The 55,337-nt window shown below is 70.0% G+C and carries 60 protein-coding genes; 32 read left to right on the top strand and 28 right to left on the bottom strand.

Annotated features, from left to right (window positions below):
• Window positions 1-335 precede the first annotated feature (335 nt).
• The 7 genes from BCF44_RS49445 to BCF44_RS49415 form a co-directional block, all read right to left on the bottom strand.
• The gene (locus BCF44_RS49445) at window positions 336-1,037 is read right to left on the bottom strand and encodes a S1 family peptidase (protein WP_116181539.1); all 702 of its coding nucleotides are present in this window, start codon (window positions 1,035-1,037) and stop codon (window positions 336-338) included.
• Window positions 1,037-1,744 (bottom strand): S1 family peptidase, encoded by a 708-nt coding sequence (locus tag BCF44_RS49440; RefSeq protein ID WP_116181538.1) that lies wholly within the window; start codon window positions 1,742-1,744, stop codon window positions 1,037-1,039. Before BCF44_RS49440 ends, BCF44_RS49445 begins: the two co-directional genes overlap by 1 nt.
• 109 nt (window positions 1,745-1,853) lie before the next feature.
• A complete protein-coding gene (locus BCF44_RS49435) occupies window positions 1,854-2,276 on the bottom strand; it encodes a pyridoxamine 5'-phosphate oxidase family protein (protein ID WP_246016264.1) in 423 nt (140 codons plus the stop codon).
• Window positions 2,273-3,361: an NAD(P)H-dependent flavin oxidoreductase gene (locus BCF44_RS49430; protein WP_211353598.1), complete on the bottom strand. Its 1,089-nt coding sequence runs from the start codon at window positions 3,359-3,361 to the stop codon at window positions 2,273-2,275. Before BCF44_RS49430 ends, BCF44_RS49435 begins: the two co-directional genes overlap by 4 nt.
• Window positions 3,348-4,022 carry a CoA-transferase subunit beta gene (locus BCF44_RS49425; RefSeq protein ID WP_116181535.1) on the bottom strand — a complete coding sequence of 225 codons (675 nt, stop codon included), beginning with the start codon at window positions 4,020-4,022 and terminating at the stop codon, window positions 3,348-3,350. Before BCF44_RS49425 ends, BCF44_RS49430 begins: the two co-directional genes overlap by 14 nt.
• The gene (locus BCF44_RS49420; protein ID WP_116181534.1) at window positions 4,019-4,861 is read right to left on the bottom strand and encodes a CoA transferase subunit A; all 843 of its coding nucleotides are present in this window, start codon (window positions 4,859-4,861) and stop codon (window positions 4,019-4,021) included. Before BCF44_RS49420 ends, BCF44_RS49425 begins: the two co-directional genes overlap by 4 nt.
• Before the next feature lies 1 nt (window position 4,862).
• Window positions 4,863-5,603: an enoyl-CoA hydratase family protein gene (locus BCF44_RS49415; protein WP_116181533.1), complete on the bottom strand. Its 741-nt coding sequence runs from the start codon at window positions 5,601-5,603 to the stop codon at window positions 4,863-4,865.
• Between the two features lie 68 nt (window positions 5,604-5,671).
• Here BCF44_RS49415 and BCF44_RS49410 point away from each other — a divergent pair, with 68 nt between their 5' ends.
• The 3 genes from BCF44_RS49410 to BCF44_RS57095 all read left to right on the top strand — a co-directional run bounded on the left by BCF44_RS49410 (window position 5,672) and on the right by BCF44_RS57095 (window position 8,251).
• Window positions 5,672-6,406: an SDR family oxidoreductase gene (locus BCF44_RS49410; RefSeq protein ID WP_379798311.1), complete on the top strand. Its 735-nt coding sequence runs from the start codon at window positions 5,672-5,674 to the stop codon at window positions 6,404-6,406.
• On the top strand, window positions 6,403-7,257 hold the full coding sequence (locus BCF44_RS49405; protein WP_116181531.1) for an SDR family oxidoreductase: 855 nt from the start codon (window positions 6,403-6,405) through the stop codon (window positions 7,255-7,257). Before BCF44_RS49410 ends, BCF44_RS49405 begins: the two co-directional genes overlap by 4 nt.
• Before the next feature lie 91 nt (window positions 7,258-7,348).
• Complete coding sequence (locus BCF44_RS57095; RefSeq protein ID WP_211353596.1) at window positions 7,349-8,251, top strand: hypothetical protein; 903 nt, start codon at window positions 7,349-7,351, stop codon at window positions 8,249-8,251.
• On the opposite strand, the gene BCF44_RS49395 is transcribed toward BCF44_RS57095, so the two are convergent.
• The 5 genes from BCF44_RS49395 to BCF44_RS49375 form a co-directional block, all read right to left on the bottom strand.
• Entirely contained in the window at window positions 8,248-9,090 is an 843-nt protein-coding gene (locus tag BCF44_RS49395) for an SDR family NAD(P)-dependent oxidoreductase (RefSeq protein WP_211353595.1), read from the bottom strand. The genes BCF44_RS57095 and BCF44_RS49395 overlap by 4 nt on opposite strands.
• Before the next feature lie 82 nt (window positions 9,091-9,172).
• Entirely contained in the window at window positions 9,173-10,246 is a 1,074-nt protein-coding gene (locus tag BCF44_RS49390; protein WP_116181530.1) for an ABC transporter ATP-binding protein, read from the bottom strand.
• Window positions 10,243-11,073: an ABC transporter permease gene (locus BCF44_RS49385; protein WP_116181529.1), complete on the bottom strand. Its 831-nt coding sequence runs from the start codon at window positions 11,071-11,073 to the stop codon at window positions 10,243-10,245. The genes BCF44_RS49390 and BCF44_RS49385 overlap by 4 nt, the downstream gene beginning before the upstream one ends.
• Window positions 11,070-11,930, bottom strand: coding sequence for an ABC transporter permease (locus BCF44_RS49380; protein ID WP_116181528.1), 861 nt, complete (start codon window positions 11,928-11,930; stop codon window positions 11,070-11,072). The genes BCF44_RS49385 and BCF44_RS49380 overlap by 4 nt, the downstream gene beginning before the upstream one ends.
• A complete protein-coding gene (locus BCF44_RS49375) occupies window positions 11,923-13,059 on the bottom strand; it encodes an ABC transporter substrate-binding protein (RefSeq protein WP_116181527.1) in 1,137 nt (378 codons plus the stop codon). Before BCF44_RS49375 ends, BCF44_RS49380 begins: the two co-directional genes overlap by 8 nt.
• A 162-nt stretch (window positions 13,060-13,221) precedes the next feature.
• Between BCF44_RS49375 and BCF44_RS49370 the strand changes: the two genes are divergently transcribed.
• Together BCF44_RS49370 and BCF44_RS49365 are read left to right on the top strand one after the other, a co-directional pair.
• Window positions 13,222-13,965 carry a GntR family transcriptional regulator gene (locus BCF44_RS49370; RefSeq protein WP_116181526.1) on the top strand — a complete coding sequence of 248 codons (744 nt, stop codon included), beginning with the start codon at window positions 13,222-13,224 and terminating at the stop codon, window positions 13,963-13,965.
• Window positions 13,962-14,603, top strand: coding sequence for a class I SAM-dependent methyltransferase (locus BCF44_RS49365; protein WP_116181525.1), 642 nt, complete (start codon window positions 13,962-13,964; stop codon window positions 14,601-14,603). The genes BCF44_RS49370 and BCF44_RS49365 overlap by 4 nt, the downstream gene beginning before the upstream one ends.
• Here the strand turns inward: BCF44_RS49365 and BCF44_RS49360 are convergent.
• Window positions 14,593-16,107: a TauD/TfdA family dioxygenase gene (locus tag BCF44_RS49360; protein ID WP_211353594.1), complete on the bottom strand. Its 1,515-nt coding sequence runs from the start codon at window positions 16,105-16,107 to the stop codon at window positions 14,593-14,595. The genes BCF44_RS49365 and BCF44_RS49360 overlap by 11 nt on opposite strands.
• A 59-nt stretch (window positions 16,108-16,166) precedes the next feature.
• Window positions 16,167-17,285, bottom strand: a complete 1,119-nt coding sequence (locus BCF44_RS49355; protein WP_116181523.1) for a steroid 3-ketoacyl-CoA thiolase — start codon at window positions 17,283-17,285, stop codon at window positions 16,167-16,169.
• Window positions 17,286-17,417: 132 nt separating this feature from the next.
• Here BCF44_RS49355 and BCF44_RS49350 point away from each other — a divergent pair, with 132 nt between their 5' ends.
• From BCF44_RS49350 to BCF44_RS49335, 4 genes are read left to right on the top strand one after another with little or no spacing between them, the layout of a single operon-like run.
• Window positions 17,418-18,632, top strand: coding sequence for a cytochrome P450 (locus BCF44_RS49350; RefSeq protein WP_116181522.1), 1,215 nt, complete (start codon window positions 17,418-17,420; stop codon window positions 18,630-18,632).
• 53 nt (window positions 18,633-18,685) lie between these two features.
• Window positions 18,686-19,243 (top strand): RNA polymerase sigma factor, encoded by a 558-nt coding sequence (locus BCF44_RS49345; protein WP_116181521.1) that lies wholly within the window; start codon window positions 18,686-18,688, stop codon window positions 19,241-19,243.
• On the top strand, window positions 19,230-20,228 hold the full coding sequence (locus BCF44_RS49340) for a hypothetical protein (RefSeq protein ID WP_116181520.1): 999 nt from the start codon (window positions 19,230-19,232) through the stop codon (window positions 20,226-20,228). The genes BCF44_RS49345 and BCF44_RS49340 overlap by 14 nt, the downstream gene beginning before the upstream one ends.
• A 9-nt stretch (window positions 20,229-20,237) precedes the next feature.
• A complete protein-coding gene (locus BCF44_RS49335) occupies window positions 20,238-21,101 on the top strand; it encodes a phosphotransferase (protein WP_116181519.1) in 864 nt (287 codons plus the stop codon).
• Here BCF44_RS49335 and BCF44_RS49330 read toward each other — a convergent pair.
• The 5 genes from BCF44_RS49330 to BCF44_RS49310 are packed head-to-tail and all read right to left on the bottom strand — an operon-like array spanning window position 21,084 to window position 25,574.
• Window positions 21,084-21,476 carry a nuclear transport factor 2 family protein gene (locus tag BCF44_RS49330; RefSeq protein WP_116181547.1) on the bottom strand — a complete coding sequence of 131 codons (393 nt, stop codon included), beginning with the start codon at window positions 21,474-21,476 and terminating at the stop codon, window positions 21,084-21,086. The genes BCF44_RS49335 and BCF44_RS49330 overlap by 18 nt on opposite strands.
• A 38-nt stretch (window positions 21,477-21,514) precedes the next feature.
• Entirely contained in the window at window positions 21,515-22,390 is an 876-nt protein-coding gene (locus tag BCF44_RS49325; RefSeq protein ID WP_116181518.1) for a TIGR03619 family F420-dependent LLM class oxidoreductase, read from the bottom strand.
• Entirely contained in the window at window positions 22,387-23,550 is a 1,164-nt protein-coding gene (locus BCF44_RS49320) for a thiolase domain-containing protein (RefSeq protein ID WP_116181517.1), read from the bottom strand. The genes BCF44_RS49325 and BCF44_RS49320 overlap by 4 nt, the downstream gene beginning before the upstream one ends.
• Window positions 23,550-24,602, bottom strand: a complete 1,053-nt coding sequence (locus tag BCF44_RS49315) for a thiolase domain-containing protein (RefSeq protein WP_116181516.1) — start codon at window positions 24,600-24,602, stop codon at window positions 23,550-23,552. Before BCF44_RS49315 ends, BCF44_RS49320 begins: the two co-directional genes overlap by 1 nt.
• Before the next feature lie 9 nt (window positions 24,603-24,611).
• Window positions 24,612-25,574: a Zn-ribbon domain-containing OB-fold protein gene (locus BCF44_RS49310; protein WP_116181515.1), complete on the bottom strand. Its 963-nt coding sequence runs from the start codon at window positions 25,572-25,574 to the stop codon at window positions 24,612-24,614.
• A 42-nt stretch (window positions 25,575-25,616) separates the two neighbouring features.
• Here BCF44_RS49310 and BCF44_RS49305 point away from each other — a divergent pair, with 42 nt between their 5' ends.
• Together BCF44_RS49305 and BCF44_RS49300 are read left to right on the top strand one after the other, a co-directional pair.
• Window positions 25,617-26,675 carry an LLM class F420-dependent oxidoreductase gene (locus BCF44_RS49305; RefSeq protein WP_116181514.1) on the top strand — a complete coding sequence of 353 codons (1,059 nt, stop codon included), beginning with the start codon at window positions 25,617-25,619 and terminating at the stop codon, window positions 26,673-26,675.
• Window positions 26,676-26,680: 5 nt separating this feature from the next.
• On the top strand, window positions 26,681-28,225 hold the full coding sequence (locus BCF44_RS49300) for an acyl-CoA synthetase (protein WP_116181513.1): 1,545 nt from the start codon (window positions 26,681-26,683) through the stop codon (window positions 28,223-28,225).
• A 236-nt stretch (window positions 28,226-28,461) separates the two neighbouring features.
• Here the strand turns inward: BCF44_RS49300 and BCF44_RS49295 are convergent, their stop codons facing one another.
• A complete protein-coding gene (locus BCF44_RS49295) occupies window positions 28,462-29,262 on the bottom strand; it encodes a crotonase/enoyl-CoA hydratase family protein (RefSeq protein WP_116181512.1) in 801 nt (266 codons plus the stop codon).
• A gap of 51 nt (window positions 29,263-29,313) precedes the next feature.
• On the opposite strand from BCF44_RS49295, the gene BCF44_RS49290 reads away from it, so the two are divergent.
• Window positions 29,314-30,960 carry an acyl-CoA synthetase gene (locus BCF44_RS49290; RefSeq protein ID WP_116181511.1) on the top strand — a complete coding sequence of 549 codons (1,647 nt, stop codon included), beginning with the start codon at window positions 29,314-29,316 and terminating at the stop codon, window positions 30,958-30,960.
• Window positions 30,941-32,035 (top strand): NAD(P)H-dependent flavin oxidoreductase, encoded by a 1,095-nt coding sequence (locus tag BCF44_RS49285; RefSeq protein ID WP_116181510.1) that lies wholly within the window; start codon window positions 30,941-30,943, stop codon window positions 32,033-32,035. The genes BCF44_RS49290 and BCF44_RS49285 overlap by 20 nt, the downstream gene beginning before the upstream one ends.
• Here BCF44_RS49285 and BCF44_RS49280 read toward each other — a convergent pair.
• The gene (locus BCF44_RS49280; protein WP_147328978.1) at window positions 32,032-32,445 is read right to left on the bottom strand and encodes a hypothetical protein; all 414 of its coding nucleotides are present in this window, start codon (window positions 32,443-32,445) and stop codon (window positions 32,032-32,034) included. The two genes, BCF44_RS49285 and BCF44_RS49280, sit on opposite strands and share 4 nt — an antisense overlap.
• A gap of 62 nt (window positions 32,446-32,507) precedes the next feature.
• A complete protein-coding gene (locus BCF44_RS49275; RefSeq protein ID WP_116181508.1) occupies window positions 32,508-32,921 on the bottom strand; it encodes a hypothetical protein in 414 nt (137 codons plus the stop codon).
• Between the two features lie 63 nt (window positions 32,922-32,984).
• Between BCF44_RS49275 and BCF44_RS49270 the strand changes: the two genes are divergently transcribed.
• Window positions 32,985-33,566, top strand: a complete 582-nt coding sequence (locus BCF44_RS49270; RefSeq protein WP_116181546.1) for a DinB family protein — start codon at window positions 32,985-32,987, stop codon at window positions 33,564-33,566.
• Here the strand turns inward: BCF44_RS49270 and BCF44_RS49265 are convergent, their stop codons facing one another.
• Window positions 33,567-34,598, bottom strand: a complete 1,032-nt coding sequence (locus tag BCF44_RS49265; RefSeq protein ID WP_116181507.1) for an acyl-CoA dehydrogenase family protein — start codon at window positions 34,596-34,598, stop codon at window positions 33,567-33,569. It lies immediately after the preceding gene.
• Window positions 34,599-34,611: 13 nt separating this feature from the next.
• Entirely contained in the window at window positions 34,612-35,793 is a 1,182-nt protein-coding gene (locus tag BCF44_RS49260) for an acyl-CoA dehydrogenase family protein (protein WP_116181506.1), read from the bottom strand.
• 94 nt (window positions 35,794-35,887) lie between these two features.
• Between BCF44_RS49260 and BCF44_RS49255 the strand changes: the two genes are divergently transcribed.
• The 16 genes from BCF44_RS49255 (at window position 35,888) to BCF44_RS49180 (ending at window position 49,725) form a co-directional block, all read left to right on the top strand.
• On the top strand, window positions 35,888-36,079 hold the full coding sequence (locus tag BCF44_RS49255) for a ferredoxin (protein ID WP_116181505.1): 192 nt from the start codon (window positions 35,888-35,890) through the stop codon (window positions 36,077-36,079).
• A 78-nt stretch (window positions 36,080-36,157) separates the two neighbouring features.
• Window positions 36,158-37,018, top strand: coding sequence for a 3-oxoacyl-ACP reductase (locus tag BCF44_RS49250; RefSeq protein ID WP_116181504.1), 861 nt, complete (start codon window positions 36,158-36,160; stop codon window positions 37,016-37,018).
• 8 nt (window positions 37,019-37,026) lie between these two features.
• On the top strand, window positions 37,027-37,767 hold the full coding sequence (locus tag BCF44_RS49245; protein ID WP_116181503.1) for a glucose 1-dehydrogenase: 741 nt from the start codon (window positions 37,027-37,029) through the stop codon (window positions 37,765-37,767).
• The gene (locus tag BCF44_RS49240; protein ID WP_116181502.1) at window positions 37,764-38,525 is read left to right on the top strand and encodes an MlaE family ABC transporter permease; all 762 of its coding nucleotides are present in this window, start codon (window positions 37,764-37,766) and stop codon (window positions 38,523-38,525) included. Before BCF44_RS49245 ends, BCF44_RS49240 begins: the two co-directional genes overlap by 4 nt.
• 58 nt (window positions 38,526-38,583) lie before the next feature.
• The gene (locus tag BCF44_RS49235; RefSeq protein ID WP_116181545.1) at window positions 38,584-39,348 is read left to right on the top strand and encodes an MlaE family ABC transporter permease; all 765 of its coding nucleotides are present in this window, start codon (window positions 38,584-38,586) and stop codon (window positions 39,346-39,348) included.
• Entirely contained in the window at window positions 39,345-40,616 is a 1,272-nt protein-coding gene (locus BCF44_RS49230) for an MCE family protein (protein WP_116181501.1), read from the top strand. The genes BCF44_RS49235 and BCF44_RS49230 overlap by 4 nt, the downstream gene beginning before the upstream one ends.
• Window positions 40,613-41,647, top strand: coding sequence for an MCE family protein (locus BCF44_RS49225; protein WP_116181500.1), 1,035 nt, complete (start codon window positions 40,613-40,615; stop codon window positions 41,645-41,647). Before BCF44_RS49230 ends, BCF44_RS49225 begins: the two co-directional genes overlap by 4 nt.
• A complete protein-coding gene (locus BCF44_RS49220) occupies window positions 41,644-42,654 on the top strand; it encodes an MCE family protein (protein ID WP_116181499.1) in 1,011 nt (336 codons plus the stop codon). The genes BCF44_RS49225 and BCF44_RS49220 overlap by 4 nt, the downstream gene beginning before the upstream one ends.
• Complete coding sequence (locus BCF44_RS49215) at window positions 42,651-43,796, top strand: MCE family protein (protein ID WP_116181498.1); 1,146 nt, start codon at window positions 42,651-42,653, stop codon at window positions 43,794-43,796. The genes BCF44_RS49220 and BCF44_RS49215 overlap by 4 nt, the downstream gene beginning before the upstream one ends.
• On the top strand, window positions 43,793-44,782 hold the full coding sequence (locus tag BCF44_RS49210; RefSeq protein WP_116181497.1) for an MCE family protein: 990 nt from the start codon (window positions 43,793-43,795) through the stop codon (window positions 44,780-44,782). Before BCF44_RS49215 ends, BCF44_RS49210 begins: the two co-directional genes overlap by 4 nt.
• On the top strand, window positions 44,782-45,942 hold the full coding sequence (locus BCF44_RS49205) for an MCE family protein (protein WP_116181496.1): 1,161 nt from the start codon (window positions 44,782-44,784) through the stop codon (window positions 45,940-45,942). Before BCF44_RS49210 ends, BCF44_RS49205 begins: the two co-directional genes overlap by 1 nt.
• Window positions 45,939-46,421: a hypothetical protein gene (locus tag BCF44_RS49200; RefSeq protein WP_116181495.1), complete on the top strand. Its 483-nt coding sequence runs from the start codon at window positions 45,939-45,941 to the stop codon at window positions 46,419-46,421. The genes BCF44_RS49205 and BCF44_RS49200 overlap by 4 nt, the downstream gene beginning before the upstream one ends.
• A complete protein-coding gene (locus BCF44_RS49195) occupies window positions 46,418-46,879 on the top strand; it encodes a hypothetical protein (protein WP_116181494.1) in 462 nt (153 codons plus the stop codon). Before BCF44_RS49200 ends, BCF44_RS49195 begins: the two co-directional genes overlap by 4 nt.
• 55 nt (window positions 46,880-46,934) lie before the next feature.
• A complete protein-coding gene (locus tag BCF44_RS49190) occupies window positions 46,935-47,504 on the top strand; it encodes a PadR family transcriptional regulator (RefSeq protein ID WP_246016263.1) in 570 nt (189 codons plus the stop codon).
• Entirely contained in the window at window positions 47,504-48,904 is a 1,401-nt protein-coding gene (locus BCF44_RS49185; RefSeq protein ID WP_116181493.1) for an FAD-dependent monooxygenase, read from the top strand. Before BCF44_RS49190 ends, BCF44_RS49185 begins: the two co-directional genes overlap by 1 nt.
• Complete coding sequence (locus BCF44_RS49180; protein ID WP_147328977.1) at window positions 48,901-49,725, top strand: GNAT family N-acetyltransferase; 825 nt, start codon at window positions 48,901-48,903, stop codon at window positions 49,723-49,725. Before BCF44_RS49185 ends, BCF44_RS49180 begins: the two co-directional genes overlap by 4 nt.
• A 54-nt stretch (window positions 49,726-49,779) precedes the next feature.
• Here the strand turns inward: BCF44_RS49180 and BCF44_RS49175 are convergent, their stop codons facing one another.
• Window positions 49,780-50,394, bottom strand: coding sequence for a DUF4360 domain-containing protein (locus tag BCF44_RS49175; protein WP_379798282.1), 615 nt, complete (start codon window positions 50,392-50,394; stop codon window positions 49,780-49,782).
• Between the two features lie 331 nt (window positions 50,395-50,725).
• On the opposite strand from BCF44_RS49175, the gene BCF44_RS49170 reads away from it, so the two are divergent.
• The gene (locus BCF44_RS49170; protein ID WP_116181490.1) at window positions 50,726-51,103 is read left to right on the top strand and encodes a hypothetical protein; all 378 of its coding nucleotides are present in this window, start codon (window positions 50,726-50,728) and stop codon (window positions 51,101-51,103) included.
• On the opposite strand, the gene BCF44_RS49165 is transcribed toward BCF44_RS49170, so the two are convergent.
• From BCF44_RS49165 to BCF44_RS49155, 3 genes are all read right to left on the bottom strand, one after another.
• Complete coding sequence (locus tag BCF44_RS49165) at window positions 51,093-51,476, bottom strand: DUF3052 family protein (protein WP_116181489.1); 384 nt, start codon at window positions 51,474-51,476, stop codon at window positions 51,093-51,095. The two genes, BCF44_RS49170 and BCF44_RS49165, sit on opposite strands and share 11 nt — an antisense overlap.
• 9 nt (window positions 51,477-51,485) lie before the next feature.
• Window positions 51,486-53,228, bottom strand: a complete 1,743-nt coding sequence (locus BCF44_RS49160) for an endoglycosylceramidase (RefSeq protein WP_116181488.1) — start codon at window positions 53,226-53,228, stop codon at window positions 51,486-51,488.
• Window positions 53,229-53,481: 253 nt separating this feature from the next.
• Window positions 53,482-54,465, bottom strand: a complete 984-nt coding sequence (locus BCF44_RS49155) for a trypsin-like serine peptidase (RefSeq protein WP_116181543.1) — start codon at window positions 54,463-54,465, stop codon at window positions 53,482-53,484.
• 91 nt (window positions 54,466-54,556) lie between these two features.
• Between BCF44_RS49155 and BCF44_RS49150 the strand changes: the two genes are divergently transcribed.
• Window positions 54,557-55,291: a DUF7873 family protein gene (locus BCF44_RS49150; protein ID WP_116181487.1), complete on the top strand. Its 735-nt coding sequence runs from the start codon at window positions 54,557-54,559 to the stop codon at window positions 55,289-55,291.
• Window positions 55,292-55,337: the final 46 nt, after the last annotated feature.

Genomic DNA, 55,337 nt, shown 5'->3' with positions numbered 1-55,337 from the left:
ATCGCCGGCGACCGCCGTGAACAACGCGACCGGCAACGAACGGCTTGAGTGGGGATTTTGTGTGGAGGGGGACGATGGCTTAAGCTTGTCGGCGTGAGGGGCAGGCGTAGCCTGCCCCGGAGATGCCCCTCAAAGCCGTCGTTCAGAGGCTCCACACAAAATCCCCGCGTAGGCAACGAAGAGATTCGAGGCAACAGGGCGTAGCTTCGGCAGCGCGGTCGCGGAACGTTCGCCGTGCCAAGGTAGGATGACTCCCGGGACGACGTCAGACGAGTCACCCCGAGAAAGAGCGGGCCCCGGTAGCAATACCCGGGACCCGCCCCACCCACAAACCCTCACACCCCGGCAGTGGACCGAATCCAGCTCCTACTGGCCGCGATGCTCGCGTAGTTCTGGGTCCCGTGCGTGTTCTCGCCGCTGTTCCCGGCGGTGGAAGCCACGCCGACCTCGACCCCGTTGGCCACCTCGGGCCCACCGGAGTCCCCGTGCCACGCGGCCCCGTTCACACCCACCGAAGCGATCGCCCGGCCACCGAAAGCGTCCGTCGATCGCCCGGTCACCCGGACGTTGGCCGTACGCAGCACCGACGCGGGCGGGCTCTGGTCGATGGTCCGGCCCCAGCCGTAGATCTGGTTGGTGGAACCAGTCGCGGGATCGGCAGAACCCAGCTTCATGTACGTCGTTTGCACCGCAGAAGCGAGGTGCAGCAATGCGATGTCGCCGTTGGGGGAGGTGACCTGACGATCCACCGCCACGTTCACGCCCTGGTCGAATCGGACGTCACCGACCTTGACGTGCATCCCGGAGCTGCTCTGGCAGTGGTGCGCGGTGATCACCCACTGCGCGGCGATGATCGTGCCGGAGCACTCGAAGCCGTCGAACTCGCTTCCGCCGCTGTTCCAGTAGATCTGCGCACCCCACGGGGCGGAGCTCACCTGGGTGCCACCGATGATGTCTGGGCTGACCGCGGCACCGGCCGCCGGTGCAACCGTCAACGCGGCGCCAAGTACGGCGGCCGCAACCAACGGGCCACGCATCAGACGCCCGCGGTGCTGCGGATGAACGAACGGCTGGAGGCGACGCTGGCGTAGTTCTGCGTGCCCTGGGGGTTGGAGCCGCTGTTGACGCCGGTGGAGCAGACGCCGACCTGCACGCCGCCCGACACCTCGGGACCGCCGGAGTCGCCGTGCCACGCGGAGCCGTTCACGCCGACGGAGGCGATCGCCCGACCGCCGAAGGCGTCGGTGGAATGCCCGGTGACCCGCACGTTCGCGACCTTCAGCACCGGCGAGGGCGGGTTGCTGCCCTGCGTACGGCCCCAGCCGTAGATCTGGTTGGTGGCACCGGTCGCCGGGTCCGCGCTGCCCAGCTTGCTGAACGTGGTGTTGATGGCGGTGCTGAGGTGCACCAACAGGATGTCGCCGTTGGGCGACGGCACCTGGCGGTCCACGGTGGCCCGGGTGCCCTGACCCAGGTTCAGGCTGCCGACCAGCACGTACATGCCGGGGTCGTTACGGCAGTGCTGGGCGGTGAGCACCCACTGCGGCGCGATGATGGTGCCGGAGCACTCGAAACCGTTGCCGGAACCGGAGTTGGTCCAGTAGATCTGCGCGCCGTACGGGATGTTGCTGGCGGCGCCGCCCCCGATGATGTTGGGGCTGACGCCGGCCTGGGCAGGGGCGGCGACGAGTCCGGCGGCCAGAGCGGCGCCGGCGATCGTTGCGGCGACAAGGGATTTGCGCATGGTGAGGACACCTTTCGGCGACTGGCAGGGATCAGTCGTGCGTCACCGAAAGCTAGCCCTGTGTGAGCGCGGGCGGCACCCGACGATCGTCGGGACCTTTACCGCCGTTTTACCCCAGTTTCCGGAAGTCCCAGGAGACTATGGTGTGCGGGCGCATGCGCATCCACGCGTGCCTGCCGTCGTGGTACATCTCGTCGGCGCCGAAGTACTTGCGGGCGAACAGTTTCTCCGGCTCGACGAGCTCGGGCACGTACTCGCCGGCCCGCGGCGCCTCCCCGACGAACTCGACGTCGCCTCGCAGCTCGGCCCCGCGCAGCTCGCCGTACTCCCGGCCGGCGTCGACCAGGACCGACATCCGCGGATCCCGTTTCAGCTGCGCCCAACGCTTGGCCCGCGTGATCGACGTCAGCCACAACGTCTTGTCGTGCCACAGGAACCACAGCGCGGTCAGGTGTGGGCCGTCCGGCCCAGCCGTGGCCACCCGGCACGTCCGTTCGGCCCCGAGGAACTCGTCGAGTTCCCCGTCGCTCATGGCGATGCGTCGGCCACGTCGCTGTTCTGCCATCGCTTTCCTCCGGCCAGTCCGTCGATCACCTCGGTCGCCTGCGCCACTATGCCGGTGATCAGCTCCTCGCAGCTCGGCAGGTCCCGCAGCACGCCGACCACCTGGCCGGCCGCCAGCACGCCGGCGTCGGTCCGGCCCTGCACCAGTCCGGAACGCAGCAGCATGGGCGTGTTCGCCGCCATCACGACCTGAGACCAGCTCAGCTCGCGGCCGTGCTTGAGCCGCAGCCCGTCGCCGATCATGGCCCGCCAGCTCAACCCGGTCAGCCGCCGGAACTTGCGGGCATTCGCCAGCGCACCGAGCAGCGCCCGGGCCCGTCCGGTCCGTTCGAGCCGGTCCACGAGCTCGGTGCGCAGCACCCGGTGCGGCATGCCGTCCACCTTGGTGGTGACGACGGTGCCGTCCAGGCCGCGCTCCAGGTAGAGCCTTTTGACCTCGTCCGGCACGGAGCTGTCGCTGGTCAGCAGGAACCGGGTGCCCATGGCGATCCCGGCCGCGCCGTACGCCAGCGCCGCCGCCAAGCCCCGCCCGTCGTAGAACCCGCCTGCCGCCACCACCGGGATGTCCACGGCGTCGATCACGCTGGGCAGCAGCAAAGTTGTCGCTACGGAACCGGTGTGGCCGCCGCCCTCGCCACCCTGCACGACAACGGCGTCCACGCCCCACGCGGCGACCTTCTCCGCGTGCCGGACCGCGCCGATCGACGGCATCACCACAATGCCGTGATCCTTCAACCGGGCGATCAGGTCCCGCTTGGGCGCCAACGCGAAGGACGCCACCCTCACACCGTGCCGGATCAGCAGCTCGACCCGGTCGATCGCGTCGGAGGCGTCCGAACGGAGGTTGACGCCGAACGGCTTGTCCGTGCGCCGCTTGGTCTCCAGGATCGCCGCCTCGAGCTCCGCCAGCGTCATCGTGGCCGACGCGATGATGCCCAGGCCGCCGGCGTTGGCCGTCGCCGACACCAGGCGCGGGCCGGCGACCCAGCCCATTCCTGTCTGCACCACCGGATGCCGGACGCCGGTGAGCCGGGTCAGCTCAGTCGCGAGCATGATCCGGATCCAGCTTGTCGATCAGCTCCAGCTCCTGGCGGGACGGCTCCCGGGTGGTCGCCGTCTCGCCGATGTCCAGCGGGAAGCCCGTGTTGTCAAGGACCTCGTCGACGGTGACTCCGGGATGCGTCGACACCAGGCGCATCGAGCCGTCCGGGGTCTCGAAGTCCAGCACGCACAGGTTGGTGACGACCCGGTACGCGTGGTGGAAACCGCGATCGTGGCCGACGCCGCTCACCACGTCGACCCGTGGCACGAAGACTCGCCTGCTGTGCTTGGGAACCCAGTAGCTGGTGCGGTGGTTGACGGTGTTGCCGGGCGCGCCGCGAAAGCCCAGCAACTGCCGGGTCGGCTTGTCGTGGTCGCCGATGGCCGAGATGTTCTGGTTGCCGAAGCGGTCCAGCTGGTTCGCGCCCATCACCACGTGCCGGCGGCCATGCGCGACCACGTCGAACACCTTCCGGTACGGCAGCCAGCCCTCGACACCGTGCTCGCCGAGCAGGTACGCCTCGCCGTCGGACAGCAGCAGGTCCGGCTCGGTGGTCAACCGGGCCAGCTTCGCGCCGAGCTGCGGGATCAGCCCCATCGGGCTGGCCAGGATCTCGCCGGCGCCGAGGAACAGGTCGGCGCAGGCGGCCACGCACACGTCGATGCGGCTCATGACGTCGCCTGCACGGCGAGCTGGTAGCCGGTCTCGCCCCGGGACAGGAACTGGTCCACGAAGGACGGCCAGAGTTCCTCGTCGGCGGCGGACTTCGCGTACACCCGCTGGAAGGCCTCGTCGCGGCCGTAGTCCGGCACGCAGGACGTGAAGTGAGCGCCGTTGGGCGTCTCCACCACGCCGTCGACCATCATCCTGTTGGTGAGCAACGTCTGTGGCGGTCCGTCCAGCTCCGAGGTGTCCACGATCTGTTCACACGACAGGAACCGCCGCTTGGCGGCCATGCAGAACAGGTCGTCGAAGTACGGGTCCGGTCCGAGGTACTGGCCGTTGCCGTGCGGGTCGGCGCGGTTCAAATGCACCAACGCCACGTCGAGCTTCAGGGCCGGCATGGCGACCAGTTCCTCGCCGTCGTAAGGGGACTGCACGGTCTTCAGGTCGGGGTTGACCCGCAGCACGTCCGAGCCGAGGCCGGCGCGAATCGGTAAGAACGGCAGGCGATGCGACGCGGCCAGGAGTCCACTGTAGAACATGCCCTCGTCGAACTCGCGCACCTCGATGCCGCCCTGCTGGCGCACGCGCTGGAACCACGGGTCGTACGGAATCGTGTCCAGCGAGACGAATCCGTACACCAACCGGCGTACTTTGCCGGCGGCGCAGAGCAGCCCCACGTCCGGGCCGCCGTAGGAGACGATGGTCAGGTCGCGCACCGGCGTGTCGAGGATGGCCCGCACGAGTGCCATCGGTTTGCGCCGCGAGCCCCAGCCGCCGATGCCGACGGTCATCCCGTCGGACAGCTCGGCGGCCACCTCGGCGGCGCTCATCCTCTTGTCCCGCATGTCATCCCTCCAGGAAGGCCCGTCGCGCCGCGTCGGACACACCGGACAGGTTCAGCTCGAAGGTGAAGCCCTGCTCGTAGCGGTAGCTGCGGTGCACGTGCTGCGGGTCGATGCCGTTGAGCGCCTCCTTGGCGCAGCGGATCACCCGCGTGTCCTTGGCGGCGATCTCCTCGGCCAGCGCCAGCGCCGCCGCGTCCAGGCCGGCCGGCGCCACCACCTCGTACACCGAACCGTGGTGGTGCAACTCCTCGGCCGAGATCCGCCGCGCCGTGTAGTACAGGGCGCGCATCAGATGTGGCGGCACGAGGCGGGCCAGATGGGTCGCTGCGCCGAGCGCCCCTCTGTCCACTTCGGGCAGTCCGAACGTGGCATCGGTCGCCGCCACCACGATGTCCGCGTTGCCGACGAGTCCGACGCCGCCGCCGAGGCAGAAGCCGTTGATCGCGGCCACCACCGGCACCTCGCAGTCGTACACGGCGGCGAACGCCGCCGCGCAGCCCCGGTTCGCGCCGATCAGCGCGTCGAAGCCCTCGGTGCGCTGGATCTCCTTGATGTCCACGCCCGCGCAGAAGCCACGGCCCTCGGCACGCAGCACCACCACGTGCGTCTCCGGCCGCCGGCCGGCGGCGACCAGCTCGTCGGCCAGGTCGAACCAGCCGCGCACCGGAATCGCGTTGACCGGCGGGTAGTCAATGGTGATCACGGTGACGCCGGATCCGGTGTGGCTGCTGGAGATGCCCATCGGCACTCCTTCCCAACCTAGCGGTTGCTTGGTACGTTAACAGGCATCAGCGGACCTTGGAAGTGCCCATGGAGTTGACTGGCAAGGTCACCCTCGTAACCGGGGGCACCCGGGGCGTGGGGGCCGGCATCGCCCGGGTTTTCCGGGCCGCCGGCGCGACCGTCGTCACCTGCGCCCGCCGCCCGCCGGACACCCCCGATCCCGACTTCATGCCCTGTGACGTGCGGGAACCCGCGCAGGTGGCAGAACTCGTAGATCGAATATTAGGCCGGCACGGCCGGCTGGACGTGCTGGTCAACAACGCCGGCGGGGCGCCGCACGCCGACGCCGCCGAGGCCTCCCCGCGGTTCCACGCCAAGGTCGTCGAGCTGAACCTCCTCGCGCCGCTGGTGGTCTCGCAGGCGGCCAACCGGGTGATGCAGGGCCAGCCGGACGGCGGCGTCATCGTCATGGTGAGCAGCGTCAGCGGGCAGCGGCCGTCGCCGGGCACCGCCGGCTACGGGGCGGCCAAGGCGGGACTGGACAGCCTCACCGGCAGCCTGGCCGTGGAGTGGGCGCCGAAGGTGCGGGTCAATGCCCTGGCGGTCGGGCCCGTCCGCACCGAACTGTCCGATCTGCACTTCCCCGACCTGGCGGCGGTCGCCAAGACCGTGCCGCTCGGGCGGCTGGCCGAGCCCGAGGACGTCGGCAACTGCGCGCTGTTCCTCGCCTCGCCGCTCGCCTCGTACGTGTCCGGCGCGACGCTGCTGGTGCACGGCGGCGGCGAGTGGCCGGCATTCCTCACCGTCCAGGGAGAACAATGAGTCGCGTCGTGATCGTCACGGGCGCGGGGCGCGGTCTCGGCCGCGCCCACGCGCTGGCCTTCGCCGAAGCCGGCTATTCCGTCGTGGTCAACGACCGGGACGACGCCGCCGAGGAGGTCGCCGCCGAGATCGGGGCGAACGCGGTGGTCAACCGGGACGACGTCGCCGACTGGGACGGCGCCGCGCGGCTGGTCGACGCCGCGCTGGGCGCCTTCGGGCGGCTGGACGTGCTGGTCAACAACGCCGGCTTCGTGCGGGACCGGATGCTGGTCAACCTCGGCGAGTCCGAGTGGGACGACGTGGTCCGCGTGCACATGAAGGGGCATTTCGCCCCGCTGCGGCACGCCGCCGCGCACTGGCGGCAGTTGCACAAGTCGGGCCGACCGGTAACGGCGCGTGTGATCAACACGACGTCAGGTGCAGGGATGCTCGGATCCGTCGGCCAGGGCAACTACTCGGCCGCCAAGGCGGGCATCCTCGGGCTGACGTTCGTCGCCGCCGCGGAGCTCGATCGCTACGGCGTGACCGTCAACGCGATCGCCCCCGCGGCGCGCACTCGGATGACCGCCGAGACGTTCGCCGCGCAAATGGCCGCGCCCGCAACGGGTTTCGACGCGATGGCGCCGGAAAATGTGTCGCCGCTGGTGGTCTGGCTCGGCAGCGAGGACGCCGGCGACGTCACCGGGCGCGTGTTCGAGGTCGAGGGCGGGCGTATCTGCCTGGCCGACGGCTGGCGCCGCGGACCCACCGTGGAACGCGAGGAACGCTGGCCCGTAACGGAAGTCGGCCCCGCCGTGCGAGCACTGCTCGACAAGTCCGTGCCACCGGAGCCGGTCTACGGCGTGGAGTGAGCAAAGCTAACGAAGAGGCAACGGACACTGTCCATTGTGGTCCATTTGGCGCATCCTCCCTGTGGGACTGCATCCGCCAATGGAGGCCGCCATGTCCAAGTCGCGCATCCGCTACTCGCTCGCCGCCGCGCTCATCGCCGGCGGGGTCGCCCTGTGCGCGACCGGGGTGGCGTTCGCCGCGCCCCCGCCCGTGGAGTCGGGCGACGGGCGTGCCACCGCCATCTCCGGCAACGTCACGACCTGCGCCCAGGCAGGCCTGCCCGGCACCGAGATCACGGTGACCGCAACCATCACGGACAACACGTACATCACCATCACCGGCCTGCCCGACGGCGTCACGGTCAGCGGCGTCGTCGTGAAGGGCGCGCCCGGGTACAACCTGTACATGGCCGGCTCCCTCGGCGGCCTGCCGTGGTCCGACCTGCACGCGCCGCTGGCCGGCAACAGCGGCGAGCCGGCGACGATCAGCCACTGGTTCGTGTGCGGCACGGAGACGGAGACCACGCCGCCTTCGACGACCACCACGACTACGACGACAACCACGACCACCACCGTGCCGACCACCACCACGACAACGACGGTGCCCACGACGACCACAACGACGACGGTGCCGACCACGACCACCACCACGACCGTGCCGACTACCAACACAACGACCACGGTGCCGACGACCACCACGACCACAACGGTGCCGACGACCACCACGACCACAACGGTGCCGACGACCACCACGACGACGTGCCCGCCGTCCAGCACCACGACGACCGCGCCGACGACCACCACCACGGCACCGACTACGACCACCACTGAAGCCGCGCCGACGACCACCACCGAGGCCGTCGTCCCCGAGGCGGCGCCGGTGGCCGGCACCGGCGGCGGGGGCCTGGCCTTCACCGGGTTCTCCGGCGGCTGGCTGGTCATCCTCGCGTTGGTGCTGATGGTCGGCGGCATCGCGCTGCTGACGGTGCCGAACCTGTTGGCCCGCCGGCGCTAGCGGATCTCGGTCGACACGGGCGGCGTCGAGCCGTCGGTGTCGGTGAATCCGTAGCGCGCGGCCAGGCCCGAGGTGGTCTCGATCCCGCCGGATCGCTCGATCCTGGCGGGATCGGTGGCCAGCCCGGCCACGCCGCGGCCGATGAAGCGCGGCGACTCGGCGTGACTGACGTCGAACATGCGGCCGTCGGGGAAGTCCAGCACCTGGCGGCCGTCGACGGTGCGGGCGGCGGCGAGCAGGAACTCGGTGCGGACCAGACCCGGCCAGATCGAGAACACCGCTATGTCACGGGGTTTGAGGTCCACGGCCATGTCCGCGGTCATCTTGTCCGTCGCCGCCTTGCCCACGCCGTAGACCACGTTCTGCTGGTACTCCGACGCCCCCGACGACGAGACGTTGACGATCAGGCCACCGGCCGACATCAGCTGCACCGCGTGCACCGACGCCACGTAGTGCGCGCGGGTGCCGAGGCCCACCACCTGATCCCACGCGTGCACCGGCAGTTCCCAGAACGGGCGGTACACCCACTGCGCCAGGTCCGGCGCCGAGAACACGTTGTTCACCAGGATGTCCAGGCCGGCCTGCTCGAAGGCGACCCGGGCGAACAGCGCGGCGATCTGCTCGTCGTCCCGGTGATCGCACGCCACCGAGATGCCCACGCCGCCGGCCGCGGTGACCTCCTCCGCCGTCTCGTGGATCGTGCCCGGCAGCGGGCCCGGCTCGACGCTGCGACCCGTCACGTACACGGTCGCGCCGGCCCGGCCCAGCTCGATCGCGATTCCCTTGCCCACGCCCCGGCTCGCGCCGGTGACCACGGCGATGCGGCCCTTCAGGTCCATGTCCGCCAAGCTACGACAGCATGATCGGAAAGGCGGACGGCGGTGTCCGCTCGGGAACGATTTCCCGAGCGGACGACCGGTTCTACTGGATGACCATCACCGGCTCGGGCGCGAACCTGATGTCCGCGAGCGTGCCGGGCCGCAGGTCGACGGCGGCGGAGCTGGGCAGGTCGCTGTCCACCTCGGTGCCGTCGGCGAGCTCCACGGTCACCCGGGTCACCGGGCCGCGGAAGCTGCTGCGCGCCACCCGCACCAGGCCGGCGACGGCCGGCGTGAGCAGCACGGACTCGGGGCGCACCAGGGCGGTCACCTTGGCGCCGGCGGGCACCTCCGGCGGCTGCGTCACGGCCAGCCGCTGGCCCAGCACCTCGACCTCGGTGCCCGACGCGATGCCGCCGATCCGGTTCATGGCGCCGACGAACGCCGCGACGAACGGCGTCGCCGGGCGGGTGTAGACCTCGTCGGGTGAGGCGCACTGCTCGAGCCGGCCCGCGTTCATCACGGCGACCCGGTCGGACATGCTCAGCGCCTCCTCCTGGTCGTGCGTGACGAACAGGGTGGTGATGCCCAGACGTTGTTGCAGGCTGCGGATCTCGTCCCGCAGCTGCACCCGCACCTTGGCGTCCAGCGCCGACAGCGGCTCGTCCAGCAGCAGCACCTTCGGCTCGATGGCCAGCGCCCGGGCCAGCGCGACCCGCTGCTGCTGCCCGCCGGACATCTGCGTGGCGTACCGGTCGTAGTGCTGGGTGAGGCCGACCAGCTCCAGCAGCTCGCCGGCGCGCTTGCGCCGCTCCGCCGGGCTCACGCCGCGCAGCCGCAGCCCGAACGCCACGTTCTCGCCGGCGGTCAGGTTCGGGAACAGGCTGTACGACTGGAAGACCATTGCCATGTCCCGCTTGTTGGCGGGCACCTTGGTGATGTCCTTGCCGTCCACGAACACCGCGCCGGAGTCGCTGTGCTCCAGCCCGGCGACGATGCGCAGCGCGGTCGTCTTGCCGCAGCCGGACGGGCCGAGCAGGCTCACCAGCTCGCCGGGCGCGATGTCCAGGTCCAGCCCGTCCAGCGCGGTCACCTGGCCGTAGCCGCGGCGCAGCCCCGCCAGCCGGACCGGGCTGCCGGGCTTGGCCTCGGTGCTGGGATCGATGGTGGCGGTCATCCGGACCTCCCGGTGCGGCGGGCGCCGCGCTGCCCGAACACGGACATCAGCAGCAACAGCACCCAGGTGACGAGCAGGATCAGCATCGAGGCCGCGGTGGCCACCTCGCCGTCCTGCTGACCGGCCTGGACCGTCCAGACCGGCAGGGTGTTCATCAGCAGCAGGTTGGCGATGGTGAACTCGCCCAGCACCATCGCCGCGCTCAGGATGGACGCGTTCAGGATGGACGTGCGCAGGTTCGGCACCACCACCCGCATCAGCACGGTCAGCCAGCTCGCGCCGAGGTTGCGGCCGGCCTCGACCAGCGTGGTCAGCGGGATCGAGGACAGGCCGGCGTCGAGCGTCCGGTACGTGAACGGCAGTGCCAGCACCACGTACTCCAGCGCGAGGATCACCGGCGTGCCGGTGATCCAGCTCGGGCCGTTGCGGAACGCCGCCAGCACGCCGTTGGCCAGCACCACCGCGGGAATCACCAGCGGCAGCACGCAGATGGACTCGATCAGCCGGCGCAGCCTGGGCAGCCGCAGGTGCACCCACGCGGTGGTGGGGACCATCAGCACCAGCGTGATCACCACGGTGCCGGCGGCCAGTTCCAGCGAGGTGACCAGGTTGTCCACGAAACCGGGCTGGCCGAACAGGTTCGTCCACGTGGACAGGTCGTGGGTGTCGTGCACGCCGCGCAGGCTGAACTCCACCGACGCCGCGATGGGGATCAGGAAGTACAGCGCGGCGATGATCAGCACCAGCCACGCGGCGATGCGTCCCTTGCCGAGCCTGCGCCGGGTCGCGGCGCGCGGGGCGGCGGTGAGGTCGACAACTGCGGTCATCGCAACCACCTCGACGTCCGGCGCTGCATCAGGGCGTAGCCGGCGAGCGCGATGCCGACGATGAGGATCATGCCCAGGCCCAGCGCGTTGCCGAGATTCTCCTGGCCCACGGCCACGTTGCCGGACATCACCGCGGCGATCTGGATCGGCACCAGCGGGATGATGCCGTTGGTCAGCGCGGCGGCCGTGGCGTACGCGGCGAAGGCGTTGGCGAACAACAGCATCAGCGCGCCCAGGAACGGCGGCAGCAGCAGCGGGCCGCCGACCAGCCGCCAGTACTGCCAGCGGCTCGCGCCCAGGTTGCTGGCCGCCTCCTGCCACTGCGGCCGCAGCCCCTCCAGCGCCGGGAAGATCACCAGCACCATCAGCGGGATCTGGAAGTACAGGTACACCAGTGTGATCCCGGCGAAACCGAACAGGCTGAAGCCGGAGATGTCCAGGCCGAGCGCGCCCAGCCACTTGGTCACCAGGCCCTGGCTGCCGATCGCCGCGATGAACGCGAACGCCAGCGGCACGCCGGCGAAGTACGCCAGCACGCCCGACGCCGTGGACACCACCTGGCGCAGCACGCCGCCGGGCGGCGACGCGCTCACCGCGAACGCGATGGCCAGTCCGACGACCGCGCCGATCACCGCCGTCAGCGCGGAGATCTCCGTGCTGACCACGAAAGCGTGCAGGTACGGGTCGCCGGCGGCGGCGCTGATGTTGCTCAGCGTCCAGCCGCCGGCGTCGTCCTGGAACGCGCCGAGGACCACGGAGACGGTCGGCACGCCCAGGAATACCGCGACATAGGCCAGAAACGGCAGCAGCCCGAGGAGATCGAGCCGCTGCCGGTTCCGGGACTTCGTGTCAGCCAACGGTCTTCGCCCAGTTGTCGGCGATGACCTTCTTCGCCGCGTCCAGCTGCGCCTCGGTCGGGAACGGCGCGGTGCCGCTGACCTGCGGCAGCGCGGCCAGCTCGTCCTTGTCGACGGTGCCGGCGGACTGCATCGCGGCCAGCTCGACCGGGCGGGCCCAGCCCTTCAGGAAGCCGTTCTGGCCCTCGGCGGAGTACAGGTACTCCTCCCACAGCCGCGCGGCGGCCGGGTGCGGGGCGGTGGCGCTGATGGCCTGGTTGTAGTAGTTGGCGTACAGGCCGTCCTTGGGCACGACGACCTTCCAGTCGACCTTGCCCTTGAGCGTGTTGGCCGCCGAGACCTGGAGGTAGTCCCAGTCGATGGTGATCGGCGTCTGGCCGGACTGGATGGTCGCCTGGGTGGCGCCGACCGGGATGAAGTTGCCGGACTTCTTCAGCTCGCCGAAGAAGTCGATGCCCGGCTGGATGTTGTCCGCGCTGCCGCCCTTGGCCAGCGACGCGGCGAACACGCCGGCGAAGGCCGCGCCGGCCTTGGTCGGGTCGCCGTTGAGCGCCACCTTGCCCTTGTAGTCGGGCTTGGCCAGGTCGGCGATCGAGGTCGGCGGCGTGGTGATCTGCTTGGCGTCGTAGCCGATGGAGATGTAGCCGCCGTAGTCGTTGTACCAGCGGCCCTGGCTGTCCTTCTGGTTGTCCGGGATGTCCTTCCAGGTCGAGACCTGGTAAGGGGCGAGCAGGTTGGCGCTCGCCGCCGACAGCGCGAAGGAGGAGCCCAGGTCCAGCACGTCCGGCGCGCGGTCCTGGCCCTTGAGCTGCTTGACCGCGTTGATCTCGTCCTGGCTGCTGCCGTCCGGGTTGGCGTCGGTGATCTTGATGCCGTACTTCTTGGTGAAGTTGTCCATCAGGTCGCCGTAGCCGGCCCAGGTGCGGGGCAGCGTGATGACGTTCAGCGTGCCCTCCTTCTTGGCCGCCGCGACGAGGGCGTCCATGCCGCCGAGGTCGGCGGCGCTCTTGGCGGTGGCCGCCTTGTCGTCGGAGGCGCTGTTCGCGCCGGACGAGGAGCCGCATGCGGTGGCGGCCAGCGCGACTACGGCCAGCAGACCGGCCGCGAGGGCGGTACGGCTTCTGTTCACGGGGGACTCCAGGGAGTACGGGGACCGACAGGCGGCAGACTTGTTCACCGAACTGACGACTTGGCTAGATAAGTCCGAACATGGTCGGACACGAAGGTGAACTCCAGATGTCGGATTCCCCTCACCCCAGGTAACCGACCGGTCGCCCGTTACGGTGCTGGCATGGGGACCACGCTCTACCGCCGAGTGGCCGAGGACATCAAGGCAGCCATCGTTTCCGGTTCGTACCAGGCCGGTGCGCGGCTGCCGTCCGAGTCGGAGCTGGCCGCGCGGTACGGTGCGTCCCGGGGGACGATCCGGCAGGCGTTCGCGGCGCTGGTCGCGGATGGCGTGATCTCCTCGCGGCAGGGGGCGCGGCGGGTCGTGCTCGGCGGTCCGCGGTTGCAGACGTTCAACGAGCTGGTGAGTTTTTCCCGCTGGGCGCGGGCGATCGGTGAGGAACCGGCGGGGCGGGTGGAGCGGATGGAGCTGCGCGCCGCCAACGAGGACGAGTGCGCGCACCTGGAGGTCCCGCTGGGCAGCCGGGTGTACCACCTGACCCGCGTGCGGTACCTGTCCGGGCGGCCGGTGATGATCGAGCGCACGGCGTACCGGGAGCCGGTGGGCGCGATGGTGGCGGGGATGGCCCTGGACGTCGTGTCGATCACCGAGCGGCTGGAGGACCTCGGCGTGATCTTCGCCGACGCCGAGCACCAGATCGACGCCGTCGCCGCCACGTCGGAGGACGCTCGGCTGCTCGAGGTGCGGTCGCGAGTGCCGTTGCTGCGCGAACGGCGGCGCACGGCGGATCCCGACGGCGTGATGCTGGAGTGGTCCGATGATCGCTACCTCGGCGACGCGGTGGCGTTCACGGTGCGGAATTCCGCGAGCGTCAAGGCGTTGTCGCGGCTACCGTCCCAGCGGTGAAGAACTGGGTGGAGTGGCACCTCGCGTACGACGACCCCTCGTCCGGGCTGGTCCGCCGACTGGCCCATGTCCGACGCCGCGTGCTGGCGGCATTGGAGCAGGCGCCGGCGGGCGAGATCCGGTTGACCAGCATGTGCGCCGGGCAGGGGCATGACGTCTTCGGCGCGCTGGCCGAGTTCGACCGGGCCGCGGACGTGGTGGGGCGGCTGGTGGAGCTGGACCCGCTGAACGTGGCCGCGGCGCGGCGGCAGGCCGTTCCGGGCATCGAGGTGGTCGAGGGGGACGCCTCCGTGACGTCGGCCTACTTCCCGGCGGATGTCGTGCTGGCGTGCGGGGTTTTCGGCAATCTGTCCGATGAGGACGTTCGCCGCACGGTGACGCTGCTGCCGATGCTGTGCCGGGAGGGTGCGACCGTGGTGTGGACCCGGCACCACGACGCGCCGGACCTGACGCCGTCGATCCGTGAATGGTTCGGGGAGGCGGGTTTCGAGGAGGTCGGGTTCGACACCGAGCCGGGATACTCGTACTCGGTCGGCACTCATCGACTCGTCGGAAAGCCCTTGCCGTTCGTGCCCGGTGTCAAGATGTTCTCCTTCGTGGGCAAGCCTTTCGACGGCCGGCGCAGCCCTAGATCGTAGGGCTCACGACCCGTGCCAGCAGCGGGGCGAACCGGTCGAACGCCGGGACTGGGGCGGACGGGTCCTTGGCGGCCTCGTCCCAGCGGCGCACGGTGACGGCGTCCTGCGCGTACGGACCGGCGGCAAAGGTCGCGGCCTCGTCCGGCGACATCGGGCCGCCCTGGAAGCCCAGCGTACGAACCGAGGCGGGGGAGAGGGAGTCGAAGTAGCCGGGTTCCACCGCGCACAGGTACCGCTTCGCGGCGACGTGCAGGCGTACGGGCTCGGTGACGGCCGGCGGGAACCAACGGGCCAGGAACTGCGCGCCGGCGGTGTCGTGGTGGCGTTCGTCGGCGACGAGGTGGCCGACGTCGTGCAGCAGGGCGGCGGCGACCAGGTGATCGGGGGCCTGAACACGCAACGCCTCGGCCCCGGCGAGGAGCATGTGCTGGGCCTGGGTGACCGGCTCGCCCAGGTACGCCGCGCCGCCGGGCCCGTCGAACATGGCGGCGAGTTCGGCGACGGGCTGCCGCCGGAGGACGGCGACGGAGCTGGCGAGGGCGTCGATGTCGGCGTAGCAGCCCTGGAGGAGCCGCGAACCGGAGAAGCCGGTGCGGGCGTGCAGGATCCGGGTGTTGTCGAACAGCAGGCAATCCCCGGGCTCCAGGCGGAGCGCCACCTGCGACTCCAACAGCAGCGCCCGGAAAGCCCGGTACGCCCGGTAGAACTCGGGGCCGTGTTCACGACCGGGTTGCATCGAGCGGTTGTTGATCCGCACCTCGCGGATCCGGCCGGCCGGGTCGACGCCGATGATCGGCCGGAAGGCGCTCAGGAACGTGGTCGGATCGGCGAAGGAGAAGGTGACCGGTGTGCGGGTCAGCACCTCGAACGCCGCCGGGTCGAGCAGCCGCAGGCGAGCGGCGGCGGCGAAGCCGTCCACCAGGGTGGTCTCGCCGCCGACGGCGGCGTTCTCCAGGCAGTGCAACAACTGCAACGTCGGCACGGGATCGCGGTACGGGTTGTCGGTGTGCGGCGCGATCGGCCGGCTGGTGAACGCCAGGTTGTTGGGGGAGCTGACCACCCGCACGTCGAACAGGCGGCCGTAGTTGGTCTCCCGCACGAAACCGAACGTCTCGGCGACCTCCGTCACCGCGCCGGGGCGCACGGGTACGCCGCGCAGCAGCACGAAGCCGTTGCGCAGCAGGGCGTCCAGGCAGCGCAGGCGCTCGGCGTCGTCGTCGAGGTACGCCAACCACGACGCCGAAACGAGGTCCGCGTTCAGAACCTTCGACGACTCGTCACGGTGACCCGCCGGAGCCGGCGCGGCCAGCCAGGAGCGGTCGAACACCGAGCGGTGGCCGTCGGCGAACTCGACGGTCACCTCGAACGCCGACTCCGCAACGGATGTCACCACCGGAGAATCGGCCAGGTCGAACAACTTCTGGCCGCTCACCGCGTCCCGGCACTCGGCGCAGCGGCAGTTGTCGCGCAACCACTCGGCGGAAACCCCAAGACTTGTCTGCACAAGTCCCAACATGGTCGGACAAGGTGGCTATGCCGCGAAGAACCGGCGAACGCAGGATGTCAGATCCGTTCCAGGATGCTACCCGTGGCCAGCGCCCCGCCGGCGCACATCGAGATCAGCGCGGTCGACGCGTCCCGGCGCTCCAGTTCGTGCAGCGCGGTCGTGATCAGCCGGGTGCCGGTGCTGCCGACCGGGTGCCCGATGGCGATCGCGCCGCCGTTGACGTTCACGCGGTCCGGATCCGGCTGGTGCACCGACTGCCACGACAGCACCACCGAGGCGAAGGCCTCGTTGACCTCGAACAGGTCCAGGTCGTCGATCTTCATGCCGCTGCGTTCCAGCACCCGGCTGGTGGCCGCCACCGGGCCGTCGAGGTGGTAGTAGGGCTCGGCCCCGACCAGGCACTGCGACACGATCCGCGCACGGGGCGTGACACCGAGTTCGTGGGCGCGTTCCTCCGACACCAGCAGGACCGCGCTGGCTCCGTCGGAGATCTGCGAGGACGTGCCGGCGGTGTGCACGCCGTCGTCCAGCACGGGCTTCAACCGCCCGAGCGCCTCCATGCTGGTCTCGCGCAGCCCCTGGTCGATGTCGACGCCCTTCACCGGCACGACCTCGTCCCGGAACCGGCCGGCGTCCCAGGCGGCGCGGGCCAGTTGCTGCGAGCGCAGGCCGAACCGGTCGACGTCCTCACGGGTGATGCCGCGGTGCCGGGCGATCCGCTCGGCGGCGAGGTACTGGTTGGGCAGGTCGATGTCCCACGACTCCGGCCGCGGCGTGCCGGCGTCCGTGCCTACGTTGCTACGCAAGGGAACCCGGCTCATCGCCTCCACGCCGCAGGCGATGCCGACGTCGATCGCGCCGATGGCGATCAGGCCGGCGATCAGGTGCGTGGACTGCTGGGCGGAGCCGCACTGGCAGTCGACGGTGGCGCAGCCGGCGCCCTGTGGCAGCCCGGCGTGCAGCCAGGCCGTTCGGGTGATGTTGTTGGACTGCTCGCCGGCCTGCGTGACGCAGCCGCCGATCACCTGCTCGACCAGCGCCGGGTCGATGCCGGCCCGGTCCACCACCGCCTGCTGTGCCGCGCCCAGCAGCTCGGCGGCGTGCAGGCCGGACAGCCAACCGCCGCGCCTGCCGATCGGAGTGCGTGCCGCGGCCACGATCACCGGAGTGCCCATGGCTTCAAAAGTAGAACACGTTTCAGTTGGCTGCAATGGTCATTTGAGCAGCGGGGTTCCGTAAGTTAACGCTGTATGCTAGGAACTTCGTAGAACCCGTTCCACGCACGACGAGGTGCCTGGAGGTCCCCCGTGGTCCCCGACGGCTACGACTTCACCGATCCCGACGTCTACGCGAACGGCGTGCCCTACGCGCACTTCGCCGAGCTGCGCCGCACCGCGCCGATCTGGTGGAACGCCCAGGCCTCACCCTGCGGCGGATTCCAGGATGGCGGCTTCTGGGCCGTCACCCGGCACGCCGACGTGCGTGAGATCTCCCGCCGCAGCGACGTGTTCTCGTCGTGGGAGAAGGGCGCGATCATCCGCTTCGGCCAGGAGATGCCGCCGGAGCGCATCGAGATGCTGCGACTGATCATGCTCAACCAGGATCCGCCGCAGCACACCAAGGTCCGCGGCATCGTCTCCCGCGGCTTCACTCCCAAGGCGATCAACTCGCTCAAGGACGCCCTGCACGACCGCGCCGAACGCATCGTCACCGAGGCGCTCGCCCGCGGCAGTGGCGACTTCGTCACGGACGTCGCCTGCGAGCTGCCGCTGCAGGCGATCGCCGAGCTGCTCGGCGTGCCGCAGGAGGACCGGGGCAAGATCTTCGACTGGTCCAACCAGATGATCGCCTACGACGACCCCGAGTACGAGATCGAGCCGGACGCGGCCAGCGCGCAGCTGCTCGGCTACGCCTGGAACCTGGCCGAGCAGCGCCGCGGCTGCCCGATGGACGACATCGTCACCAAGCTGGTGCACGCCGACCTGGATGGCGAGGCGCTGGGCTCCGACCAGTTCGGGTTCTTCGTGCTGCTGCTCGCGGTCGCCGGCAACGAGACCACCCGCAACGCGATCACCCACGGCATGGCCGCCTTCCTCGACCACCCCGAGCAGTGGGAGCGGTTCAAGGCCGAGCGCACGGCCGGCGCCGCCGACGAGATCGTGCGCTGGGCCACGCCGGTGATGGCCTTCCAGCGGACCGCCAAGCAGGACGTGGAGATCGGCGGCGTCGAGGTCAAGGAGGGGCAGCGGGTCGGCATGTACTACAGCTCGGCCAACTTCGACCCCGAGGTGTTCGAGAACCCACACGCCTTCGACATCGGCCGCGACCCCAACCCGCACCTGGGCTTCGGCGGCAGCGGCACGCACTACTGCCTCGGCGCGAACCTGGCCCGGCTGGAGATCGAGCTGATCTTCAACGCGATCGCCGACCACCTGCCGGACATCCACAAGGTGGCCGAGCCGGAGCGGCTGCGCTCGGGCTGGCTGAACGGGATCAAGCACTTCCACGTGGCCTACGCCTGATTTGGTCTACTGGTCGTGAACACGAACCGGGGTCGCGACCAAGTAGAGATGTGATGACAGCAACCGACGAGGCGTCGCCGGCCGACGATCTCGCCGATTTCGAACGGCTGTTCGAGGCGCACGCCGGCGACCTGCACCGCTACCTGGGCAGGCTCGTCGGCGCCATGGCCGACGACCTGGTCGGCGACACGTTCGTCGCGGCACTGAAGGGCCGCGGCGGCTTCGATCCGGCCCGGGCGTCGGCCCGCGCCTGGCTGTTCGGCATCGCCACCAACCTCGCCCGCAACCACCTGCGTCGGCGCAAACGCGAGGACGCGGCGACCGCGCGCCTAAGGGACGCCGCCCTGACCGAGAGCCACGAGAACCGCGTCGTCGACCAGATGGACGCGCAGCTGCGTGCCCGGCAGCTGGCAGTGGCCATCGCCGAGCTCAATGCCGCCGACCGGGACGTCCTGCTGCTGACCAGCTGGGCGGGCCTGGACGCGAACGAGATCGCCGAGGCGCTGGGCATCCCCGCCGGCACCGTGCGGTCCCGCCTGCACCGCGTGCGCAAGCACCTCCGCGTCGCCGCGCCGCAGATCGATCTTGGGAGCGCCGATGTGGACCGATGAGGAACTCGACCAGGCGCTCGCCGACCAGCCGGTGGGCCCCGCGTTCAGCCCGGAGGCCCGCGCCCGGGCGCTCGCCGCGCTGCGTGAGGAAGCGGCCAGACCGGTCCGACGGAGCCACCGGAAGTGGTGGGTCGCCGCCGCGGCGGCCGCGGTCGTGGCGATCACCGCCGGGGCGGCGGTCTTCCTGCACGGCGCGCCGGCCGCCGACGACGATCTGCACGTCGGGCAGGGACAGTACTTCTACAGCAAGCAGGACCTGTGGACCTACGTTCGGGGGAAGACGGACACCGGCAAGCCCATCGAGGCGGTTCAGGAGACCATCACGGAGGCGTGGTTTCCCGCGAACCCCGCCGACCAGTACCTGATCCGCATCGACCACACCGGCAACCACCGCTGGCTCGCCGGCAGCGACGTCCTGGTGCAGGCCGAGGGCGGCGGCGGCATACTCGCGCCGGCGGGGGTGCAGGAGCGACGCGGCACGTGCGGCACCAGCCTCGAGTCGGCGCCCGGCCATGGCGACCAGAACATGCCGTGCGACCAGCGCCCCGGCAGCTGGGACGACCCGACGCCGCTGTTCATCGCGCAGCTGCCCAGGGATCCGGCGGAGCTGCACCAGCAGCTGTACAAGTACCCGCGGGTCGGCGTCGACCTGATCGGGACGGTGACCACCATCCTGAACTCGCCCTATGCCGGCCGGGATGTCAGGTCCGCTCTGGTCAAGGCGATGACCATGGACCCCGGCACGGTGGACAACGGCGACTCGCCGACCGGCGACGGCCGGCACGGCCGGACGTTCACCCAGGGCGACGACGGTTTCGACCGGGCGGAACTGCTGGTCGACCCGCAGTCGGAGCGGTCGCTGGGCTACTGGGTCGACCTGACCGCCGACGACCCCTCGCACCCGGGGGTGCAGCCCGGCGCGGAGGTGGTGTCCGCCTCGGAGTGGGTCGGCGTCGCCCCGAAAATCGGTGTCGTGCCTCGGTAACCTCGAAGCATGCAGACCGAGCGGCTCGCGCGGGCGATCGGTGGGCCGGTCGTCCGGGCGACGCCGTTCACCGGTCGGGGATACACGCCCGCCCGCCGGATGATCGCGGAACTCGCCGACGGCACAACCGTTTTCGCCAAGCAGGGCGTGAACGAGTACACCGCCGGCGAGCTCCGCCGCGAGTTCGCCAACTACCAGCGGCTGCAGGGGTTCTTCATGCCGGTGTTCGTCGGCTGGGACGACGACGGCGGTGTGGAGCCGATCCTGGTGCTGGAGGATCTGTCCACAGCGGACTGGCCGCCGCCGTGGACGGTGGATCGCGTCGTCCAGGTGCTGGACACGATCGGCGTTATCGCCCGGCAGCCCGTGCCCGGCGGCGTGGTGGAGCTGGAGGAGGAGTGGGTCGGTGGCGGGTGGCAGGCCGTCGCTGACGACCCGGAACCGTTCCTGTCGCTGGGAATGTGCACGGACGCGTGGCTGGATCGGACGCTGCCGACACTGCTGGACGCGTCGGCCGGCGCCCGACTGAAGGGCGATCAGCTGGTGCACCTGGACGTTCGCAGCGACAACCTGTGCTTCGCCGGCGACCGCACGGTGTTCGTGGACTGGAACCACGCGTGCGTCGCCAATCCCGAGGTGGATCGGGCGTTCTTCCTGCCCAGCATGGTTTCCGAGGGCGGCCCGCCGCCGGAGGAGGTCGCGACCGTCTCGCCCGAGATGGTCGCGGTGGTGGCGGGCTTCTTCGCCTGCCGGGCTGCGCTACCCCCGGTGCCAGGGGGACCGGGGGTGCGCGGCGTTCAGCGTGCCCAGTTGACGGCGGCCCTGCCGTGGGCCGTCAGGGCGCTGGGGCTGCCGTCACTCGGTGGTGCGTAGCGTCTTCATCGCGCGTTCCATCTCCCAGTGCGCGCGGACGGACTTGATCAGGCCGTCCTCGTCGATGCGATAGACGAACACGCCGTCGGTGTCCATGAGGTTGTTGCCGGGCAGATGGATCGTGATGGTGCCGACGTTGGCGCACTCCAGGCCGTTGGCGAACGAGTCGCGCATGGTGAAGTCGAAGCCCTCGGCCAGCGCGATCGCCTTGTCCCAGAAGGCCCCGATGGCCTCGTGGCCGTGATGGCCCCGGCCCTCGGGGTCGAACGGGGACGGGCCGACCGGGTCCTCCACGCAGCCGTCCAGGGCGAACAGCGACAGCCACTTCTCCTTCTCGCCGGCCACCACGGCCTCCATGGACCGCCAGGACGCCATGCGCGCCGGGTGCTCCACCTTCGACGCCTGCCAGTCGATCACGCGGTCACCTTCTCGATCACCTCGTGCTGGAACCGCCGCAGCGCGTCCTGCTTCGCGGCCAATTCGCCGTCGAAGCCGACGCCGTAGAGCAGCCAGGGCATCACGATCGCGTCGGTGACGCCGGCCCCGGCCAGGTCCTGGTAGCCGTCGACGCCGAACTTGTCGATGGACACGGCCTGGATCTCGAACGGCTGGTCGGCGCGGCCGTACTCCTCACGCAGCTCGCCCAGCCGGGCCACGATCTGTCGCAGGTCGCCGAACTTGATCATCGCCGACGTCCAGCCGTCACCGATGCGGGCGGCCCGGCGCAGGCCGGCCTCGGTGTGCCCGCCGACGTAGAACGGCACCGGCTGCCCGGGCGCGGGACTCATCTGCAACTTGTCGAAGTCGTAGTACTTGCCGTGGTACTCGACCATGCCGCCGCCGAGGATCAGCTTCAGCACCTCGATGGCCTCGTCGCTGCGCGGCCCGCGGTGCGCGTATTCCGTGCCGCACCAGGCGAATTCCTCCGGCGACCAGCCGAGTCCGACGCCGAGCCCGAACCGGTCGCCGGTCAGCGCGGCGACCGAGCCGACCTGGCGGGCCAGCAGCACCGGGTTGCGGGAGCCGAGCTTGAGCACCTGCGTGTAGAACCGGATCGTGCTGGTGCCGGCGCCCATCGCGGCCGCCGCGATCAGCGGGTCCGCCCACGGCGTCTCGGCCGTCCAGAACCGCGAGCCGTCCGGCGTGTACGGATAGTCCGCCGACACCTTCTCCGACCAGAACAGGGAATCCGGCAGCGCGATCGACGCGAAGCCGCACTCCTCGGCCGTCCTGGCCAGCTCCACCAGCTGGTCGAGCGGGCTCATCGCCACCGCAAGCGTGAACTTCACCGCGCACCCGGCCTTTCCGATCCGACCACCCAGAGCGAGAAGTACTGCGAACCGCCGCCGTAGGCGTGGCCCACCGCGACCCGCGCGCCGTCGACCTGGTGCTCGCCGGCCCGGCCTAGCACCTGCATCGCCGCCTCGGCGTAGCGCAGCAGCCCGGACGCGCCGATCGGGTTGGACGACAGCACGCCGCCGGACGGGTTCACCGGCAGCCGGCCGCCGATCGCGGTCTCGCCGGCCTCGGTGAACTTCCAGCCCTGGCCCTCCTCGGTGAACCCGAGGTTCTCCAGCCACATCGGCTCGAACCAGGAGAACGGCACGTAGATCTCGGCGACGTCCACTTCGGACACCGGGTCCTTGATGCCGGCCTGCTTCCACAGCGCCGCCGCCGCATCCTTGCCGGCCTGCGGGCTGACCTGGTCCCGGCCGGCGAAGGTCGTCGGCTCGGTCCGCATCGCCGTGGCGTGGATCCAGGCCGCCGGGCGGCCCTTCGCCGTCTGCTCGTCGGCGATCACCACGGCGGCCGCGCCGTCGGAGGACGGGCAGGTCTCGTCGTAGCGGATCGGGTCCCAGAGCATCGGCGACGCCTGCACGGATTCGACCGTGATGTCCGGCTGCTTGAGATGTGCGTACGGATTCAGCGCGCCGTTGCGGCGATCCTTGGCCGCGACGATCGCGCCGATGTGGTTCGGCGCGCCGGACCGCCGGATGTAGGACCGCACGTGCGGCGCGAAGTAGCCGCCCGCGCCGGCGCCTACCGGCATGTGGAACGGCGGCATGATCGACAGCGCCCACATGGCGTTGGACTCGGACTGCTTCTCGAACGCCACCGCCAGCACGCGGCGGTGCACACCGGACTGCACCAGGCTGGCGGCCACGTTGCCGGTGGAGCCGCCGACCGAACCGGCGGTGTGCACGCGCAGCAACGGTTTCCCGGTCGCGCCGAGGGCGTCGGCGAGGAACAGCTCGGGCATCATGACGCCCTCGAACAGGTCCGGGGCCTTGCCCAGCACCACCGCGTCGATGTCCGACCAGTCCGTGCCGGCGTCGGCCATGGCCCGGTCGATCGCCTCCCGGCACAGGCCGGCCATGGACACGTCCTGGCGCTTGGCGGTGTGGTTGGTCTGGCCGGTCCCGATCACGGCCGCGAGTTGCGCGCCCATCAGCGTCCCTCCAGCACGCAGACGAGATTCTGTTGCAGCAGCGGGCCGCTGGTCGCGTGGGCCAGGGCCTTGTCGGCGCGGCCGGCGCGGATCTCGGCGGCCGCGGCGCCGATGCGGATCAGGCCGGCGGCGAACATCGGGTGCCCGGCCAGCACGCCGCCGGACGGGTTCACCCGCACTTCCTCGCCGAGTCCGAGCGCTTGGCGCAGCAAGATGTCCTGGTGCGTGAACGGCGCGTGCAGCTCGGCCACCTGCACGCCGTCCACGCCGGCGGCCTTGGCCGCCGCGATGGTGGACGGCGAGGTGGTGAGATCTCTGGCGCCCAGCATAGGAGTGTCGACTCGGTGCTCGAAGCCGGTGATCCAGGCCGGGCGTTCCGACAGCTCGCGGGCCTTGTCGCCGGAGGCCAGGATGATGGCCGCCGCGCCGTCGGTGATCGGCGCGCAATCGTGTGCGCGCAACGGGTCCGCCAAATACGGCTGTTTCAGCAGCTCCTCGGCCGTGGTCTCGCCGGAGAGCTGGGCGTCCGGATTGGACAGTGCGGCACGGCGGCTGGCCGCCGCCACCTCGGCCATGTCCGCCTCGGTCCACAGCCCCTGCTCGATGCCCAGGCGGGCCTGGAGTCCAGCCACGCCAACGGAATCCGGCCACAGCGGCGTCACCAGGTACGGGTCCATCTGCATGGCCATGATCCGCCGCAGCTCGCCGGCCGAGGACTTGCCGAAGCCGTACACCAGCGCGGTCTCCGCCTCACCGGTGCGGATCTTCACCCACGCCTCGTACAGTGCCCACGCGGCGTCCATCTCCACGTGCGATTCCATGATCGGCGGGAACGCGCCGATCGCGTCCACCGCCGCGATGAAGGAGAACGCCCGCCCGGCAAGGTAGTCCGACGACCCGGAGCACCAGAAACCGATGTCCTGTTTGGACAGGCCGGTCTCGGCGAACAGCCGGTGGAACACCGGCACCAGCATCTCCACGCCGTTGGTGGTGCCGGGTGTGCGGCGCACGTTCGGCGCCTGCGCGAAGCCGACGACCGCCACCTCGCTCACGGGAGCCTCCTAGAGATGCTGTGCGTACGATTCATAGGGCGCGTCCGGTTCGCCGGACGGCTCGAAGTGGTCGATGTTCTCCAGCGTGGTGCCCCACTGGTCGCGCGGCCGCCACTGCGCCCGCACCCGCATGCCCATCCGCACCTCGGCGGCGTCGCAGCCCAGCACGAGGTGCAGGAACGGGATGTCCGCGCCGTCGAGCAGGATGTACGCGGCGACGTACGGGGGCTTGATCCGCTGCCCCAGGAACGGCACGTTGACCACACAGAACGTGGTCACCACGCCGTGGTCGGGCAGTTCGACCTCGTCCTCGGTGGGCACCCCGTCGGTCGGGCAGGAGCCGCGCGGCGGGATGTAGACCTTGTCGCAGGCCGGGCAGCGCTGGCCGAGCAGCTTTCCCTCGGCGAGTCCGCGCAGGTAACGGCTTTCCTCCGGCGAGGCCGTGTGGTCGTACCTGAGGTGGATCGGCGTCGTCAGCATGGTGACGTCGTCGCCGACGACCGGTTGGCGTTCAACCGGTTCGGCGTCGAGCGGTTCGAAGCACTCGATGTCCCGGATGCTGCCGACCGGTTCCGCCGCCCAGCGCACGCGCACCCGCATGCCGGTGCTCATCTTGTCCGGCGAACCGGCGTCGACCGCGTGCAGCAGTCCCGTGTCGGCGCCGTCGAGCTTGACCAGCGCCCACGCGAAGGCGTGTGAAAGCGGTTGCCCGTCAAGTGGTTGCGCGTTCCACGACCACGTCTGCACGACGCCTTCCGTGCCGACGTCGACGAACTCGGTGAGCTTCTCGGCGGTCACCGGGTCGTACTCGGCGGGCGGCACCAGCACGCGGCCGTCTGATCCCCGGACGCCGGCGATCGTGTGCCCGCGCAGCCCCGTGGCGAACCGGCCCAGCACCGGCCCGAGCGAGCGGGTGTAGTCGAAGCCCACGTTCAACGGGGCGCTCAACGGTTCCGAGCTGATCGTCACCATCGAAGTGAAACACGTTCTCGTTTTTGCGGCAAGATGAAGGGTATGAGGCTCGGACTGCAACTCGGCTACTGGACCCCGGTGCCGGCCCCCAACACCCCGGACCTGGTCGCCGCCGCGGAGCGCAGCGGCTTCGACTCGGTGTTCGCGGCCGAGGCGTGGGGCTCGGACGCGTTCACCCCGCTGGCCTGGTGGGGATCCCGCACATCACGGCTGCGACTGGGCACCTCGGTGGCCCAGTTGTCGGCGCGCACGCCCACGGCGTGCGCCATGCACGCCCTCACCCTGGACCGGCTCAGCGGTGGGCGTTTCATCCTCGGGCTCGGGGTGTCCGGGCCGCAGGTGGTGGAGGGCTGGTACGGCCAGCCGTTCTCCCAGCCACTGGCTCGGACCAGGGAATACGTGTCGATCGTGCGGCAGGTGCTGGCCCGCGAGGCACCCGTGGTCAACGCCGGCAAGCACTATCCGTTGCCGTATCAGGGGCCGGGGGCGCTGGGGCTCGGCAAGCCGCTCAAGCCCATCGCGCACCCGCTACGGCCGGACGTGCCGATCATGCTGGGCGCGGAGGGGCCCAAGAACGTCGCCATGACGGCCGAGATCGCCGACGGCTGGCTGGCGATCTACTACACGCCGCGGCTGGCGGGGCTCTACAACGAGTGGCTGGACGAGGGCTTCGCGCGGCCCGGCGCGCGGCGGTCGCGGGAGGAGTTCGAGATCGTCGCGAGCTGCCAGATCGTGCTCACCGACGACCGGGCCGGCGCGATCCGGGCCATGAAACCGGTGCTGGCGCTGTACATCGGCGGCATGGGCGCGGCCGGCATGAACTTCCACGCCGACGTCTTCGCCCGGATGGGCTATCCCGAGCAGGTGGCTGCAATCGGCGAGCTGTTCCGCTCCGGACGTAAGGAAGAGGCGGCCGCCGAGGTGCCGGATGCGCTGGTCGAGGACGTGATGGTGGTGGGCAACGCCGAGGAGGTCCGGGCCCGCGTCGAGGAGATGGAACGGGCCGGTGTGACCACCCTGCTGGTCGGCTGCGGGAGCGTCGAGCAGGTCGAGCAGCTGTCCGCGACCCTTGTCGGCGAAGTGGAACACGTTCTAGATTGAGGTGCATGACGGCGCCTGGACTGTGGAACATCGCGGCTGCGGAACCCGGGTTGACGGCTGTCGTCGACCCCGACGGCGGGGAGGTCAGCTACGGCTCGCTGGCCGCGGCGGCCGACCGGTACGGCCGGGGGTTGCAGGCCATGGGCCTGCGACCCGGCGACAGCATCGTGGTGCTGCTGCCCAACGGATCCGATCTGCTGGCGATGTACTTCGCCGCCATGCAGACCGGTCTGTACATCGTGCCGGTGAACTGGCACCTGATCGGGCCGGAGGTCGCGTACCTGGTCGCCGACTCCGGCGCCAAGGCGTTCGTGGCGTCCGAGCGGTTCGCCGAGACGGCGATCGTGGCGGGGGAGTCGCTGCCTCCGGAGGCCAGGTTCGCGGTGGGGACCATTGGCGGCTTCCGGCCGCTGGCCGAGCTGGGGGCGGACGAACCCGTTGGGCGGCCGGACATCCGCACGTCCGGCGCGCCGATGCTCTACACCTCCGGTACCACCGGCCGGCCCAAGGGCGTGCGGCGGGCGCTGACGGGGGCCGACCCGGACGACGTTCCGGCCGCCGGCGTCTGGTTCTTCGGCATCTTCGACCTCAAGCCGTTCGACGGGCACGTGCACCTGTGCGGGTCGCCGCTGTACCACACGGCGGTGCTGAACTTCGTCGCCCTGTCGATCCAGTTCGGACACACGACGGTGCTGATGGACCGGTGGGACGCCGAGGAGATGCTCCGCCTGATCGAGAAGCACCGGGTGACGCACAGCCACATGGTGCCGACCCAGTTCCGGCGGCTGCTGGCGCTGCCGGAGGAGGTGCGGGCCCGGTACGACGTGTCGTCGCTGCGGGTGGCGATCCACGGCGCGGCCCCGTGTCCGCTCGAGGTCAAGCGGCGCATGATCGACTGGTGGGGACCGGTCGTGACGGAGTACTACGCGGCGACCGAGGGCGGCGGCACGGTGATCACCGCGACCGACTGGCTGCGCAAGCCGGGGTCGGTGGGCCTGCCATGGCCGGGATCGGTGGTGAAGGTGCTCGGCGACGACGGCGCCGAGCTGCCGCCGGGCGAGGTCGGCACCGTGTACATGCGGATGGGCGCCTCCACTTTCGAGTACTACAAGGACAAGGCGAAGACCGATGCGGGTCGGGTCCGGGACCTGTTCACCCTCGGCGACGTCGGCTATCTGGACGAGGACGGCTATCTGTTCCTGTGCGACCGCAAGGCCGACATGATCATCTCCGGCGGGGTGAACGTCTACCCGGCGGAGATCGAGGGGGAGCTGGCCTGCCACCCGTCGGTCGCCGACGTGGCGGTGTTCGGCATCCCGCATTCCGACTGGGGCGAGGAGATCAAGGCCGTCGTGCAGCCGGTCGACGGCCTGGAGGGCACCCCCGAACTGACGGAGGAGCTGCTGGCCTTCGCCGCCTCCCGCCTGGCCAAGTTCAAGCTGCCCCGGAGCATCGACTACGTCGCCGAGCTCCCCCGCGACCCCAACGGCAAGCTCTACAAGCGCCGCCTCCGCGACCCCTACTGGCAAGGCCACGACCGCGCCATCTGACAACCCCCGCGAGTCGCGCCCAGCACCAGAACGAATATAGGTCTGAGGCAGACCCCGGCGAGTCGCGCTCTCGGACACACCGAGTGCACGTCTCAGACAGAACCCCCCGCGAGTCCCGCCCAGTGTCACACCGAATGTCGATTTCCGGCAGAACGAGACTCCAGGCTCGGATCTGCCGGAAACCTACATTCGGTGTGTCTGACTGTGCTCGATTTCTGGGCGAACTCGCGGGGTTCTTACTTGCCCTGGAAGTTGGGGCGGCGTTTGGCGGCGAAGGCGGCGGGGCCCTCCTTGGCGTCCTGGCTGAGGAAGACCCGCATTCCGTGCTGGGCCTCCAGCTTGAACGCCTCGTTCTCGGGCAGGCCCTCGGTCTCCCGGATGGTCCGCAGGATCGCCTGCACGGCCAGCGGTCCGTTGGCGGCGATGAGCTCGGCCAGCTCCAGCGCCTTGGCCAGCGCCTGTCCGTCCGGCACGACATGACCGATCAAGCCGATGCCCAGCGCCTCGGCGGCGGTGATGTGCCGGCCGGTGAGCAGCAGGTCGGCGGCCACGGTGTACGGGATCTGCCGGGGCAGCCGAACGGCGGAACCACCGAGCGGGAACAGGCCCCAGCGGGCCTCGGACACGCCGAACCGGGCGCTCTCGCCGGCCACCCGGATGTCGGTGGCCTGGAGGATCTCGGTGCCGCCGGCGATGGCCGGACCCTCGACGGCGGCGATCAGCGGCTTCGTCAGCCGCCGGCCCTTGAGCAGGGGTTCGATCACGGACAGGTCGAAGCCGCCGCCGGAGAACGAGTCGCCGGGGTGGCTGGCGGTCATCGCCTTGAGGTCGGCGCCGGCGCAGAACGCGCCGCCCGCGCCGGTGAGCACGCAGACCCGGACGCTGTCGTCGGAGTCGACCCGGTCCCAGGCCTCGCGCATGATCGCCATCATCGGGCCGGACAGGGCGTTGCGCGCCTCCGGGCGGTTCATCGTCACCACGAGGACCGCGCCTCGTTGGTCTACCAGGCAGTGCTCGGACTCCTGCGTCGCCGTCATCAAGCCTCCCAGGGGATTGCCCAAAACAGTAACACGTTCTAGTTTGCAGGGGTGGCCCTCAACATCGCAGACCTCGTGGAGCACGTAGTCGATCTCGTCCCCGAGCGTGCCGCGGTGATCTGCGGCCAACGCACGGTGACCTACGCCGAGTTGGACGAACGCGCCAACCGGCTGGCCAACCACCTCGCCGCGCAGGGCGTCGGCCCCGGCGACCACGTCGGCGTGCACTCCCGGAATTCCATTGAGATGGTGGAAAGCATGCTCGCGGCGTACAAGCTGCGGGCCGTCGCCATCAACATCAACTACCGCTACACCCGCCCCGAGCTGCGCTACGTGTTCGACAACTCCGACCTCGTCGCGCTGATCCACGAGCGCCGCTACGCCCCGCTGGTCGCCGACGTGCTGCCGGAGGTCCCGGCACTGCGGCACGTGATCTACACCGAGGACGGCACGAACGAGAACGTGTCCTACCCCGCGGTCGAGTACGAGGCGGCGCTGGCCGCCGCCAGCCCGGCGCGGGACTTCCCGGAGCGCAGCCCGGACGACATCTACATCCTCTACACCGGCGGCACCACCGGCCACCCCAAGGGCGTGCTGTGGCGTCAGGAGGACGTCTGGCGCGTGCTCGGCGGCGGCATCGACTTCCTCACCGGCGTCCCGGTGGAGGACGAGTGGCAGCAGGCCCGCCAGGGGCAGGCGTACGGACTGGTCCGGCTGTGCGCGCCGCCGATGATCCACGGCGCCGCCCAGTGGGGCGTGTTCGGGGCGCTGTTCACCGGCAGTACGGTCGTCCTGCTGCCGCGGTTCGAGGCCGACGAGATCTGGCAGGCGGTGCAGCAGCACAAGGTCCAGGTGATGATGATCGTCGGCGACGCGATGGCCCGGCCGCTCATCGAGTCCTATCGGGACGGTGACTACGACGCCTCCTCGCTGGCGGCGATCTCCAGCAGCGCCGCGCTGTTCTCCAAGGCCGTCAAGGAGGAGTACATCGCCGCCTTCCCCAACGTGGTGATCACCGACGCGATCGGGGCCTCGGAGACCGGGTTCACCGGCATCGGCGTCGTGCAGAGCGGCGCGCCGCAGTCCGGCGGCCCGCGCGTGAAGGCCGATCCCGACAGCATCGTGCTCGGCGACGACGGCAAGCCGGCGCCGGTCGGCGTCATCGGAAAGCTGGCCCGGGGCGGGCACGTCCCGCTCGGCTACTACAAGGACGAGGCCAAGACCGCCGCGCTGTTCGCCGAGGTCGACGGCAAGCGCTATGCCGTGCCGGGGGATTTCGCCCGCCTCGAGGAGGACGGCACCGTTACCCTGTTGGGGCGCGGCAACATGTGCGTCAACACCGCGGGGGAGAAGGTGTTCCCGGAAGAGGTGGAGGGCGTCCTCAAGTCGCATCCCGATGTCTTCGACGCGCTGGTGCTCGGCGTCCCCGACGACCGCCTCGGCCAGCGGGTCGCCGCCGTCGTGCAGGCCCGCCCCGGCCGGACCGTCTCGTACGACGAGCTGGACAGCCATGTGCGGCAACAGATCGCCGGCTACAAGGTGCCGCGCAGCATCTGGCTCGTCGACGAGATCAGCCGGCTGCCCAGCGGCAAGCCGGACTACCGCTGGGCGCAGCAGCTCGTCGCCGAGCAGGCGCCGACCGTCGAGGTGCAGACCACCGCCGGGCTCGGAGGGTCCCATGCGCACGGAACTGTGTGACCGTTTCGGCATCGAACACCCGGTTTTCGGCTTCACGCCGTCGGAACACGTCGCCGCGGCGATCAGCCGGGCCGGCGGGCTCGGCGTGCTGGGCTGCGTCCGGTTCAACGATCCGGCCGAGCTGGACGCCGTGCTGACGTGGATGGACGAGCACACCGACGGCAAGCCGTACGGGGTCGACGTCGTGATGCCGGCGAAGATCCCGACCGAGGGCACCGCGATCGACCTCGACGCGCTGATCCCCGCCGGCCACCGGGACTTCGTCGAACGAACGCTCCAGGAGCTCGGCGTCCCGCCGCTGGACGAGGACGCCCACGGCGCCGGCGTGCTCGGCTGGCTGCACTCGGTGGCGCGGTCCCATGTGGACGTTGCCCTGCAACATCCGATCAAGCTGATCGCCAACGCGCTGGGCTCGCCGCCCAGGGACGTCATCGAACAGGCCCACGAGCACGGCATCCCGGTCGCCGCCCTGGCCGGCAAGGCCGAACATGCTCAACGGCACGTCGCCAACGGCGTGGACATCGTTGTGGCGCAGGGATATGAGGCCGGCGGCCACACCGGCGAGATCGCCAGCATGGTCCTCGTGCCGGAGATCGTGGACGCCGTCGACGTCCCGGTGCTCGCCGCCGGCGGCATCGGCAGCGGCCGCCAGCTCGCCGCCGCGCTCGCCCTGGGCGCCAGCGGCGGCTGGCTCGGTTCGTACTGGCTGACCACCGCGGAGTACGCCGAGAGCGTGCCCGCCTCCGCCACCCAGCAGGCGCTGCTCGCCGCCGGCTCCAGCGACACCGTCCGAACCCGTGTCTACACCGGCAAACCCGCGCGCCTGCTCAAGACCCGGTGGACGGAGGCGTGGAGCCAACCGGGCGCACCCGAGCCGCTGCCCATGCCGTTGCAGAACCTGCTCGTCGCCGACGCGCACCAGCGCATCACCCGCTCCGGCGACCCCAGCGTGGTGTCCATGCCGGTCGGCCAGATCGTCGGACGGATGAACGAGATCCGCCCGGTCGCCGACGTGATGTCCGATCTGCTGCGGGAGTTCGACGAGACGCTGACCCGGCTCGACAAGCTCCGTTAGCGGCTGCTCACCCAGTCGGCCAGCTGGTCCAGCGACTCCCGGCTGTGCCGGTCCATGCCCCGGCGCGAGCGGCCGAACGCGTACAACCTGGTCAGGCGCTCGCCGTCGGCTTCGCGCCAGATCAGGGCGTACCGGTCCGGATCGACCAGGATGACCGCGCTGGTCGGGATCGACACCGTCCGGACCCAGCCGCGCACCCTGATCGTGTCCGCCGCGCAGTCGACGCCGCACTCGGCGCCCCGCACGCTCAGCGTCACGGCGATCAGCAGCGCCGCCACCAGCAACGGCAGCTTCAGCGGGCTGCCGCCGATGACCGGTCCGGCGAGGACGAACGCGCCGAACGGGAGTAACCAGCTGAGGACGATGATGGCGACCTGCGAGTGCGCGCTCATGCGAAGCCTCAGTGGCACACCAGGATGATAGCGAGGGGTGATCACTCGACGATCAGGTGCCGCACTAGCTCGTCAGCTCGTCAGCTCGTCAGCTCGTTGGCGAGCCAGACGTCCAGCCGATCGAGGGCGAGTCGGTTGTCCTTGGCGACGATGTCCGTGATGAAGGCCTGGAACGCGACCATCCGCGTGCTCCGTTCGACGCCGGCCGAGTCGCGCCAGACGATCGCGGGCTGCCCCCGACGCACCTCCAACACGCTGCGGGTCGGGATCCGCTTGCTCCAGAAGTAGGAACGCACGAGGACCGTCTCGGGCGTGCATGTCACCCCGCACAGCTGCACGCGAACGCAGAGCGCCGCGCCGACGGCGAGAGCGACCAGACCCAGCACCCAGTTGACGGGGCGGACCAGGAGGAGCACGACCACGAACGGCCCCACCAGATAGCCGATGCCGTCGAGGGTGCGTCTCAACCAGGGCATCGGCAGTCGCAGAGTCACGGCGGCGGATTCTACGCGGTTAATCGGTTGGCCATGGTGGCGTTCGCGTCGATGATGGCGGCCATGTCCACCACTCGCCGCGCCGACATGTTCACGGAGGACGGGCAGCCCTCCGACGACGACCCCCGCGAGCACGGCCCGCGGTTGGGCGACGAGCGCGGCACGCTGGTGGAATCCCTGCGCAAGCAGCGCCTCACGCTGGAACTGAAGTGCGCGGGCCTCGACGCGGCGGCGATGGCGCTACGGGCGGTCGAGCCTTCGACGATGTCGCTGCTGGGCCTGGTCCGGCACCTGGCCGAGATGGAGCGGGCGACCTTCCGTCGGCTGATGGCGGGGGAGGACGCGCCCCGCCTCTACACCTCGCCGACCAACCGTGACGGCGACTTCGACGACGCCGTCGCCGACCCGGCGATGGTCGCGCAGGCGTGGGACGCCTGGCGCACGGAGGTGGCGTTCGCGGAGAAGTTCGTGGCTGACGCGCCGAATCTCGACGTCACCGCGATCGACGCGCTGAACCAGCACGGCAGCGGCGGCGGCGCGATGTCCCTGCGCGAGATCCTCCTAGGCATGATCGAGGAGTACGCCCGCCACATGGGCCACGTCGACCTGCTGCGCGAGCGGATCGACGGCCGCGTCGGCCAGTAGTCACACGGGAGTGTCGGCCAGCACGGCTCCGATCTTGCGCAGTTGCGCGGTGGCGGCGCCGAGCGAGAACTCGTGGCGCTTGGCGGCGACGAAGTACTTGTGCAGCGGGTGACTGATGTCGATGCCCATGCCGCCGTGGATGTGCACGGCGGTGTGCGCGATGAAGTGCCCGCCCTCGGACGCCCAGAACTTCGCGGTGGCGAGCTCGGCGTCGCACGGCAGCCCCTCGCTGAGCCGCCAGGCGGCCTGCCACAGCGTCAACCTGATCGCCTCGACCTGGATGTACGCGTCGGCGAGCCGCTGGGTCACCGCCTGGAAGCTGCCGATCGGCCGGTCGAACTGCTGCCGGGTCCGCGCGTACTCGGTGGTCATCTCCAGGGCCCGTTCCACCACGCCGAGTTGCAGCGCGCACAGCCCGACCACGCCTCGTTGCACCGCGAACGACACGGCCTCGCCGGGCAGGACCCGGTCGGGACCGACCGACACGCCGTCCAGTTCGACCTGGCAGCTGTCGTCGCCGTCCACGACCTCCTGCCGCCGCACGGTTGCCTGACCCGATTCCACGAGGAACATCCGCAGCCCGTCCTCGGTGCTCGCCGGCACCAGGAACAGATCGGCCGACGGGGCGGGCACCAGCGACTTCACGCCGGTCAGCCGCCAGCCGTCGGAAACCCTGTCGGCCCGCGTAACCGGGGCGAGGGGATCGTCGTTGTTCTCCTCGGACAGAGCGACCGACAACACGGTCGTCCCGGTCAGCGCCGGCCGCACCCAGCGGTCGACGTGGTCGGCTGTGCCGTGTCGGGCCACCGTCGACGCCGCCTGCACGATCGAGGGCAGGTACGGCGACGGCGACACGGCGCGGCCGAGTTCCACCAGCACACCGCACTGCTCCAACAGCCCGAACCCGTTGCCGCCGGCCGATTCCGGCAGCGCCGCGGCCAGCACCCCGGACGCGGCCAGATCCGTCCACTGTGGATGCTCGCGCACCATTGCGGCGAGGTCCCGCTGCACCTGCGACAACTCGAAGTCCACCGGAGGTTCCCTTTCAGCGCCGGCCGACCGGCAGGCCCAGGCCCACCGCGGCGATGATGTCCCGCTGCACCTCGTTGGTGCCGCCGCCGAACGTCAGGATCAGGGAGGACCGATGCATCCGCTCGATCCGCCCGTGCAGCAGTGCGCCCGGCGATCCCTGCCGCACCACGGCGTTCGTGCCGAGCACCTCCATCAGCAGCCGGTACGCCTCGGTGGCGAACTCGGTGCCGAACACCTTGGTCGCGGACGCGTCGGCGGGGCTGGGCGACTGCTCGACGCCCCAGGCGATGCGCCAGTTCATCAGCTTGAGGAACTCCGCCTTCGCGTGCACGCGGGCCAGGTGCAGCCGCACCCATTCCTGGTCGATCACCCGGTTGCCGTCGGGCAGCTTGGTCCGCTGCGCCCAGGCGATCACCTCGTGCAGCGCGGTCAGCACGGGCGCGGCCGACGTCAGCGCCACCCGCTCGTGGTTGAGCTGGTTGGTGATCAGCGGCCAGCCCCGGTGCTCCTCGCCGACCAGCGCAGTCGCCGGCACCCGGACGTCCTGGTAGTAGGTGGCGCTGGTGGTCGGCCCGGCCATCGTGTGCACCGGCGTCCAGCTGAAGCCCTCGGCGTCGGTGGGCACGATCAGGATGCTCAACCCCTTGTGCTTCACCGCCTCCGGGTCGGTGCGGGCGGCCAGCCACACGTAGTCGGCGTACTGGATCAGGCTGGTCCACATCTTCTGGCCGTTGATCACGTAGTCGTCGCCGTCGCGCACCGCCCGGGTGCGCAGCGACGCGAGGTCGGTGCCGGCGCCGGGCTCGGAGTAGCCGATGGCGAAGTGCAGCTCGCCGGCCGCGATCCGGGGCAGGAACTGCGCCTTCTGCGCGTCGGTGCCGAAGCGCATGATCGTCGGGCCGATGGTGTTCAGCGTGAGGAACGGCACCGGCACGCCGGCCACCGCCGCCTCGTCCAGGAAGATCAGCTGCTCCAGCATGGACCGGTCCTGGCCGCCGTGCTCCTTGGGCCAGCCGATCACCAGCCAGCCGTCCCGGCCCAGCTGGGCGACGACCTCCTTGTAGGCGACGCCGTCGCCGTACTCGCCGCCGGTGGTGGTCAGCGCCGCCCGCCGCTCGGGCGTCATCAGCTCCGCGAAGTACGCCCGCAGTTCGGCGCGCAGCCGCTCCTGCTCGGGGGTGTACGCGATCCGCATCCGGCCTCCCGGCTCGGCAAGGTGGAACGTGTTCTAGTAACCGTAGCACGGTGTTACCGTGAATCGCGTTCCCACTTGCGGACGGGAGACGGTCGTGGCGGTGGAAGTGAACCGGGATCTGTGCGAGGCCAACGGGCTGTGCGTGGCCGCCGCTCCCGAGGTGTTCGAGCTGGAAAACGACGAGGAACTGATCATCCGTGAGGCGCCGGCGGACGCCGAGTTGGCCGCGCGGATCAAGGTCGCTGTGGCGAGCTGCCCGCGCCTCGCGCTGCGCGTGACCGACTGACCGGTCTTGCCCAGAACGAGAACAGATTCTAGTGTGAGCCGGGTGACACTGCCGGGTGGACTCGACGGGGAGCCGCGCGTGGATCTCGACGGGAAAGTTGCGATCGTCACCGGCGCCGCCGCCGGGCTGGGCCGCGCCGAGGCACTCGCCCTGGCCGCCGCCGGCGCGTCGGTGGTGCTGAGCGACATCGCCGACGCCTCCGACACGCTCGCGGAGATCGAGGCGCTGGGCGGCAAGGGCGAGATCGTGCCCGGTGACGTGGCCGAGCGGTCCACAGCGGACGCCATGGTGCAGGCGGCCGTGGAAGGCTTCGGCGGGCTGCACATCGTGGTGAACAACGCCGGCGTGCTGCGCGACCGCATGTTGTTCAACATGACCGACGAGGAGTGGGACACCGTGATCCGCGTGCACCTGCGTGGCCACTTCCTGCTGTCCCGCAACGCCTCCGCCTACTGGCGCCAGCAGTCCAAACAGGATGGGCAGCCGGTGTACGGCCGCGTGGTCAACACGTCGTCGGAGGCGTTCCTGCTCGGCTCCGAGGGGCAGCCCAACTACGCCGCCGCCAAGGCCGGCATCGTCGCCCTGACGGTGGCGACCTCGCGAGGAATGGCCCGCTACGGCGTGAAGGCCAACGCGATCTGCCCCCGCGCCCGCACCGCCATGACCGCCAATGTCTTCGGTGACGCCCCGGAGGGGCAGGATCCCCTTTCCCCGCAACACGTCGCGCCGTTCGTCGTCTACCTCGCTTCGCCGGCGGCCGACCACATCAGCGGCCAACTGTTCGTGGTGCACGGCGGCATGGTGGCGCTGATCGCCGCCCCGACCGTCGAACAGACCTTCCACGCGGCCGACGGCGACTGGGCCGCGGTCGGCGGCTACTTCGCCGACCGCGATCCGGCGCGCACCTTCGCGTGCACCGAAGTGATGACCCTCAGTTAGGAGCGGCCATGCGACTCGACGGCAAGATCGCGCTGATCACCGGTGCGGCCCGCGGACAGGGCGCGGCCGCGGCGCGGCGGTTCGTCGCCGAGGGCGCACGCGTGATCATCGCGGACGTCAACGACGACGCCGGCAAGGCCCTCGCGGCGGAGATCGGCGCGGACTACCGGCACCTCGACGTCGGCTCGGAGGAGGCCTGGGCGCAGGTCACCGGCGAGCTGGACCGGCTGGACGTGCTGGTCAACAACGCCGGCGTGCTGCACTTCTCGCCGCTGCCGCAGACCACGCTGGCCGACTACGAGCGCGTGATCCGGATCAACCAGGTCGGCACCTTCCTCGGCATGAGGTCGGTGGTGCCGCTGATGACTGAGCACGGCGGCTCCATCGTCAACGTGTCCTCCGTGGAGGGTCTGGCCGCGATGCCGCTGCTGGTGGCCTACACCGCGTCCAAGTTCGCCATCCGCGGCATGACCAAGGTGGCGGCGGTGGAGCTGGGCCGGCACAACATCCGCGTGAACTCCGTCCATCCCGGCGCGATCGCCACCGACATGGTCAAGGACGCGCTCGGCGGCCACGACGTCGACATGACGCCCATGCTGAAGAAGCTGGCCATCCGCCGCGCCGGGCGGCCCGAGGAGGTCGCGAACCTGGTGCTGTTCCTGGCCAGCGACGAGAGCTCCTACTGCACCGGCGGCGAGTTCTCCATCGACGGCGGGGCGGCCGCCACCCACGGGCTGGCGCCGTCATGATCGTCGCGTTCCGGCAGGTCGGGCGGATCTCGCTGCTGGGCTGGGACGTCGTGCGCGCGGTGCCGCAGCGGCCGTTCCAGTGGCGGGAGCTGATCCGCCAGTCGTGGTTCTTCGCCAGCGTCACCATCCTGCCCACGGCGATGGTGGCGATTCCGTTCGGCGCGGTCATCTCGTTGCACCTGGGCTCGCTGACCAAGCAGATCGGCGCGCAGTCGTTCACCGGCGCGGCCAGCGCGCTGGCGATCATCCAGCAGGCCAGCCCGCTGATCACGGCGCTGCTGGTGGCCGGCGCGGGCGGCTCGGCGATGTGCGCGGACGTCGGCGCGCGGACCATCCGCGAGGAGATCGACGCCATGCGGGTGCTGGGCGTGCCGCCGGTCCAGCGGCTGATCGTGCCCCGCGTGCTGGCCGCGATGTTCGTGTCGATCCTGCTCAACGGCCTGGTCAGCGTGGTCGGCGTGCTGGGCGGCTACTTCTTCAACGTGATCATGCAGGGCGGCACGCCCGGCGCCTACCTGGCCAGCTTCAACGCGCTGGCCCAGCTGCCGGACCTGATGATCAGCGAGGTCAAGGCGGTGATCTACGGCTTCATCGCCGGCGTGGTCGCCGCGTACCGCGGGCTGAACCCGTCGGCCGGGCCGAAGGGCGTCGGCGACGCGGTCAACCAGGCCGTGGTCATCACCTTCCTGCTGCTGTTCCTGGTGAACGTGGTGCTGACCGGCATCTACCTCCAGCTGGTCCCGCCGAAGGGGATGTGACGTGACCGCCCCCGCCACCTCGACCCCGCTGGGCAGGCTGGAGCACCTCGGCCGCCAGATGGCGTTCTACGGCCGGGCCATCGCCTGGGCGCCGCAGGCCATCCGCCGATACCCCCGTGAGGTGTTGCGGCTGCTGGGCGAGGTGAGTTTCGGCAGCGGCGCGCTGGCGGTGATCGGCGGCACCCTCGGCGTGATGATCGGCATGACGCTGTTCACCGGCACCATCGTCGGTCTCCAGGGGTACTCGGCGCTGAACCAGCTGGGCACCTCGGCCCTCACCGGCTTCATCTCGGCCTACTTCGACACGCGCGAGGTCGCCCCGCTGTCCGCCGGCCTGGCGCTGTCGGCGACGGTAGGCTGCGGCTTCACCGCCCAGCTCGGCGCGATGCGGATCTCCGAGGAGGTCGACGCGCTGGAGGTCATGGGCGTGCCGAGCCTGCCGTACCTGGTCACGACCCGGATGATCGCCGGTGTCGCCGCGGTCATCCCGTTGTACGTCATCGGTCTGCTCTGCTCCTATGTGGCCTCCCGCGAGATCACGGTGCTGTTCTACGGCCAGTCCGCCGGCACCTACGACCACTACTTCGCGCTGTTCCTGCCACCGGTCGACGTGCTGTGGTCGTTCGGCAAGGTGATGGTGTTCAGCGTCGTGGTGATCCTCGTGCACTGCTACTACGGCTACACCGCCAGCGGCGGGCCGGCCGGGGTCGGCGTCGCGGTCGGCCGGGCGGTGCGGGCCGCGCTGGTGTCGCAGGTGGTGCTGGACTTCTTCCTCAGCCTGGCGATCTGGGGCTCGTCGACGACGGTGCGGATCGCCGGATGAACCGATATCACGTGTACGGCGCGGCCTTCCTGGTGGCCATCGTGGCTTTCCTGACCTTCACGGTGGCCGTCTACGAGAAGGCTTTCACGCCGGCCGTGCACGTGACGCTGAAGACGGACTCGGTCGGCAACCAGCTGACGGCCGGCGCGGACGTGAAGGTCCGGGGCGTGGTCGTCGGCGAGGTGCGGTCGGTCAGCACGGACGGCGGCGTGGCGTCGCTGGACCTTGCACTGCAACCGGATCTGGTGGACCAGGTGCCGGACAACGTGACGGCGCGCCTGCTGCCGAAGACGTTGTTTGGCGAACGCTATGTGGCGCTTCAGGTTCCCCAGCATCCCGCCGCGCCGATCCAGGCCGGGGCGGTGATCGGCCAGGATCGCAGCAGCTCCGCGATCGAGGTCAGCAAGGTGCTGGACGACCTGATGCCCGTGTTGCAGGCGGTGCAGCCGCAGAAGCTCGCCGGCACGCTGACAGCGCTGTCGCAGGCGCTGGACGGCCGGGGCAAGCAGCTCGGCGACGTCCTGACGCAGGCCGATTCGTACCTGCGGGAGCTGGCGCCGTCGCTGCCGGACCTCAACGCCGACCTCGACGCGTTGTCGCACGTCGCCGACACGTATTCGACGGCAGCGCCGGACTTCCTGCACGCGCTGGCGGATCTGACCACCACGAGCCGCACACTGGTGGATCAGCGGTCGCAGCTGGACACGCTGTACTCGGTCGTCACCACCACGTCCGTCGACCTGGACAGCTTCCTCCGGGTCAACGAGACCAACCTGATCGGCCTGGCCACCACCGCGAGACCGACCTTGGACGTGCTGGCCAAGTACGCGCCGGAGTACCCGTGCATGCTCGGGCAGCTCGCCGACGGCCTGGCCAACGCCGACTTCACCTTCGGCAAGGGCACGGACCACCCGCAGATGGGCAAGTTCACGCTGTCGATCACCGCCAGCCGCGGCGCGTACCAGCCGGGCGTGGACACCCCCAAGTACCTGGACACCCGCGGGCCCCAGTGCTATCAGAAGGCCAGCGCCGGCAACCTGTTCCCGCAGTACCCGCCCGGCGGCCCCATCCAGGACGGCTCGACCCACCCCGGTACGAGCACTTCCACGCACACCGCGAGTGCCTCCACCGCGGGTTCGCCCGCCGAGCAGCAGCTGCTGAATCTCCTTGAGGCGCCGCAACTCGGTGTGATGCCGCAGAACGCGCCCGGCTGGAGCGCGCTGCTGGTCGGACCGCTGCTGCGCGGCTCGGAGGTGACGCTGAAGTGAAGGGCACCCTGAGCGCGGGCGTGAAGATCGCGATCTTCACGGTGGTCACCGTCGTGCTGACCGGCATGCTCGCCGCCACGATCGTCAACGCCAGCCTGGGCAACACGGCCACCTACTACGCGATCTTCACCGACGTCAGCGGCCTCAACAAGGGCGATGACGTCCGGGTCGCCGGCGTGCGAATCGGGCAAGTGGACGGCATCTCGTTGGTGGACAACAAGAACGCCCAGGTGACCTTCGAGCTCGCCGCCGACCGCAAGCTGCCGGCCGCGACCACGGCGACCATCAAGTACCGCAACCTGGTGGGGCAGCGGTACATCTCGCTCGGCACCGACGTCGGCGACCCGAACGCCGTGCTGACGCCCGGCACCACGATCCCGCTGAGCCGGACCCAGCCGGCGCTGAACCTGACCGCCCTGTTCAACGGGTTCAAGCCGCTGTTCCAGGCGCTGTCGCCGAAGGACGTCAACCAGCTCTCGTACGAGATCATCCAGGTGTTGCAGGGGGAAGGCGGCACGGTCAGCGACCTGCTCGCGCACACCGCCTCCATCACGTCGGCGATCGCCGGCCGGGACAAGGTGATCGGCCAGGTGATCGACAACCTGACCGCCGTGCTGGCGACGATCAACGGCCGTGGCAGCGAATTGTCCGACCTGATCTCCACTGTGCAGCAGCTGGTCAGCGGCCTGGCGGCGGACCGGCAGCCCATCGCCGACGCGATCACCGCGCTGGACGGCCTGACCACCGCCACCTCCGGCCTGCTCGCGCAGGCCAGACCCTCGCTCCAGCAGGACATCGGCAACCTCGGGCAGGTCTCCACGCTGCTCAACCACGCCGATCCGACGCTGGACGCGTTCCTCCAGAAGCTGCCCGGCGACCTCCAGGCGTTCACCCGGACCGCCAGCTACGGCGGCTGGTTCAACTACTACCTGTGCCGGATGTCCGGCACGATCAGCGTCGGCTCGCTGGGCGTGTCCGTGCCGATCGTGCCGTTCCCGGTGTCGCAGATGCCGGCGAGGTGTGGCCCATGAGACGGGAAGCGCTGGTCGGGCTGGTCACGGTGGTGGTGCTGGCGCTCGGCGTGCTGGCCGCGTTCAACGCCGACGACCTGCCGATCATCGGCGGCGGCACCACGTACTCCGCGTACTTCGGCGAGTCGGCCGGGCTGGTCGCGGGCAACGAGGTGAGCGTCGCCGGCGTGAAGGTAGGGCAGGTGCGACGGGTGTCGTTGGCCGGCAACAAGGTGCTGGTGGAGTTCCGGGTGAGCGACGTGTTCCTCGGCGACCGGACCAGCGCGTCGATCCAGATCCGGACCGTGCTCGGCGACAAGTACCTCGCGCTGCAACCGGACGGCACGCAGGCGCAGGACCCGCGGCAGACGATCCCCAAGTCCCGCACCATGTCCCCGTTCGACGTGACCGACGCGATCAACCAGCTCGGCAGCACGGTCGGCCAGATCGACCCGACCCAGCTGGCCCAGAGCTTCCAGGTGATCTCCGACGCGTTGAAGGACACGCCCGCGCCGCTGAAGGAGGCCGCCGCCGGCCTGTCGTCGCTGTCCACGACCATCGCCTCCCGTGACGATCAGATCGCCGGCATGTTGTCCGGCACCAACCAGTTGAGTGCCACGGTGGCTTCTCGGGACGGCGAGATCAGCAAGCTGCTCGACGACGGAAACCTGCTGCTGGGCGTGGTGCAGCAACGCAAGCAGGCCATCGCCCAGCTGCTCACCGGCACCCAGCAGCTGGCCAAGCAGCTCAGCGGTCTGGTGACCGACAACCAGAACCAGCTGCAACCGGCGCTCGACCAGCTCGACGAGGTCACGGCCGTGCTGGCCCGCAACCAGGACAACCTCAACCACGCTCTGGCCTCGCTGGCGCCGTTCGTCCGGGTGTTCAACAACACCATCGGCACCGGCCGCTGGTTCGACGGCTACATCTGCGGCCTGCTGCCGCCGGCGCAGACCACCGCCGGCCTGGAGTTCAATCCCGGCGGCTGCTCGACGCCGCTGGCCGACCCGAGCCTGGGGTCGAAATGACCACCCGCCTCCTCGCCATCGGCTGCGTCGTCGCCCTCGTGGTGGCGAGTGCCTTCCTGTGGCTGCAACCGACCTCCGGCCCGGTCGTCACCGCCTACTTCGACAAGGCCATCGGCCTCTACGCCGGCTCGGCCGTGCGGGTGCTCGGAGTGAAGGTCGGCACCATCGACTCGGTGATGCCGGTCGGCGGCCAGGTCAAGGTTCAGTTCACCGTGGACCGTGGCGTGCAGATCCCGGCCGACGTGCACGCCGTCGTCATCGCGCCGAGCCTGGTCAGCGACCGGTACGTGCAGCTGACCCCAGCCTACGACGGCGGCCCCGAACTGCCGCCGAACTCCACGCTGTCCCGGGATCGCACCGCCAGCCCGGTCGAGCTGGACCAGCTGTTCACCAGCGTCGATCAACTCAGCCAGGCGCTCGGCCCGTCCGGGGCCAACAAGAACGGCGCCCTGTCCAATGTGATCGACTCCGCCGCCGCGAACCTGGCCGGCAACGGCGATGCGTTGAACAACACCGTCACGCAGCTCAGCCAGGCCGCCGGGGCACTGGACACCTCGAAGGGCGACCTGTTCGGCACCGTCGACAACCTCAGCAAGATCACCTCGACGCTGGCCAGCAGCGACCAGCAGGTGCACGACCTCGACGGCCGACTCGCCGACGCGACGGGATTCCTCGCCGACAACCGGCAGCAGCTCGGCGCGGCCGTGTCGTCATTGGCACAGGCCCTGACCAAGGTGCAGAAGTTCGTCACCGACAACAAGGGCCTGATCCAGACCAATGTGGACAATCTGGCCGCGATCACCAAGACGCTGGTCGACCAGCGGGCGGCGCTGGCCGAGGTGCTGGACGTCGCGCCGACCGCCGCGACCAACTTCGTCAACGCCTACGACGCCAAGTCCGGCTCCATCGCCGTCCGGGGCAACATCAACGAGCTCACCTACCCGCCGGTCATGATGATCTGCCAGCTGCTGCAACGCAGCACGCCGACCCAGATCCCGGCGACGCTGGCCGACCTGTGCAACCAGATCGAGCCGCTGCTGGACGGAGCCCTGCACCTGCCATCGGCCGCCGAGGCCTTGGCCGCCTTGCAACAGGGGAAGCTGCCGCCGCTGCCACTGCCGCTGCTGGGGGGTGGGAAGTGAAACGTGCAGTTCTCCTCCTTCCCGTCCTCCTCCTCACCGGATGCAGCCTCTACGACACGCCGCTCCCCGGCGGCGCGGCCCTCGGCGATCACCCGTACCACGTCACCGTGCAGTTCACCGACGTGCTGGATCTGGTGCCGCAGTCCAGCGTGAAGGTGGACGACGTCGCGGTCGGCCGGGTCGACCGCATCGACCTCGGCCCCGACAACAAGACCGCGCTCGTCGACGTGCTGATCAACGGTTCCGTGCGCCTGCCGGCCAATTCCGGCGCGCAGCTGGGCCAGTCCAGCCTGCTCGGCGAGAAGTACGTGGAGATCACCGCGCCCCAACAGCCCACCGGCCGGCTCGCCGACGGCAGCGTGATCACCCGGGACCGGACCAGCCGCAGTCCCGAGATCGAGGAGGTGCTGGGCGCGCTGTCGTTGCTGCTCAACGGCGGCGACATCGGGCAGATCCAGAACATCGTCAAGGAGCTCAACGCCGCCATGACCGGCAACGAGCCCCAGATCCGGTCGTTCCTGTCCCAAGTGGACAACTTGGTGCGGGATCTCGACGGTCAGAAGGACAACGTCGTCAAGGCGATCGACGCCATGAACCGGCTCACCACGACGCTGGCCGGCCAGCGCGACAACATCGCCACCGCGCTGGACCAGCTCGGGCCCGGGCTGAAGGTCGTCACCGCGCAGCGCGACGAGCTCACCAGCATGCTCAACGCCCTCGACAACCTCTCGTCGGTTGCCGTGGACACCATCAACCGCAGCCGTGACGACCTCGTCGGCGACCTCCGCCAGTTGCAGCCGGTGCTCCAGAAGCTCGCCGAGACCGGCTCGAAACTGCCGACCGCGTTGGAGTACCTGGCGACCTACCCGTTCAGCGACTACGCGGCGGGCGATGTGAAGGGCGACTACTTCAATTCGGACATCCGGTTCAACCTGGACCTGAGCGCGCTGCTCGGTCCGCAGTCGCCGATCATCGGCGGTGGGTGATGAGACTCCGCATCCAACTCGCCATCTTCCTGGTCATCGCCCTGGTGGGCATCATCGGGCTCTACCGGTTCCTGCAGACCCCCGGTTACCAGATGTCCGTGCAGCTCAGCGACTCCGGCGGCGTCTTCCCCAACGCCGAGGTGTCGTACCGGGGCGTGGCGGTCGGGCGGGTGAACGCGCTCAAGCTGTCGGCCACCGGCGTGCGGGCGCAACTGACCATCGACGACTCCGCCCCGCCGATTCCGGCCAGCGCCAAGGCGGTCGTGGCGAACCGGTCGGCGGTGGGGGAGCAGTACCTCGACCTGGAGCCGGCCGACGACAAGGGGCCCTATCTGCACGAGGGCTCGGTGATCCCGCAGGACCGCACCTCCCTGCCACCGAGCCCGGACGAGGTGCTGTCCAATCTGGACGCCCTGGTGCGGAGCGTGCCGACTGACAAGCTCAAGGTGGTGGTGGACGAGCTGGACAAGACGTTCACCGGCACCGGACCCGACCTCCAGAAGCTGCTGGACGCCAGCAGCGACCTCACCACCGAGGCGGCCAAGAACCTGCCGCAGACCAAGTCGTTGCTGGCCAACGGCAAGACCGTGCTGGACACACAGAACCGGGACGCCGCCGACATCACGTCCTTCGCGACCTCGCTGAACCAGATCGCCGGCCAGCTCAAGGCCTCGGACCCGGACATCCGGTCGCTGATCGCCATCGCGCCGCAGGCGGCGCAGCCGGTGGACGACGTGCTGCGCAGCTCGGGCCGCAACCTCAGCGTGGTGCTGGCCAACCTCTACACGACAACAGCGATCGCCGAGACCCGCACGGCCGGCCTGGAGGAGCTGCTGGTCGCCTACCCGGTGATCACGGCCTTCACGCCGGGGTTGTCGCCGGACGGCACCGGTCATCTGGGGCTGATCCTGAACTTCTTCAACCCTTTCCCGTGCACGAAGGGCTACGAGACGACCAAGGAGCGCCCGGCCGACAACACCACGCCGGTGGCCGCCAACGGCCAGGCGTACTGCGCGGAGCCGCCGAACAGCCCGATCGACGTGCGCGGCTCGCAGAACGTGCCGCGCGGCGACACGCCCCGGCTGCCCGGCGCGCTCGGCGCCACCCAGTCCACTCCCTCGCCGACGAACATGGCGCAGCTGCTGGGATTGCCGGGATGAACCGGGTGCTCGCGGTCGCCGCGCTCCTGGCCGTGCTCGGTGCCGGCTGGGCGGGTTGGACGTGGTGGCAGTCCTCGCACTCCGACGACGTCACGTACGGGCAGACCCGCGACCTGGTCCTCGGCGTCGCCTCCGACCAGATCAGGACGCTGAACACGGTCGACTACCGCAAGGCCGAGGACGATCTGACGCAGTGGCAGCGGGTGACCACCGGCAACCTGCTGACGCAGCTGACCAACCAGCACGACAGCGACCTCAACTCGACCAAGGCGCAGAAGACCGTGTCCACGGCGAAGATTGTCGACGCCGCGGTGAGCACATTGGACACTCGCGCCGGCACGGCGACCGTGCTGGTGGCCATCGAGGTGACGATCGGCCAGGGCGACGGCAAACCGACGACGCGCAAGAGCCGCGTGGACGCCGTGCTGTCCCGGACCGAGGACGGCTGGAAGACCGGCACGGTGCAGGTGATCGAATGAGGATCGCCGTGATCATCGCCGCGCTGGCGGCCGTCGCGTTCTTCCTGCTTGACCAGGCGCCGCCGATGGCCAACACCGCGCTCGTCGACACCGACGCCACCAGCCAGGTCGAGGCCCAGGTCAAGACGGCGATCGAGAACTCCTTCTCGTACGACTACACCGACACCGCCCGCACCGAGAAGGCCGCTCGGGCGGTGCTCGTCGGCGACGCCATGCGCCAGTACGAGCGGCTGTTCGACCAGGTCCGCGCGCAGGCGGCCCAGCAGAAGCTGGTGCTGGTGAGCTCCGTCCGGGCGATCGCCGTGAAGACGCTGAGCGGCGACGACGCGACGCTGCTGGTGTTCGTGGACCAGCAGGCCGTACGCGCCAACAACGGCAACACTTCGACATACGCCCAGCTCAGGGTGGTCGCGCACAAGGCCGGCAGCTGGCAGGTGACCGGCCTGACGCTGCTCTGACGAGTTGACAGCGGCCATATAGTCGGATCCGAGTAGTCGGATCCGAGGAGTTGTCGTGGCCAGGAGAAGTCGCAACACGCTGGCGCTCGCCGTGCTGGGCCTGCTGATGGAGGGCGTCAAGCACCCGTACGAGATGGCCCAGACGCTGCGCGAGCGCAACAAGGGCACCAGTTTCAAGATCACCACCGGCTCGCTCTACGACGTGGTGGAGGGCCTGGAGCGGGACGGCTGGATCAGCGCGGTGGAGACCGTGCGCGAGGGCAACCGCCCGGAACGCACCGTGTACGCCTACACCGAGCTGGGGCTGGCCGAGTTCCAGAAGTGGATCGACGAGCTCATCCGCGTCCCGGTCAACGAGTTCCCGAAGTTCGTCGCCGCGGTGAGCTACGTGGGAGTGCTCGGTGTCGAGGGCGCGGTCGACGCGCTCACCGAGCGGGCCGAGCGGATGAGCAAGGCCATCGAGGAGACCGATGAACAGCTGAAACCCGTGCACGTGCCGCGGCTGTTCATGCTCGAGGTGGAGTACGCGCAGGCGATGCGCCGCGCGGAGGTGGAATGGCTGCGGCGGACCGCCGAGGAGATGACGACCGGCGCGATCACGTGGCCGGAACCGGGGGAGTACTGATGGACACCGATGTGGTGATCGCCGGCGCGGGGCCGGCCGGGCTGATGATCGCCTGCGAGCTGGCCACCGCGGGCGTGGCGACCGTGCTGCTGGAACGCGAGGAGCGGCGGCCGGAATTCTGCCGCGGCTTCAATCTGAACGCGCGGAGCCTGGACGTGTTCGCCCGGCGCGGCATCGCCGACCGGTTCCTCGCCGAGGGGCACAAGGTGCCGGTGACCGGCTTCGGCGGCCTGCCGACGCCGCTGGACATCGGCAGCCTCGGCTGGGACCACCCGTTCACGCTCGGCATCCCGCAGACCCGCGTCGAGGAGATCCTCGAGGAGCGCGCGATCGAGCTGGGCGTGGACGTCCGTCGGGGCGACGAACTCGTCACCTTCGGGCAGGACGAGGACGGCGTCACGGTCAACGGCTCGATCCGGGCGGAGTACCTCGTCGGCTGCGACGGCAGCCGCAGCGCGGTCCGCCGACTTGCCGGAATCGCCTTTCCGGGCACGGAAACCACGAAATACACGCTGCTCGGGGACGTCGAGGCGGACCTCGCCTACGGCGTGCACGAGGGCGGCGTGTTCGTGATCCCGCGTCCCGGCTACGTCCGGATCGTGGTCGCCGACCCCGTCCTCGACCGCCCCGAACCGATCACCCTGGATGTCCTGGGCTCCATTGTGGACGACGCCGTCGGCCGGCCCGTCGAGCTGGCGAATCCCCGCTGGCTCACCAGGTTCGGCAACGCCGCGCGGCAGGCCGAGACGTACCGCCGCGGGCGGGTGCTGCTCGCCGGCGACGCCGCGCACATCCACCCGCCGGCCGGCGCGCAGGGCGTCAACCTGGCCATCGCGGACGCCATGAACCTCGGGTGGAAGCTCGCCGCGGCGGCACAGGGCTGGGCGTCACCGGAACTGCTCGACACGTACCACTCCGAGCGGCATGCGGCCGGTGCGCGCGTCCTGCTGCACACGCAGGCACAGGCGTTGCTCGGCGGCGACCGTGTCGGCCCCTTGCGCGAGCTCTTCGCGGAGCTGAGCGAGCTCGACGGCGTCGGAAAATATCTCGCCGAACTCGTCACCGGCGTGGAAACGTGTTACGACATGGGCGAATTGACTTCGCATCCGTGGCTCGGGCGGATGGCGCCGGATCTTGCCGTTTCGGTCGACGGCCGACCGACAAGTATCGCTCGCCTTCTTCGGGAGGGTCGCGGAGTATTGCTCGACTTCGGCAATAGGGATCATATTGCCCTGGAACGGATCGACGTGTTCAGGGCCGAACCCCTGGACGAGACGCCGGTCGACGCGATGCTGATCCGTCCGGACGGGCACGTGGCCTGGCTGGCGCGGGACGGCCGGGAGGAGCCCGGGCCGCTGCCCGAGGCGCTCGCCCGCTGGTTCGGGCTGGTGCCGGCGTGAAGGCCGATGTACTGCGCGGTATGCAGGCCCTGACGCAGCGGACGTGGTCGCACGACAGCTCCTGCCACATCGGGGACCTCGCCTGGCAGCGGCTCATGCACGTGGGCCGCGAGGACGAGTGGTCGACGCGGCTGTGGGAGGTCGACGGCGAGGTCCGTGCCTGGGGCTGGTCACAGGCGCCGGGCGACCTCCAGCTCTACGTCGACCCGGCGCACCCGGAGCTGGCGGACGAGGTGCTGGTCCACTTCGGACCGAAAACAGTCACCACCCTGGACCGGGCGACGCACGTGTTGGACGCTCTGCGGCGCAACGGATACGTCCGATCGGACGGACCGTACCTGGCCTACCTCACGCGCGCGCTCACCGGTCTGCCGGAACCGATGCTGCCGAAGGGCTTCACGGTGCGGTCGGTGACCGCGGACGACCTGGTGCACCGGGTCGCGGTGCACCAGGCCGCCTGGCCGGCGACGCGGGTGAACGAGCAGAGCTATCGCGCGGTGACGGCGGCGTGGCCGTACCGCGCGGGCCTCGACTGGGTCGTGGTCGCGCCGGACGGCTCCTTCGCCGCGAGCTGCCTGGTCTGGTTCGACGAGGCCAACGGCGTCGGTCTGCTCGAACCGGTGGGCACCGACGCCCGGTTCCGGCGGCTGGGTCTGGGGCGGTCGGTGTGCCTGGCGGCCCTGAGGGCGCTGCGTGCGGAAGGCGCCCGCGAGGCCGTCGTCTACCCGGTTGCCGGCGATTCCCGGCATCCGGCCGCGCTGCCGCTGTACGAGGCGCTGGGGTTCGCCCCGTATGCGCGCAGCGTGGACTATCTGAGGTGAGGTGGGACGGTGGCGCCGGGTGGGACGCCACCGGCCCGGCTCGTCATGACGGGGTCAACACTGCTTCCACGCGAAGTGATAAGTGGTGTGCACACTTCCGTCGGTGGAGTCCATCGTCATGAAACTCGTGCTGGAGGGGTCCGAACTGCCGGCGGCCACACGCAGCTCGGTGTTGACATTGAGCAGCCGGTCGATGCCGCAGGGCGCGAACACCAATGACGCCACATCGGTCGCGTCGACCGTCTCCCAGTCGTTCTCGAACGGGCCCGAGAACTTGTGCGGCACACGCGCGGTCGGCGCCGTGCCCTGGAAATAATAGTTAGCCTGTTCCATGCCGGTAGCGCCCGAGGCAAGATCGGCGAAGCCGCGGTAATCGGCCTCGGCGATCGCGAAGGTGAAGCCCTGCGGCACGTGGACCTTGAGGGCCAGCTGGCAGTTCTTCCGGATGTCGGTCGGGGCCGACTGGGGCCCGGTCTGGGCCAGGTAGTTGCTGTAGGTGACGGTGAACGCGGTATTGTCGGAGGACACGTCCACGGCGGTGGTTCCGGCGGGGCACCCGGATCCGTTGACCGTGACGACGCCGACCGTGACGGGGCCCGAGGGGGGAGCGTCAGCGGGAGCGGAAACACCGGCAGTGATCATCGATAATGCCAGACCGGTGGCCGCCATCGTAGTAAGCATGGGTTTCCTTCCCAATACTTTTCACGACAGGATCGCACGCGTGGCTCACCGTAGCGCAGGCGTAACAACGGAGCACCCACTGAACGGTGGAACATGAAAACGGCCCGTTGTCCGATGGTGGGATGAATTGACCTCGCGTGCTTTACGCGGCGGAAACCGGCTTTCTTGGATTTAGCGCGTACGGGCTATCGGCCTAAGCGCTCGCCAATGCTGCGACCGCGTATACGCGATGGCTCCGTTCGGCGCACACGTTTGAGTCGCCGCGCAGCGGGTAACCGCCGGCATCGGGCCGGACGGGCCCCAGTGGAGGTGAACGGCCATGATCGTCGGACTCGTGCTGATCGTGTTGGCGGTCGCCGCCGCGGTGGCGGCGGTGGCGTTCAACGGCGCCGGCTCGACCCATGAGATCACCGCGTTCGGGCAGCACGTGACCAACGCCAACGAGACGCAGATCTTCGTCGGCGGCATCGTGCTCGGACTGGTGTTCTGCCTGGGCGTGTGGATGGTCGCCATGGGCGGGCGGCGTCGTCGTGCGCGTAACGCCGAATACCGGGCGGCGCGTCGCGAGGCGGCGGATGCCAGCCGCGAGCGCGACCGGCTCGCCGAGCAGTTGAGCACCCAGCAGGAGATCACCGAGCGGGAGCAGGAGCGGACCACGGTGTTCGGTCGCCACGGCGACCGCGAGGTCACCCCCTGAGTTCCTTGCGCCACACGAACTTCAGCCCCGACCAGTCCTCGGACAGCGCCGCCACCTTGACGTCGACGAGACCGGTGGGCAGCAGGAGTTCGCGCAGCACGTTGTCGGTGATGTCGCTGCGGTGCCCGCCCGCGCGGCGGGGCCAGCAGACCCACAGCGACGACGCCACCGCCAGTCCCGACGCAAGGGCGGTGACGTCGTCGCCGAGGTCGGCGTGGCGGCGGTAGAAGGCGAGGACGACATCTGCCCCGGTGATGTCGTCCTCGACCAACTCCACGTCAGGGAACGTCCAGCCGGGCGGGGCGTGCCGCAGCGTCACCAGGTGGCCCGGCCTGATGCCGAGCTTGCGGACCAGCGGCGTGCCCTCGACCATCCGGCGATTCTAGGACGCCCCCGCGGTGGCTGACGGCGCCCAACGGGCGAGTTCGGCGCGGGCGGCGGTGAGCTGACTGTCCGAAGGCGACGCCGCCGGCTCCGCGACGAGCGCGAAGTGCAGGCCGGGGGAAGCCGCCAGCAGCAGGCGATCGCCTGCTCTGGACGCTGTCACGTCGGAGATCACGGTGGCGTTCAGGTCCGCCGGCACGTGCAGTTCCGTCGGCGCGTCGCCGGCGCTGCCCTGCCACACCAGCACGCCGTAGCGGCCGCTGCCGACGATCGCCGACGTCGCGGGCATGGAGCTCGGCACCGGGTTCCAGGTCAGCACCTGGCTGCCGTCGCGGGAACGGTCCTCGTACGTGAACGCCAGCGTGTGGCCGGCGACCGCCGCCGGGTAGAGGCGGTCCAGCAGCCGGGAATCCTGCCGCAGTTGTCCGTTCTGGACCGCGGAGTAGTCCTCGCCGTTCCAGCCGTCGGCGGTGGTCTGCACCTTGTCCGGATTGTCATTCATCAGCTCGTGGTGCTGGCCGCTGTAGACGTCCCAGTGCCACTGCGTGCCCGACAGCACCGGGCCGGACTGCGCCGGGTGGCTCCACCAGTTCGCGCCGGAGAGCCGGGAATCGAGGCCCTGGTACATCGCCTTGTCCACGGTGGGCGTCTTGTCCGAGGTGTATCCGCTCATCGGATGACCGAACTCGGTGACGATCGCCGCCGTGCCGAGAGCTCCCGCGCGGTCCCGGATGGTGCCGAAGTCGTTGGAGTACTGGCCGTCGCCGGCCTTGCCCGGCATGAGGACGCCAGACTGCGCCAGCTCGTCGTAGAAGTGCGTGTTGAAGACGTAGCGGGAGCCGATCGCGCCGGTGTCGAGGAAACCGCCGGTCTGCTTCTCGAAGGAGATGTTGGCGTTCCAGAACATGTTCGGCTCGATGAACGCCGGCTTCGCCTGCCAGCCGGCGGTGTCCATGGCCTGGCGGAAACGCTGGAAGAACGGCCACAGCACGTTCTGCTCCCACGACTGGCTGTTCTGGTTGCTGTCGTAGTTGCCGGCGTAGGGCTCGTTCCACGGGTCCAGGCCGGCGATGCCCGCGAACTCGTCGGACGTCAGGCGGTCGTGCAGGTACTGCATGGTCTGCGTGGCCTGGTTGACGAACTCGTCCTGCACGCCGTTGGCGTTGTGCCAGAAGTCGCTGGTGGCGTCCTTCACCGCGGCGTTCGATGTGACGTTCTGTCCCCAGTGGACACACGCCCCGCAGCTCTCCTGTGGATAGTGGCCGGCGTCGATCACCCACTTCGGCGCGCCGTCGCCGCTGTACCAGCTGCCGGTGTTGAACAGGTAGCGGGAGTAGAGGTCCTGGTGGTAGTCCGGCAGCACCTCGAAGCCGGCGTCCAGGAAGGCCTTCATCTGGTCGGCCAGCTTGGCCAGATACGTGGTGTCGAGCTGGCCGCGGGTCGGCTCCGCGCCGGCCCAGGAGATCAGGAAGCGCACCGCGTTCGCGCCCGTCAGCCGACGCATCGCCTGCGCCGTGGCCTGGGCGTCGGCGGTGCTCGCGAACGGCAGGAAGCCGTTCTCCGCGAGCTTCACCTCGCCCGAGATGTTGAAGCCCCGCAGCACCACCTCGCGCCCGTAACCGTCCACAAAGGTGCCGTTCTGGACGGTCAGGCCGTGCGCCCGGACGTCGTCCGCCACCGCCGCGGGGGCCGTGCCCAGCACCGCCGTCGCCGCCGCGAGCACCGCGATCAGTGCCCTCATCACGCTCCCCGGGAAACATGAAAAAAATTCGCGGCTGACGCTAGTGACGGTCACGACCCCCGGTCAATGGTCCGTTCGTGTTGTTGGCGCGCGTTCCGCGCGCGGCTCGGCCCCTTGTGGGGCCGGTACCTGGCCCTTGCCGGATTTTCAAGCACCGCGTCGGCTGAGTGGAGTGTGCGTCGGGTGGCGGTGCTTGAAAATCCAGCAACCGGGCCAAGCGTCGGCGGGGCCTCGCGCTCGGTGTGGTGGCGGCTCAGGAATGCGCGGCGCGGTCGTACAGCGGCTTGGTGATCTTGCTGTCGAATTGGGGACCGACCAGGTATCGCGTGCACCCCGTGTGATCCTGCGTGGTACAGACGTCGTTCGTTCCGGTGGTGAAGAAGCCGGCGTGGGTGTTGTCGCCGACGACCGTGCCGACGCCGTGGTGGAAGTCGGCGATCCGCGGGCCGCCGCTGGAGCCGCCGCCCATCGTGCAGGCCGGACCCCACTGGTCGGGCGAGTCCGGATAGTCGGGAGTGCCGGGGTACTGCTTGGCGACGCCGTGGCAGTAGGCCAGTTCCTCCCCGGTGTACTCCGGCAGATTCTCGCGCGCCGGGTCACTGCTGGCCCGCGGGTAGCCGAACTGGAATTCGACGGTTTCGCCCGGCCGGTCGAAGCCGATGCGCTGCGCCCCGCCGACCGCGTCCTGCACGCGCCGGCCGTGCTCGTTCGGGCTCACGACCACAAAGGCCTGATCGAAAGCGTCGAACTTCGCGCCGTTCTGCTGATCGTTCAGCAGCCACGTCTTGTCGGCCACGCCGAGTCGGCCGACGAACTTCCCGTACGGGGCCTGGCCGTCGTGATAGCCGGGGATGAACAGCACGTCGGCGTTCCAGGCGTTGTTGTCGCCCAGCAGATCCGTGTCGTCGACGCAGTGCCCGGCGGTGACGATCGTGCTGCGATTGGCGCTGTCCACCACCGTCGCCGTGCAGCTCGCGTCCTCGCCGTGATCCGTGAAGAACAGCCGTCCGACCGTCGGGAGCCCGCCCGTCCACGGCGCGCCGTCCGGACCCGACTTCGGCGGATTGTCCACAGTGGACGGCACGATCAGCGCCCTGATCCGCTCCGGTGTCCAGTACGCCAACACCGCCTGCCGGTCCGCCGCCGACACCGTCAGGTCGTGCGTGGCCACGGTGTCGGCCGGCGGCGCGAGAACCGTGCCGGCCAGGAGAATTCCGATGCCCAGTGTGCTCAGCATGTCGCGCACGGTAGGCGCGCGATGTCAGGAACCTGTTGTGGACTAATTCGGCTGCGGTGGTGATCAGCGCGCCGCTACCCTTTCCGCCATCATGACGACGAAGCTGAACCAGATCATCGCGGTCGAGAAGGGCGTCAAGAGCGGCGCGCTGCGGGACCTCACCGACGCGCACCACGCCCTGCAGAAGCCGGCGCTGCTCGCCGGCATCTCCCGCACCTACCAGCCGAAGGACGAGGACGGCGAGGTGCTGCCGCCCGAGTCCACGCGGGTCCAGGTCAAGACCGAGGACGTGCTGCGGCGGACAGCGTCCGTGCTGACGCGGCTGTTCGACGTCACCGCGACCAAGGACTGGGCCAACTGCGTGGCCAAGGCCGACGTCGTCGTCGACGGCCGCACGCTGCTGTCCGACGTGCCCGTGGCCTACCTGCTGTTCCTCGAGAAGCAGCTGGTCGATCTGCACACCTTCGTCAAGAAGCTGCCGCTGCTCGACGCCGCCGAGTCCTGGAGCTTCGAGGAGTCCGCCGACTACTGGCGCACCGAGCAGGTGCGGACCATCCGCACCAAGAAGGTGCCGCGCAACCACGTCAAGGCCGAGGCCACCGAGAAGCACCCGGCTCAGGTCGAGGTCTACTACGAGGACGTGCCCGTCGGCTACTGGACCACCGTCAAGTTCTCCGGCGCGCTGCCCGCGCGGCGCGTCAACGAGCTCGTCGACCGCGTCGAGAAGCTCCAGCAGGCGGTGAAGTTCGCCCGCGAGGAGGCCAACGCCCTCGAGGTCACCGACCAGCGCGTCGGCGACGCCGTGTTCGGCTACCTGTTCGGGTAGCCTTCGAGACTCCCCCGCTGGAGCGCGGGGGCGCGCCCCGACACCG

This window comes from Kutzneria buriramensis (assembly GCF_003387475.1).
GTDB classification, from domain to species: Bacteria; Actinomycetota; Actinomycetes; order Mycobacteriales; family Pseudonocardiaceae; genus Kutzneria; species Kutzneria buriramensis.
This window is presented reverse-complemented; position numbering and strand designations above follow the sequence as displayed.

Coding starts and splice junctions, on each gene's coding strand:
- BCF44_RS49205 (WP_116181496.1), top strand. CDS start 44,782: ATGAGACTCCGCATCCAACTCGCCATCTTCCTGGTCATCGCCCTGGTG.
- BCF44_RS49405 (WP_116181531.1), top strand. CDS start 6,403: ATGAGTCGCGTCGTGATCGTCACGGGCGCGGGGCGCGGTCTCGGCCGC.
- BCF44_RS49355 (WP_116181523.1), bottom strand. CDS start 17,285: ATGGGCACTCCGGTGATCGTGGCCGCGGCACGCACTCCGATCGGCAGG.
- BCF44_RS49395 (WP_211353595.1), bottom strand. CDS start 9,090: ATGGACCTGAAGGGCCGCATCGCCGTGGTCACCGGCGCGAGCCGGGGC.
- BCF44_RS49310 (WP_116181515.1), bottom strand. CDS start 25,574: ATGGTGACGATCAGCTCGGAACCGTTGAGCGCCCCGTTGAACGTGGGC.
- BCF44_RS49345 (WP_116181521.1), top strand. CDS start 18,686: ATGACAGCAACCGACGAGGCGTCGCCGGCCGACGATCTCGCCGATTTC.
- BCF44_RS49165 (WP_116181489.1), bottom strand. CDS start 51,476: ATGGTCGAGGGCACGCCGCTGGTCCGCAAGCTCGGCATCAGGCCGGGC.
- BCF44_RS49285 (WP_116181510.1), top strand. CDS start 30,941: ATGCGCACGGAACTGTGTGACCGTTTCGGCATCGAACACCCGGTTTTC.
- BCF44_RS57095 (WP_211353596.1), top strand. CDS start 7,349: ATGTCCAAGTCGCGCATCCGCTACTCGCTCGCCGCCGCGCTCATCGCC.
- BCF44_RS49230 (WP_116181501.1), top strand. CDS start 39,345: ATGAACCGATATCACGTGTACGGCGCGGCCTTCCTGGTGGCCATCGTG.
- BCF44_RS49300 (WP_116181513.1), top strand. CDS start 26,681: ATGACGGCGCCTGGACTGTGGAACATCGCGGCTGCGGAACCCGGGTTG.
- BCF44_RS49160 (WP_116181488.1), bottom strand. CDS start 53,228: ATGAGGGCACTGATCGCGGTGCTCGCGGCGGCGACGGCGGTGCTGGGC.
- BCF44_RS49295 (WP_116181512.1), bottom strand. CDS start 29,262: ATGACGGCGACGCAGGAGTCCGAGCACTGCCTGGTAGACCAACGAGGC.
- BCF44_RS49390 (WP_116181530.1), bottom strand. CDS start 10,246: ATGACCGCCACCATCGATCCCAGCACCGAGGCCAAGCCCGGCAGCCCG.
- BCF44_RS49200 (WP_116181495.1), top strand. CDS start 45,939: ATGAACCGGGTGCTCGCGGTCGCCGCGCTCCTGGCCGTGCTCGGTGCC.
- BCF44_RS49440 (WP_116181538.1), bottom strand. CDS start 1,744: ATGCGCAAATCCCTTGTCGCCGCAACGATCGCCGGCGCCGCTCTGGCC.
- BCF44_RS49270 (WP_116181546.1), top strand. CDS start 32,985: ATGTCCACCACTCGCCGCGCCGACATGTTCACGGAGGACGGGCAGCCC.
- BCF44_RS49220 (WP_116181499.1), top strand. CDS start 41,644: ATGAGACGGGAAGCGCTGGTCGGGCTGGTCACGGTGGTGGTGCTGGCG.
- BCF44_RS49175 (WP_379798282.1), bottom strand. CDS start 50,394: ATGGCGGCCACCGGTCTGGCATTATCGATGATCACTGCCGGTGTTTCC.
- BCF44_RS49430 (WP_211353598.1), bottom strand. CDS start 3,361: ATGCTCGCGACTGAGCTGACCCGGCTCACCGGCGTCCGGCATCCGGTG.
- BCF44_RS49245 (WP_116181503.1), top strand. CDS start 37,027: ATGCGACTCGACGGCAAGATCGCGCTGATCACCGGTGCGGCCCGCGGA.
- BCF44_RS49155 (WP_116181543.1), bottom strand. CDS start 54,465: ATGCTGAGCACACTGGGCATCGGAATTCTCCTGGCCGGCACGGTTCTC.
- BCF44_RS49260 (WP_116181506.1), bottom strand. CDS start 35,793: ATGCGGATCGCGTACACCCCCGAGCAGGAGCGGCTGCGCGCCGAACTG.
- BCF44_RS49445 (WP_116181539.1), bottom strand. CDS start 1,037: ATGCGTGGCCCGTTGGTTGCGGCCGCCGTACTTGGCGCCGCGTTGACG.
- BCF44_RS49170 (WP_116181490.1), top strand. CDS start 50,726: ATGATCGTCGGACTCGTGCTGATCGTGTTGGCGGTCGCCGCCGCGGTG.
- BCF44_RS49335 (WP_116181519.1), top strand. CDS start 20,238: ATGCAGACCGAGCGGCTCGCGCGGGCGATCGGTGGGCCGGTCGTCCGG.
- BCF44_RS49385 (WP_116181529.1), bottom strand. CDS start 11,073: ATGACCGCAGTTGTCGACCTCACCGCCGCCCCGCGCGCCGCGACCCGG.
- BCF44_RS49330 (WP_116181547.1), bottom strand. CDS start 21,476: ATGGCGTCCTGGCGGTCCATGGAGGCCGTGGTGGCCGGCGAGAAGGAG.
- BCF44_RS49370 (WP_116181526.1), top strand. CDS start 13,222: ATGGGGACCACGCTCTACCGCCGAGTGGCCGAGGACATCAAGGCAGCC.
- BCF44_RS49235 (WP_116181545.1), top strand. CDS start 38,584: ATGGCGTTCTACGGCCGGGCCATCGCCTGGGCGCCGCAGGCCATCCGC.
- BCF44_RS49320 (WP_116181517.1), bottom strand. CDS start 23,550: ATGGGCGCGCAACTCGCGGCCGTGATCGGGACCGGCCAGACCAACCAC.
- BCF44_RS49420 (WP_116181534.1), bottom strand. CDS start 4,861: ATGCGGGACAAGAGGATGAGCGCCGCCGAGGTGGCCGCCGAGCTGTCC.
- BCF44_RS49435 (WP_246016264.1), bottom strand. CDS start 2,276: ATGAGCGACGGGGAACTCGACGAGTTCCTCGGGGCCGAACGGACGTGC.
- BCF44_RS49415 (WP_116181533.1), bottom strand. CDS start 5,603: ATGGGCATCTCCAGCAGCCACACCGGATCCGGCGTCACCGTGATCACC.
- BCF44_RS49410 (WP_379798311.1), top strand. CDS start 5,672: ATGGAGTTGACTGGCAAGGTCACCCTCGTAACCGGGGGCACCCGGGGC.
- BCF44_RS49240 (WP_116181502.1), top strand. CDS start 37,764: ATGATCGTCGCGTTCCGGCAGGTCGGGCGGATCTCGCTGCTGGGCTGG.
- BCF44_RS49305 (WP_116181514.1), top strand. CDS start 25,617: ATGAGGCTCGGACTGCAACTCGGCTACTGGACCCCGGTGCCGGCCCCC.
- BCF44_RS49340 (WP_116181520.1), top strand. CDS start 19,230: ATGTGGACCGATGAGGAACTCGACCAGGCGCTCGCCGACCAGCCGGTG.
- BCF44_RS49215 (WP_116181498.1), top strand. CDS start 42,651: ATGACCACCCGCCTCCTCGCCATCGGCTGCGTCGTCGCCCTCGTGGTG.
- BCF44_RS49425 (WP_116181535.1), bottom strand. CDS start 4,022: ATGAGCCGCATCGACGTGTGCGTGGCCGCCTGCGCCGACCTGTTCCTC.
- BCF44_RS49185 (WP_116181493.1), top strand. CDS start 47,504: ATGGACACCGATGTGGTGATCGCCGGCGCGGGGCCGGCCGGGCTGATG.
- BCF44_RS49150 (WP_116181487.1), top strand. CDS start 54,557: ATGACGACGAAGCTGAACCAGATCATCGCGGTCGAGAAGGGCGTCAAG.
- BCF44_RS49195 (WP_116181494.1), top strand. CDS start 46,418: ATGAGGATCGCCGTGATCATCGCCGCGCTGGCGGCCGTCGCGTTCTTC.